This window comes from Rhizobium sp. CSW-27 (assembly GCF_018760785.1).
Lineage (GTDB): Bacteria > Pseudomonadota > Alphaproteobacteria > Rhizobiales > Rhizobiaceae > Neorhizobium.
In genome coordinates this window covers 172,654-230,324 of record NZ_JAHHZO010000007.1, presented here as the reverse complement: position 1 = coordinate 230,324, position 57,671 = coordinate 172,654, and the positions used below count along the sequence as shown (strand labels likewise).

The following is a 57,671-nucleotide window of genomic DNA, read 5'->3' as shown; positions in this document are numbered from 1 at the left end:
AGGCGCCGGTAGGGCCGCAGCCGTCGGTGCAGGGCGATGCACTGGTCCTTCAGGAAGGCGCTGTGGCTGGCGCTGTAAATCGCATGGTGGAACAGTTCGTTGTCATAGTAGTAGGCATCGGTATCGCCGCTGGCTGCCGAAGCCAGGCAGCGCTCATGCGAGCTCGACAGTGCTTCCCGGTCGGCATCGGTGTGCCGGCGGGCGGCCAGCGCACCGGCCATTGCCTCCAGTTCGCCCATTACCTCGAACATCTCGAACACATATTGTGGCGGATGGTCGATGACGCAGGCGCCACGGCGCGGACGGATCTCGACGAGGCCGATTGCGCTCAGCTGCATCAGCGCCTCGCGGATCGGCGTACGCGACACGCTGAACCGCGCCGCCAGCTGTGTTTCATCCAGGCGTTCGCCCGGCTCGAACTCGCCCGTCACGATGCCGTTCTCGATCTCATCGCGCAGCTTGTAGAAGGCATTTTCGGACATGACTAACCCGCGTATATTCCCTGGCCATTTTTGTATACAAGATTATTGACATCGTACGCAAGATGGGCGCACATTTCGACATGCCGGTTGGGAGGCCGGAACAAAGGGAGGAATATCATGAAACGTTACGCCCGCATTCTTGCGTTCGGCGCGGCCCTTGCCGCGACCGCCATCTCGTCATCCATTGCACAGGCGGATACCGTCCTGAAGGCCTCGCATCAATTTCCCGGCGGCAAGGGAGACATCCGCGACGAAATGGTGCAGTTGATTGCCCGGGAGGTCGGTGCCGCCAATGTCGGCCTCACCATCCAGGTGTTCCCCGGCTCCTCGCTGTTCAAGCCGAACGACCAGTGGAATGCCGTCACCCGCGGCCTGCTCGACATCACCTCGTTTCCGCTCGACTATGCGTCCGGCCGTCATCCCGAGTTTTCGGCAACGCTGATGCCGGGCCTGGTCGGCAACTTCGATCGCGCCACGCGGCTGAACGACTCGCCCTTCATGAAGGATATCAAGGGGATCATCGAGAAACAGGGGGCAATCGTCATCGCAGATGCCTGGCTCTCCGGCGCCTTTGCCTCGAAGAAGGGGTGCATCACCACGCCGGAAACAATGAAGGGTCAGGTGATCCGTGCCGCCGGTCCGGCATTTGAGGAAATGCTGGCTGCCGCCGGTGCCTCCATTGCCTCCATGCCCTCTTCAGAAATCTATTCCGGCATGCAGACCGGCGTTCTGGATGCGGCCAACACATCATCCGCGAGCTTTGTCTCCTATCGGCTGTTCGAGCAGGTGAAGTGCCTGACGGCACCGGGAGAAAACGCGCTGTGGTTCATGTATGAGCCGGTTCTGATGTCGAAGCGCGTCTTCGACCGGCTGAATGCCGATCAGCAGAAGGCCATTCTTGCCGCCGGCGAGAAGGCAGAGGCCTATTTCAACGAGGAGGTCCGCAAAGGCGACCAGTTGATGATCGACACCTTCAAGAAGGCGGGCGTCGAGGTGGTCGAGATGTCGAAGGCCGATTACGATGCCTGGCTCGCGATTGCCAAGCAGTCGGCCTACAAGAACTTCGCCGCGAAGGTTCCAGGCGGCGACAAGCTGATCGAGGAGGCGCTGGCCGTCAAATAGCGGCTTCCGTGTCGCGGGACGAGCCGGCAACCGGCTCGTCTTTCCACCGTCCGATCAGGGAATTCTTTCCATGGTGAAAGCCTATATCTGGGCCATCGGTCAGCTGTCGCGCATCTTTGCCGTCATCGCCACGCTGCTGATCATCGCCTCCATGCTGGTTGTCTGCCAGATGATCTTCCTGCGCTACGTCTTCGCCCTGCCGACCATCTGGCAGACCGATTTCGTTGTATTCTCCGCAACCGTCGCGATGTTTCTCGGCGCGCCTTATGTCCTGCTGAAGAATGGCCATGTCGGCGTCGACGTGGTCGAGATGATGGTTGGCGACCGGACCAGACTCTGGCTCCAGATGATCGGCAGCCTCTGCGGCCTGCTCTTCTGCGTGGCCATGCTCGCGGCCAGCTGGATCCAGTTTCACGATGCCTGGGCCGGCGACTGGCGCCATTCCAGCATGTGGGCGCCGCCCTTGTGGATTCCCCTGTCGGCGCTGCCGCTCAGCTTCGCGCTGCTGTGCCTGCAATACAGCGCCCGGATCATTGAACTGGGTTGTGGGCTTGTCGCCGGTCGAACGGCGCACGCCCCTGCGGCAACCCCGTCCCACGTCGCTCCCGCGAAGGAGATCGCTCGATGAGCACCTTGTCCGCCGGTCTGCTTCTCATCACCTCGCTCTTCGTGCTTCTGGGCACCGGCATGCCGATCGCCTTTGCGCTCGGGCTCTCGGCCGTTGCGGCCCTGGTGCTGCAAAACGGCATGCCGATCTTCTATATCCTCGGCGACACGATGTTTTCCGGCATCGCGAACCTCGCCTATGTCTCCATCCCGATGTTCGTGCTGATGGGGGCGGCCGTTGCATCGTCTCCGGCCGGTGCCGATCTCTACACGGCCCTCGACCGCTGGCTGAACCGGGTACCGGGCGGCCTGGTTCTGTCGAATATCGGTGCCTGCGCCATCTTTTCCGGCATGACCGGTTCTTCGCCCGCCACCTGTGCCGCGATCGGCAAGATGGGCATTCCGGAAATGCTGAACCGCGGCTATCCGAACTCGGTCGCGACAGGATCGATTGCCGCCGGCGGAACGCTCGGCATCCTGATCCCGCCGTCCGTCACCCTCATCGTCTACGGCATCGCCACCGAGACCTCGATCGGCCGCCTGTTCATGGCCGGCGTCATCCCCGGTATCATGCTGACGGTGATGTTCATGATCTGGGCGGTCATCGACTGCAAGCGCAAGGGGTATGACTTCGGCGGCCGTGCGATCCGGTACACGCTGAAGGAACGGCTGGCCGGCCTGCCGCGCATCCTGCCCTTCCTGCTGATCATCGCCGGCACGCTTTACGTGCTGTACGGCGGGGTTGCGACGCCGTCGGAGGCCGCCGGCGCAGGCGCCTTCCTGACACTGCTGGTGGTGGTCCTCGCCTACCGCCTGTTCCGCTTCCGCTCGGTGTCGACCATCTTCGGCTCAGCCATGCGCGAAAGCGTTATGATCATGATGATCATGGCCGCCGCCGAACTCTTCGCTTTCGCGCTGTCATCGCTCTACATCACCCAGTCGGTCGCCGAGGTCATTGCCGGGCTGGAGGTCAACCGCTGGGTGCTGATGGGCATCATCAACGTCTTCCTGCTGATCTGCGGCATGTTCCTGCCGCCGATCGCGGTCATCGTCATGACGGCGCCCATGCTGTTTCCGATCGTGACACAGGCAGGCTTCGACCCCTACTGGTTCGCCATCATCCTGACGATCAACATGGAAGTCGGTCTCATCACCCCGCCGATCGGCCTCAACCTCTTCGTCATCAACGCGATTGCACCGACTGTGCCGACCAAGGACGTGCTGTGGGGCGCCCTGCCCTATGTGCTGGTGATGTTCCTGGCGATCCTCATTCTCTGCATCTTCCCGGGCATTGCCACCTGGCTGCCCAATCACATGATGGGAGCTGTCTGATGAACACAACCTCACTTTTGGGAGACATGCTGCAGACAATCGCCGACCGCGGCAAACGCTTCCTGTTCTCGGCGGCGAGAGAACCTTCCGCCGACCCTCTAGGCGCCCTGCAGCAGCAATCGGAAGCGCTGCTGTCGAGCCGCGGCGAGGCCTCCGGCATGGCACTGGCACGCGATGTGCTGGAGCGCTGGCAAGGGCTTGATGCAGCCCGGCAGCGGGAATTTCTGCAGCTTTTGGTGACCCGCTTCGGCCCCGACACCGAAAAGCTCAATCGGGCAATTGCCGCCTACCAGGACAATCCCTCTGCCAAAACACTGCTGGACCTGCATCTGGCGGCGGAGCCCCTGCGCCAGGAACTCATTCGCCGGCTCAATCTTGCGCCGAACGGTACGGCTTCGCTGGTCAGAATGCGGGAAATCCTGTTGCAGCTGAAGAAGGATGCGCCGGATCTGGAGGCGCTCGATGCCGACTTCAGCCACCTCTTTGCCTCCTGGTTCAATCGGGGTTTTCTCATGCTGAAGCAGATCAACTGGTCGACACCAGCGGACATCCTGGAAAAGATCATCCGTTACGAAGCGGTGCATCACATCGGCAGCTGGGAGGAACTGCGCATGCGGCTGGCGCCGGAAGACCGGCGCTGCTTCGCCTTCTTTCATCCGCAACTGGCCGATGACCCGCTGATTTTCGTGGAAGTGGCGCTGACGCGGCATGTGCCGGCGGCCATCAGCGAGGTGCTGAGGGATGATCGGGACGTGATTGCGGCTGCGGAGGCAACCACCGCCGTCTTCTATTCGATCTCCAATTGCCAGAAGGGGCTAAGCCGCATCTCCTTTGGAAATTTCCTGATCAAGCAGGTGGTGGAAGACCTGCGGCGGGAATTCCCGCGGCTGACAACCTTCGTCACGCTCTCCCCTGTGCCCGGCTTTGCCGAGTGGCTGGCACGCGAACGCAAGGCGGAAGCAAGCGACATCCTGACCCGCCAGGACCAGGAGCGGCTCGCCATTCTCGACAGCGACGACTGGGCAGAGGATGCGGAGCGCGTTCAGGCGTTTCAGCCTCTTTTGACCACCGCCGCGGCCTGGTACTTCCTGAAGGCCAGGGATCGCAACGGCCGCGTGCTGGACCCGGTCGCCCGTTTCCATCTGGGTAACGGCGCCCGGCTTGAACGGCTGAACTTTCTCGGAGACAGATCCCCCCGCGCCATGCGCCAGTCGCATGGGCTGATGGTGAACTATCTCTACAAGCTCGACGATATCGAAGCGAACCACGAAGCCTTTGCCGCGCGCGGCGAGGTGGTTGCGGCGCCCTCGGTGCGCAAGTATGTACCGGCCGATCGCACCGTGCGCGCCCTCGTGCCCCTTGCGGGGCCGCTGCCAAACAGTCAACAGGACCGGCAGGTCCGCAAGAACAGCAAGGAGTTCCGTGCATGAGCAACCATCTTTTCGACGCGATCCGGAAAGGGGTTCAGCCAGAGGCGCCGTTCATCGAGACGAAGGCGGGGCAGACATGGTCCTACGGCGACATGCTCTCGCTGTCGGCGCGGCTCGCCAACACGCTCGTCGGCCTCGATGTCATTCCGGGTGATCGCGTTGCCGTTCAGGTGGAGAAGAGCCCGGAGGCGTTGATGCTCTATCTCGCCTGCGTGCGGGCCGGCGCCGTCTACCTGCCGCTCAACACGGCCTACACGCTGACGGAACTCGACTATTTCATCGGCGACGCCGAACCGCGCCTTGTGGTTTGCAGCCCGAAATCCCGCGAGGGGCTGGAGCCGATTGCAGCCGCGCATGATGCCCGCGTCGAAACGCTGGATGACAAGGGCGGCGGCTCGCTGATGGAGGCCGCGGCCGGTGCACCAACCGAATTCACCGATATCGCGCGCGGTCCGGATGATCTTGCCGCCATTCTCTACACATCCGGCACGACCGGCCGTTCGAAGGGCGCCATGCTGACGCATGACAATCTCCTGTCGAACGCGCTCACCCTTCGCGAATACTGGCGCTTCGCCCGCAACGACCGCCTGATCCATGCACTGCCGATCTTCCATACGCACGGCCTGTTCGTCGCCTCGAACGTGACGCTGATCTCCGGCGCCTCCATGTATTTCCTGCCGAAGTTCGATGCGGAGGAAGCGCTCGACCTGATGGCTACCTCGACCGTGATGATGGGCGTGCCGACCTTCTATGTCCGCCTCGTCCAGTCGCCCCGCCTGACGCGCGAGGCAACGGCCAGGATGCGGCTGTTCATCTCCGGCTCGGCCCCGCTGCTGGCCGAGACCCATCGCCAGTTTCAGGCGATGACCGGCCAGGCCATCCTCGAACGTTACGGCATGACCGAAACCAACATGAACACCTCCAACCCCTATGATGGCGAGCGCATTGCCGGCACGGTCGGCTTTCCGCTTCCGGGTGTCTCGCTGCGCGTCACCGATCCCGAAAGCGGGGCCGCCATTGCCGATGGTGACACCGGCATGATCGAGGTGAAGGGGCCGAATGTCTTCAATGGCTACTGGCGCATGCCGGAGAAGACCAGGGCGGAATTCCGCGACGACGGTTTCTTCATCACCGGCGACCTCGGCAGGATCGACGAGCGCGGTTACGTCCATATCGTCGGCCGTGGCAAGGACCTGGTGATCTCGGGAGGCTATAACGTCTATCCGAAGGAAGTCGAGACGGAGATCGACCAGATCGAGGGCGTCGAGGAAAGTGCCGTGATCGGCGTGCCGCATCCCGATCTCGGCGAAGGGGTCACGGCCGTCGTCGTCCGCAAGCCGCAGGCGGCCGTGGATGAGCGGGCGATCCTGCTGCATCTCGAGCCGCGGCTTGCCCGCTACAAGCAGCCGAAGCGCATCCTGTTCCTGGACGAACTTCCGCGCAACACCATGGGCAAGGTCCAGAAGAACATCCTGCGCCAGACCTACGAAAACCTCTATCGTCCGTAGCAGGGCCTGCCGGCCACATACCGAAAACGCAAATGCCCCGGAGCCGCCATCGGCCCCGGGGCATTTGTCTTTGCGATGCATGGGCTTGCCCCGTCAGTGCGGGGTGACGGCCTCATCCATGATCCGGCACCGCTTGTGCAGTCGTCGCTTCGGCCGGTTCCGTGGTGCCGGCCTTGGCGATCAGCACATAGGCAGCCGGCACGACGAACAGGGTGAACAGCGTGCCGATGGACAGGCCAGAGGCGATGACGAGCCCCATGTTGAAGCGCGAGGCGGCGCCGGCACCCGAGGCGGTGATCAGCGGAATGACGCCGAGCACCATGGCCGCCGTGGTCATCAGAATCGGACGCAGGCGGACTTCGGCGGCCTCGACAATCGCCTGTCGCTTCGACTTGCCTGCATTGCGGTGCTCGTTGGCCACTTCCACCATCAGGATGCCGTGCTTGCTGACAAGCCCCATCAGCGTCACCAGGCCCACCTGCGTATAGATGTTGATGCTGGCGCCGCCGAGCCCGAGGCTGATGAAGATCAGTGCGCCGGCAAGCGACATCGGCACGGAGACGAGGATCACGATCGGATCGCGGAAGCTGTTGAACAGGGCGGCCAGCGACAGGAAGATGATGATCAGCGCGAAGCCGAAGGTGGTGACGAAGCCGCCTCCTTCCTGCTCCAGCTGGCGCGACTGCCCGCCGTAATCCACCGCATAGCCGGGCGGCAGCGTATCGGCGGCAAGCTGCTTCAGCGTCTGCAGCGCGTCGCCCATGGCGACCCCCGGCATGGCCACGCCGGAAATGGTGGCGGAATTGACCTGCTGGAAGTGGTTGTAGGACTGCGGCGCCACCTTGGTCTCGATATGCGCGATGGTGGAGAGCGGGATGCTGCTGCCATCGCTGGTCTTGATGTAGTAGTTCAGCACATCGCTGGCATTCAGGCGCGACATCTGCTGAACCTGCGGAATGACCTTGTAGGAGCGCCCGTCGAGGCTGAAATAGCCGGTATAACCGCCGCCCAGCATGGTGGCCAGCGAGCCGCCGACATCGGACATGCTGAGCCCAAGCTCGGAGGCCTTTTCGCGATCGAAGACGATGCGGGATTCCGGCTGGTCGAACTTCAGGTCATTGTCGAGGAAGATGAACTTGCCGGTCTTCAGCGCCTTGGCCATGAAGTCCTTCGAGACATCGTTCAACTGGCTGAAGTCATTGGTGGTAGTGAGCACGAACTGGATCGGCAGACCGCTGCTGCCCGGCAGCGGCGAGGTCTGGAAAGCCACCGTCCGTACCCCCGCAATGGTGTTCAGCTGCTGCTGCACGGCGGGCTGCAGCACCTTGGTGCTCTTCTCGCGCTGATCCCACGGCTTCAGCACCCAGCCGAGAATGGACTGGCCGGGCGAGTCGATCTGGAAGACGAGGTTGGTTTCCGGCTGCGTCTTGAGCAGGTCATAGGCCTGCTGCGAGTAGAACTGGCGCTGCTTCAGCGTGGAGGTGGGCGATGCGGTGGTCAGGCCGAGAATGATGCCCTGATCCTCTTCCGGCGCCAGTTCCGTGGTGGAGCTGGTATAGAGCCAGTAGATGCTGCTGAGCACGATCAGGCCGAACACCACCACCACCGACATGGTGTTGAGGGTGCCCTCCAGCAGGCGACGGTAACCGCGGCTCAGCCGTCCCATGAAATGGTCGATCGCATGGACGATCCGCGCCTCGACCGTGCGGCCGTCCTTGTGGATCGGCTTCAGCATGTGGGCGCAGTTCATGGGCGACAGCGTCAGCGCGATCACCGCCGACACGGTAACGGCGCCAGCGAGCGTGAAGGCAAATTCGGTGAAAAGCGCACCGGTCAGGCCACCCTGGAAACCGACCGGCACATAGACCGCGATCAGCACCACCGTCATGGCGATGATGGGGCTGGCGAGATCGCGCGCCGCCTGCAGCGCCGCGTTGAACGGCGTCATGCCCTCTTCCATGTGCCGGTTGACGCCCTCCACTACGATGATCGCGTCATCGACGACAAGGCCGATGGCAAGGACCAGCGCCAGAAGCGTCAGCAGGTTGATGGAGAAGCCCATCGCCAGCATCAGGGCGAAGGTGCCGATCAGCGAGAGCGGGATGGCCACGATCGGAATGAGCACGGCGCGCCAGGACCCGAGAAAGGCAAAGACCACCAGCGTCACGATGACGCCTGCCTCGAGCAGGGTATGGATGACCTCATCGATCGAGCTGTTGACGAATTCGGTGGAGTCGTAGATCACCGTCCCCGTCAGGCCGACCGGCAGTTGCGACTGGATTTCCGGCAGCACCGACTTCACGCCGTTGATGACGTCGAGAAGATTGGCGGTCGGCGCCACCTGGATCCCGATATAGACGGCGGTCTGGCCATTGAAGCTCGTCGCGCTGTCGTAATCGTCGCTGCCGAGCGTGACATTGGCCACGTCCTTCAGGCGGATGATGGCATTGTTGCTCTGCTTGACGACGAGGTTCTTGTACTCTTCGAGCGAATGCAGGTTGGTCGAGGAAGACAGGTTCACCTGAACCAGCTGGCCCTTCGTGGTGCCAAGGCCGGAAATGTAGTCGTTGCTGGTCAGTGCGGTGGCAATCTCGGAGGCGCTGAGGTTGTAGGCGGCAAGCTTGACCGGATCGAGCCAGGCCCGCAGCGCGAATTTCTTCGCACCCAGCAGTTCGGCGGTCTGCACGCCCTTCACCGATTGCAGCTTGGGCTGCACCACGCGCGTCAGGTAGTCCGTCACCTGGTTGGGGGCCAGAACATCGCTCTTGAAGCCGATATACATGGAATCGATGGTCTGGCCGACCGACAGCGTCAGCACCGGTTGCTGCGCATTGGCGGGCAGCTGGTTGAGGACCGAATTCACCTTGGTGTTGATTTCGGTGAGCGCCTTGCCGGAATCGTAGTTCAGGCGAAGGTTGATGGTAATGGTGCTCGTGCCGGTCTTGCTGGTCGACGTCATGTAGTCGATGCCGTTGGCCTGCGCGATGGCGTTTTCCAGCGGCGTGGTGATGAAGCCCGCGATGATATCCGCATCCGCACCGGAATAGGTGGTCGTCACCGTCACGGTGGCGTTCTGCGTGCGGGGATATTGCAGGATGGAGAGCGTCGTCATCGACTTCAGCCCGAGGACGAGGATGAGCGCGCTCACCACCAGCGCCAGCACGGGCCGGCGCACGAAGATGTCCGTGAAGCTTTTCATGGGTGGATGTCCTATTGATCCGTGATCGCAGGCGCGTCTTCGGCAACCGGCACGTGGCTGTTGTCGATGGTGACGGGCGTTCCGTTGCGCAACTTCAGCTGGCCGGCAATCACCACCTTGTCGCCCGGCTGGATGCCGTCGATGACCGCGACATTGTCGCCGCGCACGCTGCCGGTCTTGACGAAGGCCTGACGCACGACCTCGTGCGGCTGGTCGCCCTTGACCTTGTCGTCCACGATGAAGACGCTATCGCCATAGGGATTGTAGACGATCGCCGTCTGCGGCAGCGTGACGAACTGCTGGACCGAGCCGATGGCGATCGCGACACGGCTGAACATGCCGGGAAGCAGGGCGCCGTCCGGATTTGCGATGGTGGCGCGCACCAGGACATTGCGGGTGGAGGTATCGACCTTGGGGTTGATCGCCGAGATTTCGCCCTTGAACACGCGCCCGGGGTAGACGTCGACGGTTGTGCGCACCTCCTGGCCCACCTTCAACTGGCTGAGCGCCTGCTGCGGCAGATAGACATCCACATAGAGCGGATCGAGCGACTGGAGGGTGACGACCGTCGTGCCGGCGGTGAGGTACTGGCCGAGATCGACGGAACGGATGCCGAGCCGGCCGCTGAAGGGCGCCGTCAGCGTCTTCTGGCCGACCACGGCCTTCTGCTGGTCGACGAGCGCCTGGGCGTTGCGCACATTGGCCGTGTCGGTATCCACGGTGGCCTGGCTGACCGCCTTGATGGCCTGCTGCGCCTGGTCGCGGTGCAGGGTGATGACGTAGTTGTCGAGCGTCGCCTGCAGCGAGGCGAGCTTTGCAATGTCCTCAGCCGCCGCAAGCTGCAGCAGCGTCTGCCCTGCCGTGACGGTATCGCCGGACTTGAAGCTGATGTTCTGTACGATGCCGGATACCTCAAGTGCCAGATCCGCGCCATTGGCCGCCTTCAGCGTGCCGACGGCCTCGATCTCGTCCTGCCAGGGGGTGCGGGCGGCAACGGCCGTGGATACGGTCTGCGGCGGATTGCTCATGCTCGCCATGACCTGCTTGATGATGCCGGCCTTGAAGTTCTGGAACCAGTAGAGCCCGCCAAAGACAGCGCCGGTGGCGAGCAGCATGATCACCATTCGCTTGATCATCGCGTTTGGACCTTCTTGTTCTGGATATCGGTTATCGGGAGGATGTCTCGTCGGGCCCGGCAAAGCGGCCCGGCTTGACGCGCGGCTGCGACAGTTCCGTTTCATCCTGGCGGTTCCACCAGCCCCCACCCAGCGACTGGTAGAGCGCGACCGTATCGGTGTAGCGGGTGGCCTGGGCCTTAACCCGGGAGATCACCGCATTCTGGTAGGTCTGCTGGGCGCTGGAGACGGTCGGATAATCGACGGCGCCGGTCTTGTACTGTTCCTCGGCCATGGTCAGGCTCGCCTTGGCAGCCTTTTCCGCCTCGGTCTGCGCCTGCAGCGCCTTGGCATCGTACTGGATCGCCCGCAGACTGTCGGCCACATCCTGGAAGGCGGTGATGACCGTGCTCTTGTACTTGGCAAGATCCTGCTCGAAGGTGGCGACGCTGGCTTCCTTGGTGTGGAACAGCGTGCCGCCATCCAATAGCTTCTGCGTGACGGAGCCGGCGACGCTCCAGGCTATTGAACTCGCCGAGAACAGGTCGGAGGGCGTGGCGGCACTGGTGGAATAGCTGCCGCTCAGGCTGATCTGCGGCAGCATGTTGGCGATCGACACACCGACACTGGCGGTTGCCTCATGCAGGGTGGCCTCGGCGGCGCGAATATCCGGCCGCTGGCGCACGAGCGCCGAGGGCAGGCTGACGGGAAGCGCCTGCGGCAGGTGCAGATCCGACAGCCGCACGCTTTCGCCGCGATCCTGGCTGGGCAGGCGGCCGAGATAGGCCATCAGCTCGTTGCGGGTCTGGGCCCGCTGCTTCTGCAGCGAAGGCAGCGTGGCCTCCGTCTGGGCAAGCGTCGACTGCTGCGACAGCACATCGGAGGCGGGAACGGCACCGAGGTTGAACTGCTGCTGGATGCGCTCCAGCTGTTCGCGCTGCAGCCGGACGATGTCCTGAGTCGCGGCGATCTGGGCACTCAGCGATGCATCGGTCAGCGCAGATGTCACGACATTGGCCGTGAGCGAAAGATAGGTCGCCTCCAGCTCGAAGCGCTGGTATTCGGCCGCAGCCCATTTGGCCTCGATCTGGCGACGCGTGCCGCCGAAAACATCGAGCGCATAGGACACGTCGACAGACGCATTGTGCAGGGTATAGATGGAGGCCGGCGAAGCGCCGCTGGCCGCCGTGCGTTCCCGCGTCGAGGACGCGCTGCCACTCACCTGGGGAAACAGCCCGCCCTGCTCGGCAAGCGCGGTTTCGCGCGCCGCGCGCAGGGCATATTGTGCTGCAGCCACATCCGGATGGTTGCGCACGGCCTCCTCAACGAAGGCATTGATCTGTTTCGACCTGAACAGCGTCCACCAGGCGGGATTGACATCCGTGCCCATCATGAAGCGCTGCGACTGACCGCCGGCGGAACGGGCCTCGCTGGTTCTGGCCAGTCCGTCATTGGTGTAGCCGGTCACGCCGGGCGCATAGGGAACGCGGAAGTCGGGGCCGACCGTGCAACCGGACAGCGCCAGAAGGGTTGAAACGATGATGAGACGACAGGGGGCGAACGTGACGTCCGGACGGGGCGGGAATAGGGATGGGGGCTTGACCATGGGCTGCGACCAATTGAACCGAACCGTTCAGTTCATTTGCCCCAATTTGCAGCGACCGCTATCAATGTCAAGAGTGAACCGTACGGTTTAGTTCAGTAGGGAGGGATATGCGAATGAAGGCTCACGCTGAAAATCAGCCAATGGAACCCGGATTTCCGGTTCATCCGGACAAAAGGGGAAGCGCCAAACCCCGCCTCGTGCTGCAGGCGGCCCGATCAAGTTTTCTCGATCACGGCTATGACCGCACCAGCATGGACATGATCGCGCAGCAGGCGGGCGTCTCCAAGGCGACGGTCTACGCGCATTTCGACAGCAAGGAGGCCCTGCTCTACGGTCTGGTCGCGGAGGAGTTCGAGGTCGACGGGCCGCCGCCGCTGTGGGACCGGGACACGCCGGTGACGGACATCGAATCCGCCCTGCGTGCCATTGCACGCAAGTTCACCGCCGTCTTCCTCAGCGACAAGAAGCTGGCCTTCCACCGGCTCATCGTCACGAACGCCTCGCGCTTTCCGGAAATCGCCGAGATCTTCATGAACGGCGGCCCCCGCCGCAATCAGGCAGAGATGCGCGCCTTTCTCGAACAGGGCATCCGCGACGGCTTCCTGCGCATCGACAATCTCGATCTCGCCGCAAAGCAGTTTCTGAGCCTCGTGCAGGGCGACCTGCCGCTCAACTGGGCCCTGTCGATGAAGCCGCCCGCCCAGGCCGACTACGATGCCCTGATCGAAGGCGGCGTCGCCGTGTTTCTCGCGGCCTATGGCACGTCATCGTCATCCCGGAAGGCAGAGCCGGCCGGGGCCTGATCGAAAGCAGAGGGTCGGATTACGGCTTCGCTGCAGGTTCATTCTCGAGCGGCCATCCCTGCAAGAGAGAGCCTGCCATGTCCGTTCGGCATCGGCTGCGACAGGCTTGCTTCTACCAGGCGTTGCTTTCCCGGTGGTCCACGTCTCATGCGGCGTCTCGGCTGGCTGTCCGGTGCCGCCTGCCGGATGCTGGTCGACACCTCGCCTGCGACGGGTGCGACAGAACCGCGCCGCGATACGGTCAGACTATGCCGAGTGTTCCGCGCCGATCAGGATCCGGGCAAGCACCGCGCCATCTGCGCCGCTGATGCTGCATCTGTCGGCCCGATCGCCGTCTTCGGCCGGGTGAAGACCGATCGTCAGTTCCTCGCCCGCTTCGATATTGCCGAGAAACAGCATGGACATTGGCCGGTCGAGGCGCACGGCTGCGCTCTCCCCCTCCCAGGCGCAGAAGGCGCGGGTGACGAGGGCGGCAAACTCGGCGAAATAAAAGAGGCCTGCCCCGTTGAACTCCTCGAAGGCACAGGGACGGAAGCGCATCTGCCGTGCCATTGCCTGTCCCGCCGCAGGCCAGTCCCGGAGGGTGGCGATCTCGTGTGCAAGGAGACTGTCCCGAGGCTCACCGTCACTGCGGAAATGGCGAACCATAGCCCGGCGGATCGAGCGGTTCTCCTTCTCCTGACGGGCAACGAACACCGACTGCAAAACGACCTCTCCAATCGCGCGACCATTCACGAACAGCCGGTGCAGGCTTTCCATACGCGACCCGGAGACCGGATAAACCTCCGAGACAATGCCCAGGCGATCATTGGCGCCGGCTGCCGAAAGGCGCACATCCACCCGCATGGCGGAGATCGCCGCATAGGCCTCCCGCCCGTCGGGGGTGCAAAAATCCGGCACGGCAAGCCCCAGATGCCGGCCAAGCAGAAGCCAGTGCCGATGCCCGAGCTCCTTCAGCAGGAACGTGCGCGACAGGCCGAACGGCGTCAGATGCGGCATGCCGAGCAGCAGTTCGGGATGGAGCGCGTGGTCCACCGCGTCGGGCGCCGTGCGCCCTGCCACGGCAAGATGGTGTGGGGTCAACATGTCCAAGGCGAAACCTCAGGCATTGGCCGCACGTCGCGTCTCACCCAGCCGCTGCGGCAGGCAGGAGATGAGGTGATCCACCACATGTTCGGCATCCTTGGCGACGCTGAGGAAACGGCCGGAGCCCCAGGTCCACAGCCAGGGCAGACCCAGGACGTAGACGCCGGGCACACCGGTGACCCCCCGCCTTTGGACCGGGTAGCCGGTGCCATCGAAGATCGGGACGGCGGCATAAGACCAGTCGGGGGTAAAACCCGTTGCCCAGATGATGCTGGTGATGCCGGCCGCATCGAGGTCCAGTTCGGTCACCTCTGCCGCGGGCTCCCAAAGCGGCTCATAGACGCTCGGCGGCGGCGTCTTGATGGCATTTGTTTCGATGTGGCGATCGATCAGCGCGTTGATGCCGTTATAGACCCGGTCCGCCTCGTCGAGGTTGCGGCGCAGGTTCGGCTGGAACTGCATCCGGGCGCCATTTGCCGTATCGAAACGGCCATAAAGGGCCATGCCCTCCAACGCGAATTTGCGCAGGTCGATATCCCGCCCGCCATCTCGGCCGGTCAGATAATGGTTCGTGTCGTGCTTTTTCCTGGTCATCCCGTCATGCTCGACGGTGATCTCGTACTGGCCGATATCGGTCAGCCAGTCCACCACGTCGCGGCCCCGATAAAAACGGGCGCAGCGCGGTGCGTTGCCGGTGGCGAGATGCACCTTGCGGCCGGCCATATGCAGGTCCTCGGCGATCTGGCAGCCGGACTGGCCGGAGCCGACCACCAGCACGGCGCCCTCCGGCAGGCTCTGCGGATTGCGATAATCCGCCGTGTGAAGCTGCAGGATGTGGTCCGGCAGGCGCTCTGCCGCGCGCGGAATGAAACGGTCGGCGTAGAGGCTTGTCGCCAGGATCACCGCATCCGCCGTCACCGTGCCGGCGCTCGTTTCCACCCGAAAGCCCGAGGCCAGCGGCTCGACCAGACGCACATCGGTATGCTCGAAGATCGGCGCCTTCACCTTGGCCTTGAAGCGGTCGAGATAGGCAAGGATCTCCTCCTTGACCATGAACCCATGTGGGTCTGGTCCGTCATAGGGGTGGTCGGGGAGCAGGCACTGGTAGTTGGGCGTCACCAGGCAGAAGGCATCCCAGCGCTCGTCCTTCCATTTGTGCGCGGCCGTCTTCTTTTCGAAGACGACGTGGTCGATCCCGGCACGGCTTAAATAATGGCTGGCCGAAAGACCCGCCTGACCGCCGCCGACGACAACGGTGCTGTAGTGGCTCTTAAGAGGGGACATGGGCATTGGGACACCTTTCAAAGAATGAAACGCTTGACCGCGACCTCGGCAGAGGCGGCATCGAACGTTTTGGCGCGTTGTTCGATCGCGGCGAGCTGGCCGAGCGCCAGCGAGCAGGCATGGCCGTAACGGGCCTTCACCCGGTCGCTGGCAATCGTCAGGGACTCGCGACTGCGGGCGAGAAAATCCGCCAGCGGATAGGTTCGGCCTTCCTCGAAGAAGTCGCGGATGACGAGCGAGGGAGAATAACATTCCTCCTCCACGTCATTCGGCCAGACGACGATGAACCGCATTTCAGGCATGGACGGTCTCCTTGCTGCGCGCCGCCGCGCGATAGGCCGGCAGGTGGGCGGCCGCGACGTTTTTCCAGTCATGGCGGGCGGCCGTTTCAAACCCGGCGGCAATTCGGGCGCTCGACACGTCCGCGCGCACAGCGGACACCATGGCATCGGCAATCGAGGCAGCGCGGCGCGGGTCACACCAGAACGCAGCAGCCTCCGGCACGTATTCGGTAAACGGTGGCATGGACGACAGCACAACGGGCAGGCCGCTTGCCATCGCCTCCAGCACCACCAGACCGAAGCCCTCCTTCAGCGAAGCAAAAACGAGGGCATCCGCCATCCGGTAAAGCGCCGGCATCTCCGCGTCGGGAACAGCCCCGATCACATGCACCGCACTGGCAAGCAGGGGGCTGGACGCGAGCATCTCGTTGAAGGCGGATTGATAATCGTGATGATCAAGAAGCGATACGCCACCGGCGATGACCAGTTGGGCCGCAGGCAGCACGGCGCGTGTTTCCGCGAAGGCCTTCAGGATGTTGAGGGTGTTCTTGCGCGCTTCGATGCCGCCGACCGCGAGAAAGATCGGGGCACCGGTGATGCCAAGCCGGGTTCTCAGCCGCACATCGCTTTCGTCTTCCAGCCGCCGCAAGCGTCTGGCATCGACACCATTTCCGACGCAGGTCGCCACACGGCCCCTGTGCCGGAAATATTGCCTCCAGTGATCGCTCACGGTGAAAAGCCGAGAGGCCGCATCGATCGAACGGGCCTGCAGATCCATCAGCGTCGGATCGGCAAAGTCATCGACATGATGCACGGTGCGCAGAAAACCGTCGATGTGTCCACGCGCGGCAAGGGTTGCGAGTGCATTGCCCGAAATGCCGTCATGGGCATGGAAGAGATCGAAATCCCGCGTGCCACGCCGTTCGAAAAAGTGCACATAGTCCCGGATGCGCTGTTCGACCATCGCCGTCATCCCCGACATGGCTCTTTCGACGACAAAGGCCTGTGACGGAACCTTCGGCCTGCGAAAGAACCCTTTGCCGGTGGAATCCGGCGCAAACAGCGTCACCTCGTGGCCGAGTTCGGCCAAGGCCTCCGACAGATGCATGGCATGTACCACGCCGCCGCGTGGATTGGTGGAATGGGCAAGCATGGCAATGCGCAAAGGCCGGTTCATTCGGCAGCCTCCGCAAGGGTGAACTGCATCAACGGTTGCTCTCTATAATCGCGGATGATGGCCGTGCCCGCCGATGAGGTGACCCGGACCTTCGAGCCTTCGCCAATCGTGCCGATAGCGGCGGCAGTCAGATCTCGGCTGGCGAACAGAGCAAGCACATCGGCCACATGCACCTGCGGCACGGAGAGAATAAAACCGAAGCTCGGGAAGGTCGCGAGCCACCGGCCAAGGGTGACGCCTGCCGGGACCGGAATGGCCCCCAAGTCGATCTCGATGGCAACGCCGGAACATTCGGCGAGCATGATTGCCGTGCCGACGATCCCGCCCTGGCTGATATCCTTGGCCGCCTTCGACCAGCCGGCCTCGGCGATCTGCGGCAAAAGATCGAGATCGCCGCGCAGTCTTTCGGCAGGCGCCCGGGTCGCGGCCTCCCAGTTGTTGAAGGGTTCGCGGTAGCCGCCGCGGTGATCGATGACCGCCAGCAACCGTTCGCCGGGCCTGGCGTCGAAACTCGTCAGCAGTTTTTTTGCCCGCCCCAGAACAGCGACCGACAATTGCCCGCGATCGGTCTTCAGGTTGGTATGACCTCCAACGATGGGGACGCCGAAGGCGGCTGAAGCGGCCTTCATGCCGGCAAGAACCGGTTCGGCACCCTGCTCCCCCGCCGCCCAGAGGGCATCCACCACCGCGATCGGCCGGCCACCCATGGCGGCTATGTCGGAGAGGTTGACCATCACGCCGCACCAGCCGGCAAACCAGGGATCGCCGGCCACGAATTCGTTCATGAAACCCTCGATCGCCAGCAGCAGGAAGCCGTCGCCGTCGGCGATCGCCGCGCAATCATCACCCACCGCAATCGGTTGGCCGGCGAGACTGAGCTGTTGCGTGGCGACAGCAATATCGCGCTTGGCGGCGATTCCGGCACTTCCCCGCAGCGCCGACACGACCGCCTGAAACTCCTCCTGCGTCATCGTCATGCGGCCTTCCTCGGCAAGGCAACGAAACCGGCTTCCGGCGAAAAACAGGGCGGATAGTGTGAAAGATCCGCCTGCATGCGCAGATGCGGCTTGCCGTGGATCTCCACCTCCTCCAGCACACTCCAGTGCAGGCGGCGGAACAGAAGCGCGTTCTGCACCTGCACATGCGCGAGAAAGGTATGGGCGCCCATTGCATGCGCGGAGGAGACGGCAAGCCGGATCAGGGTAGCACCCAGCGCACCGATCTTGCGATAATCGCGGTGCACGGCCAGCCGAGAACCCCACCACAGCCCCGGCTCCGGCTCGTGGATACGCACCGTGCCGACAACATCGTCCGCCACCACACCGAGCATCGAGAGCGCGACGATCGGGATCGCCGTCTCGTCGACCGCATCGCGGTCGCTGCCGCGAAAAATCCCCTGCTCGCGGCAGAACACCGCCTGACGCAGGGCATGCGCCCGTTCCCGCTCCCAGGGGCAGGTGGCGAACTTCACCTGATATTCGGCAGCACGGAAAGCCTCTATCGGCTCGATCATCATGCGGTCAGCCTCCGTTCATAGGTGGACAGCGCCGAACAGGCACCGCACTTGCCGCAACCGGCCTTGATGTCGACGGCCTTCAGTCCGCTCGCCACCAGCATTTCCGACAGCGGTTTCAGGATCGAATGCATGAACTCCGGCGCTGGCGCCGCATGGCTTTCCAGCGGCGTGCCGGAAATCGGCACGAAGGGCACAACGAAAGGGTAGACGCCAAGCGCCACCAGCTTCTCGCTGATCTCGAGGATTGCCTCGCGCGTATCGCCCAAGCCGGCGAGGATATAGGTGGAGACCTGGCCGCGCCCGAACACCTTTACCGCCGCTTCGAACGAAGCCATGTATTTGGCGATCGAAACCTGTGCCTTGCCGGGCATGATGCGCGCGCGCACCTCCGGCGTCACCGCCTCCAGATGCATGCCGAGCGTATCGATGCCGGCCTCCTTCATGCGATCGAACCAGATGTCGTCTTCCGGTGGTTCGCACTGGCCCTGGATCGGAAGGTCAATCGCAGCCTTGATGGCCCTCGCGCTCTCCGCGAGAATGGCCGCGCCCCGGTCGTCCCCCTTCGGTGTGCCGGTTGTCATCACCATGTGTTTGACGCCGTCCAGTTCGACGGCGGCTTTGGCGACCTCTGCCAATTGCGCCGGGGTCTTGTGGGCAATGGTGCGGCCAGCCGCCAGCGACTGGCCGATGGCACAGAACTGACAGGTCTTCGTGCGGCTCTGGTAGCGGATACACGTCTGCAAAACCGTGGTCGCCAGCACGTCACGCCCGTGCAGCACGGCAATCTGCGAATAGGGAATGCCGTCAGCGGTGCTCAATTCGTAAAAGCGCGGCCGCAGGGGAAAACTCACCTCCCCCAGCACGCGACCATCGCGGCTGATGCGGCTTTTACCCTGCTCGTCCGGTTTTTCCACCAGATAGGGGCTCTCGAAAGCCGGTGCCGTATGCACCGGCACCATCACGGTCATGCCGTCGATCGTCAGCGCCTTGTGGTCGGAGGGACCGGCGCCGCCTCTTCGGCTCTCGTGCCCGGCTTTCGGATCAACGAGCCTCGCTCCGTAGGACTGCAACTCGTTGATCAGCGTTTCGGTCATTGGCGACGGCTGCAGCGTGTCCATCGGTCGTGCTCCCTGTGGCGGTATCGGTTTCGGTCGAGAAAGGGGGAAAGGTCGCAAGGCTCGTCACCATCGGCGCGGTTGGCCGGTTGTCGAGCGCCAGCGACAGAAGTTCGGGGCGTGCATAATGGCCAACGGAGTCCATCATCCGCTTGCGTTTCACGATCAGGCTCATGTCGAGATCGGCGACGAGGAGGCCCTCACCTTCGGTAATCGGCGGCGCGAGATGTTTGCCTTCCGGCGAGATGATGGCGGTCATGCAGCCGCCGCGCAGCGCCTTCTGCAGACCCTCGTCAGGCGTGATCGAACGGATCTGCTCATCTGTCAGCCAGCCGGTGGCATTAACGACGAAACAGCCGCTTTCCAGGGCGTGGTGACGGATGGTGACTTCCATCTGGTCGGCGAAGATCGGCCCCACCATGGAGCCCGGAAACTGCGCCACATGGATTTCCTCGTGCTGGGCCATCAGCGCATAACGGGCAAGCGGATTGTAGTGCTCCCAGCAGGCGAGCGCACCGATGCGGCCGACCGCGCTTTCAACCACTTTCAGGCCCGCGCCATCGCCCTGCCCCCAGATCATCCGCTCGTGGAAGGTGGGGGTGATCTTGCGGCGCTTCAGGATCAGGCGGCCATCGGCGTCAAACACCAGTTGTGTATTGTAGAGCGAGCCATGATCGCGTTCGTTGATGCCGAGCACCACGACCATGCCGGCTTCGCGGGCGGCAGACGCCACCGCGCGGGTGGCATCGGAGGGCACAGTGACGGCCTCTTCGTAAAGCCGGACATGCTCCTTGCCGGAAAGGACCGGCGGCAGCACGAAAGAGAAATAGGGATACCAGGGCACGAAGGTTTCCGGAAAGGCGATCAGTTCCACGCCTTGTGCCGCGGCGTCGCGGATCGTCTCCAGCACCCGCGCCAGCGTCTTGTCGCGCGCGGTGAGATCGGGAGAGATCTGGGCTGCGGCTACCTTGACGGTCTTTTTGTCCACGGTCGAATTCCTTGGCTTGTCATGGAAAAGCGGGACGCGGCGGATTGTCCGCGCCCCACAGCACGTCACAGCGTCCAGGTGTCGAGGATGAAGGCCCCGTCGCGGCGATGGATGAGGATCAGGTCGAGCACGTCGAGCGGGCTGATCGGCTTGATGCCCGGGATCAACGAGGGCTCGCCGTGGCCATAAAGCGCCTGCAGGGCAAAACGACACGCATAGACCTTGCCGCCCTCCTCCATGAAGCCCTTGATCTGGTTGTTGAAGTTGAGGTGACCCGGGAAGGCCTCGTCGCCGAGCTTGGGAAAACCCCGCTGCACGCCGAGCGTGACGCCGGGGCCATACAACAGCACCGAGGTCTCGAAACCCTTGCGCTTCAGGCGCTTGGCCTGCAGCAGGTTGACAAGACCGATGGAGCCTTCGAAGGCCACCGTATGAAAGGTGATGAGGGCTTTCTCGCCTTCCTTGGCCTGTACGTCCTCAAACACCTTCTCTTCATAATCGACAAAAAAATCCCCGGTTTCATGGGCTGGCTTCGTGACTGCGGGCATCCGTGGCTCCTGTGACTTAAAAAACTGGCTCCCCTCCTGGGGCACAGGATGTTTTGCAAGGGCCGTGCCAAATTGAATTTCACCAATAACCGATCAATCTATGTGCATATCCATTCATTTATGCATTCAATGAAAGCCCTTTCTTGAAAATACGGTTCAAGACTCGCGCAGTCACCCACCAAACTTGAGGCGATCTGCCACTTCCGTAACCCCGTCAATCTGCGAGCAATCCGCCGATCAGCAGTCCTTCAAGCCGCGCAGATGCATGATGATTGCGTTCTGTCATGCATCCGCAAGCTGGTCACGAGCACCGGGCAATCGGAGCCGGTTGAAAAGAGATGACAGCAATTGATCGCATCGATATACGGTCAATCAGAGAATGAGGGACAAAAGATGATGGAATGGATGCCGGACCTTCGGCGCAGCAGCAGCCCGCGCTATATGGCCATCGCGGACGTGATCGAGATGGACCTGCGCAGCGGTGTGCTTGTCGTCGGGGATCGCCTTCCCCCTCAGCGCGATCTGGCAAAGCGACTCGGCATCGACTTCACCACCGTCGCCCGCGGTTATGTCGAAGCAAAGAAGCGCGGCCTGATTGACAGCCATGTCGGGCGTGGCACCTTCGTGACCGGCGGACAGGACAAGGAACGCCGCGGTTTTGCGCTCGAGGCCGCACCGGACCAACGGCGATTGTCCGCCGCCGATTATTCCATGAACATGCCGCCTGAACCGGATGATCCGGACCTGATCGAGCGGATGCGCGAAGGGCTGTGTGCGGTCGCTTCCTCCATCGTGCCGCTGCTGCGCTACCAGGGTTTTGGCGGCGCGGAGATGGACAAGGATGCCGCTGCCGCCTGGCTTGGCCGGCGCGCGCTGGTTCCCTCGCAGGAGCGGATTTTCGTGACCCCCGGCGCCCATCCGGCGCTGCTTGCCATCCTGACGCTGCTCGCCAAACCCGGTCAGGTGATCCTCTCGGAAAACATCACCTATCCCGGCATCCGCTCGATTGCCGCGCAATTGCGGCTCAGCATGTGCGGCCTGCCGATGGATGAGCATGGCATCCTGCCGGATGCGCTGGCGCATGCCTGCGCGACACGATCACCGAAGGCGCTTTACCTGAACCCCACCCTGCAGAACCCGACGACGCTGACCATTCCGGTCCAGCGGCGTGAGGAAATCTGCGCGGTCGCCCGAAAGTTTCACCTGCCGATCATCGAGGACGACGCCTACGGTTTCATTCCGTTGCATGCGCCGCCACCGCTTGCCTCCATGGCGCCGGATCTCACCTGGCATATCGGTGGACTGGCAAAATGCATCGGCGCGGGACTGCGGTTGGCCTTCGTTGTGGCGCCCGACACGAAATCCGCCTGGCCCTTCGGCGCCGCCATGCGCGCCAATACGGTAATGGCCTCCCCGCTCAACACGGCACTCGCCACCCGCTGGATCGAGGACGGGACGGCGGACATGATCCTGCGTTTCATCCGCAAGGAGACCGAGGCCCGCCAGCAGATCGTTGCCAGTCATTTACGCGCTGGGAGCTACAGGGCCGATCCGCTCAGCTTCAACATCTGGCTGCCGCTGGCCGAAGGCTGGACCCGATCGACCTTCGCCTCGCATATGCGCCATACCGGCCTCGGAATCGTGGTCAGCGACGCTTTCACGGTGGAGCAGCAGCCGCAGGAAACCGTCCGCATCTGCATTGGCGGCCCCATTACCCGCGAAAAGCTGCACCACAGCCTGGAATTCATGGCGCATGCCCTGGAGGGCACCCCCGAAATGGCCGGCTCCTTCTTCTAGCCTTCTCGCCCCAAGCTTACGCCGCAAGGTCAATCGCCCGTCGGCAGGGGCGTCAGCCATCGGCGCTGCGGAACGACAAACGGATGCGCTGGCTGTTCATGACAGCCTTCTGGCATTCCAGCAGAATGCCGTTGTCGATCCCGCCCGTCGAATGAACCAGCAGCACCGGCGCATTGGCCGGGCTTTGCAGGAGGCTCGCCTCCCGCTCCGTCGGCAGCCGCGCTTCGACGGTGGTCGAGACGCGACGCAACTGCCCAAGCCCCTCGCGTCGGGCGACCAGCGTCAGCGAATTGGCCTCTTTAAGCTTTCGCTCGAGATCGTCGATAAGATCCGCGCGGATATGGCGAACCGTCAGGATGAAAGGCACCTCGTCTCCCAGGATCAGGTCGGTGGCTCTCAGGAGAGGATGACCGGTCTTGACCTTCAGGATCCGGGCGATGTCTTCGTCCGCCTCGGTGTACTCACTCTCCAGAATCCGGACGGCGGAGCGCACGCCCTGCCGGTCCAGAACATCGCGGAAACGCGAGGTGGCCTCCACCTCATAGGTCATTCCCCTCTGCATGACGAAGGAACCGCGCCCGTTCACGCTGCGGATCAGGCCTTCCTGCGACAGCGCCAGATAGGCGCGCCGCACCGTGTTGCGGCTGACGCCATATTCCTCCGACAGATCGAATTCAGGCGGCACCTTGCTTCCCGCCTGCAATTCTCCCACCAGAATGGCCTTCTTCACTGCCTGATAAACCCTGAACCACTGCGGCTCCATCAATCGTCCCCGACCCCTCGAATTTCATAGCTGTACCTACAGCTGTCATGTGCAGTTCACAATGACCGCTTATTAAAATTCGCATGCGGCGGGCACACGAGAAGCGTGCGTATTCCGCCGGACAACGAACATCATCGTCCCTTTTTCGCCGACGCTTGAACACGCCGGACGCGGTTGCCCGCGTTCTTGCGGCTCGTCCCCTTTTGCTTGCCATTTTCAGAAGGTCAAGAAAATGACTGGAATCACCCGTCGCCACCTCATGTCCCTTTCGGCTGCCTCCACGGCCGCCTTTGCCATGCCGCGTTTCGCCGCGGCACAGGCCGCCGACCGCCCCGCCGTGACCGTTGCCGTTCAGCGCATTTCCAACTCCAACACCTTGGAAATGCTGACGGAACAGTCGAATGTCGGCGCCCGCATCTACACGAGCTATGCCGAAACCCTGCTCGGCAATGACTGGATCGGCGACATGTCGCTGCAGCCGCAGCTGGCCACCGGCTGGAAGCGCCTCGACGATCTGACCGTCGATGTGGACCTGCGCGAAGGCGTGAAATTCCACAATGGCGACGTCATGACGGCCGAGGACGTGGCCTTCTCCTATGGCCCCGACCGGATGTGGGGCGGCGGAACCGTGGAGGTTCCCGACAATGTCAAGGCGGTGGCCCGCCAGGCACTGCCCGCCTTCGAGCGGATCGAGGTGCTCGGCCCGCACAAGATCCGGCTGCACAATGCCTCGATCGACCCGGTTCTGGAAGGCCGCCTGTCTGCCTCGATCGGCATGATCGTCAGCAAGCGTGCCTTTCTTGAAGCCAGGAGCTGGATGGACTGGGCGCGCCAGCCTGTCACCACCGGTCCCTATTCGGTCACCGAATACAAGCCGGATTCCGTGCTGACGCTTTCCGCCTTCGACGACCACTGGGAAGGCCGCCCGCCGCTACGCCAGATCCGCTTCGTCGAAACGCCGGAAACCGCCTCCCGCATCAACCTGCTGCGCTCCGGCGGCGCCGATTTCGCCTGCGACATTCCTCCGGACCAGATCGCGACTGTCGAGGCCGACAAGCGCTTCAAGGTTGTCGGCGGACCGATCAACAACACGCGCTATACGGTATTCAACAAGTCGCATCCTGTGCTCGCCAATCCGCTGGTGCGCCAGGCGCTGACCCATTCCGTCGACCGCGAGCTGATCGTCGAGTCCCTGTGGAGCGGCCGCACCGAAGTGCCGCGCGGCCTGCAGTGGACCTTCTATGGCGACTTCTACATCGCCGACCACGAGAACCCCGCCTACGACCCGGACAAGGCGCGGGCGCTCTTGCGCAAGGCCGGCTATAATGGCGAGCCGATTCCCTACCGGGTGCTCAACGACTACTATACCGCCCAGACGGCGACCGCCCAGATCAACACCGAAAACTGGCGTTCGGTGGGCCTAAACATCAAGCTGCAGATGGTGGAAAACTGGGGGCAGATCAGCGAAGGCGGCCCGGAAACCCGCGGGATCCACGACTGGTCGGCGGCCGCCAGCCTGCCGGACCCGTACGTGCAGATGTCGGGTTCCTGGGGACCGCTCGGCTCTCCCTGGAAGAGCAACCAGTGGCGCAACGAGGAATTCGGCAAGCTGTCGCAGGAACTCGGCTCCAGCACCGATCGCACCCGCCGCATCGCGGTGTGGCGCCGCATGCTGCAGATCATCGAGATCGAGGATCCGGCCTATGTGGTGCTGCACCGCAACGCTTCCTTCACCGCCAAGCGCGCCGATATCAAGTGGACACCGTCGCAGTCCTTCGTCATGGATTTCCGTCGCCACAACTGGAGCGCCTGAGGTCATGGCCTTCGTCGAGATCCAGAACCTCTCGGTCGCCTTCGGCCGCTCGCCGGCCTTGCGGGGCATCAATCTGGCGGTCGAGCGCGGCGAGGCGGTCGGGCTGGTGGGCGAGTCCGGTTGCGGCAAGTCCATAACCTGGCTTGCAGCACTTGGCCTGCTGCCGTCTTTGGCAACGGTACGCGGCTCCGTTCGCATCGATGGCACCGAGATTCTCGGTGCCCCGAAGGCACGGCTGGAGCCGGTGCGCGGCGGACGCATCGCCATGATCTTTCAGGATCCGGCGGCAAGCCTCAATCCCGTCCACCGTATCGGGCGCCAGATCGGCGAGGCGCTTGGCCTGCATCGCGGCATGACCGGGGAGCGGGCGAAGGCAGAGGTCATCCGCCTGATGGATCAGGTCGGAATCCCCGATGCGAAGAACCGCATCAATGCCTATCCGCACGAGCTTTCCGGCGGACAGAACCAGCGCGTGATGATTGCCATGGCGCTGGCCGGCCAGCCGGAGCTTCTGGTGGCGGACGAGCCGACCACGGCGCTGGATGTGACCATCCAGGCACAGATCCTCGATCTCCTGACCACGCTCCGGCGCGACACCGGCATGGCGCTGGTGCTGATCTCGCATGATCTCGGCGTAGTCTCGGAAACCTGTTCGCGCATCGCCGTGATGTATGCCGGCCGCATCGTGGAGGAGGCCCCGAGCGGACAGATCTTTACCCATCCGAACCACCCCTATACGCGCGGGCTGATGGGAGCCCTGCCCCCACTCAGCGGCGCGCGCCACCGGCTGGTCGCCATTCCCGGCAGCGTGCCGGAGGCCGCGCAGATGCCGCAGGGCTGTGCCTTCGCGCCCCGCTGCAGCGCGGCAACCGGCCGCTGCACAGAGGTGGATCCCGTGCCGCTGCCCCTGACGCAGGATCATAGCGCTGCCTGCATCCATGCGCGGCCATACGCCCAGGCAGGCCAGCCGTTGCACCATCATGCGGCAACCACGCGCGAAAGGGCCATGCAATGAATGCCGGCACGGCAGATCTGCTGGAGGCGCGTGATCTGGCACGCAGCTATACGGTGCGGCGTGGGCTGCTGGGGCGGCCCACCCTCGTGCGGGCCGTCGATGGGGTTTCGCTCACCGTGGCGCGCGGCGAAACGCTGGGCCTGGTCGGCGAATCCGGTTGCGGGAAATCCACCACCGCGCGGCTGGTGCTGGGCATCGAGCCGACGGACACGGGGTCTGTGACGTTCGATGGAGGCGCGATGCCGCGCAGCGGCACGGCGGCCTGGGCACATCTTCGCCGCCGCATGCAGATGGTTTATCAGGATCCGCTGGCAGCTCTCGACAGGCGCCTGACGGTCGGCGTGCAGATCGCCGAGCCGCTCGATATCCACCGCATCGGCACCGCGGCCGAACGGGAGGAACGGGTTGCTGCGGTGATGGCGGAGGTCGGTCTGCAGCCGCATCACGCCGCCCGGCACCCGCAATCGCTCTCCGGTGGGCAACGCCAGCGCGCCGTGATTGCCCGGGCACTGGTCACCAATCCGGAGCTTCTCGTCTGCGACGAGCCGATCAGCGCACTCGACGTTTCGATCCAGGCGCTGGTGCTGAACCTGCTCGGCGACCTGCAGGAGCGGCTCAAGATGGGCATGCTGTTCGTCAGCCATGATCTGAGGGCCGTTCGCCAGATCAGCCAGCGCGTCGCGGTGATGTATCTGGGGCGCATCGTCGAGGAAGGCGATCCGGATGCGGTGCTGCACGATCCGGCTCACCCTTACACACAGGCGCTGGTCTCGGCCATTCCGCATCCGGGCAAGACGACGACCCGCGTCATCCTTCAGGGTGATCCGCCCAATCCCGCCAATCGCCCGACCGGCTGCGCCTTCCATCCACGTTGTCCGGTCGCCACTCCAACCTGCCGCACGCAGGCGCCGGAACTGAAGCCACGCCGCAGCGACGGCCGGCGCGTTGCCTGTCACGTCGCGCACGGGGAGGCGGCCGCCGCCCGCGCTCCCGCTTCGCTGGAGACCTGCTGACATGCTGCATTACCTTCTCTCCCGGTTGCTCCGCGCCGCCGTCAGCATCATCATGGTCGTGACCTTCGTTTTCGTCGTGCTGCGCATGTCGGGTGATCCGGCCATGGTGATCATGGGCGCCGATGCGCCGCCGGAGGCCATCGACGCCTTCCGGAAGGCCTGGGGCCTCGATCAGCCGCTATGGATCCAGTATTTCTCGTTTTTCGAGGCGATCTTCAGCGGCGAACTCGGCCGCTCCATGCGCGATGGCCGCGATGTCCTGTCGGTCGTGCTGGAGCGGGTTCCCTCGACGCTGGCACTGACCGTGCCGGCCTTTCTGGTGAACCTCGTCGTCGGTGTTCCGGCCGGTGTCTATGCAGCACTTCACCGCAACTCGCTGATCGACCGCTGCGTCATGGTGATGGCGGTGACGGGCTTTGCCGTTCCATCCTTCATCCTGGCCATGCTGCTGGTGCTGATCTTCTCGGTCAATCTCGGCTGGCTGCCTTCTGCCGGGCAGGACAGCTGGCTGAATGCCATCCTGCCGATTGCCACCATGGGCTTCGGCGGCGCAGCGCTTCTGGCGCGCTTCACCCGCAGCGCCATGCTGGAGGTGCTCGGCCAGCCCTATATCCGCACGGCCAGCGCCAAGGGCCTGCCCTGGTCGGCCGTGGTCTGGCGTCACGCGCTGCAGAATGCGGCCATTCCGACCATCACCATCATCGGCTTCATGCTGGGCGGTCTGGTTGCGGGCGCCGTCGTCGTCGAAAGCGTGTTTTCCTGGCCGGGCGTCGGCCGGCTGCTGGTCATCTCGGTCGCCAACCGGGATCTCGGCGTCGTGCAGGCCATCGTCCTGATGATCGCCATCACCATGGTCGCGGCGAACATGATCGTGGATGTGCTCTATGGCCTGGTCGACCCGCGCATGCATGGGCAGGCAAGGCCGGCGCGCCGCTGATGCCCCTCACCGTTTCAAGCCCGCCCCGTCTCCAGCCGAAGTGTCCCTGAAGGAGCCCGAACATGGTCGATACCATCTCCTCCACCGTTGCGGCCGGCGGTTCGCTGCTGGCGCGGTTCAGGTCGCTGCTCGAGCGCCTCAACCGCATGCCGATCCTGATCACCATCGCCGTCCTCTGGCTCGTGCTGATGCTGGCGATTGCCGTGTCTGCCGACCTGATCTCGCCCTACCGCTTCACGCAGATGGACCTGCGCAACCGGCTGAGCCTGCCGGTCTTCATGGGCGGCAGCTGGGCCCATATACTCGGCACGGACGAACTTGGCCGCGACGTGCTGTCGCGTCTCATCACCTCGATCCGCATGAGCCTGCTGATTGCCTTCGGTGCCACCATCATCGGGGCCGTGGTCGGCGTGACGCTGGGTTTCGTCGCCGCGCATTTCCGCGGTATTGTCGAACAGGCCGTTCTGGCACTTGTGGATTTTTCCGCCGCCATCCCTTTCCTGGTGCTGGCGCTGGCGGTGCTGGCATTTTTCGGCAATTCGCTGGTGCTGTTCGTCTGCCTGCTCGGATTCCATGCCTGGGAACGTTATGCACGCATTGCCCGCGGCCTTGCGATCAGCGGCCGGATGCATGGCTATGCCGCGGCCGTGCATCAGTTGGGGGCCTCGCCCTGGCGCCTCTACGGTCGCCATATCCTGCCCAACATCGCCTCGACGCTGATCGTCTCGATGACACTCGCCTTTCCGGAAATCATCCTGCTCGAAAGCGGCCTCTCCTTCCTCGGGCTCGGCATCCAGCCGCCGGATACGTCACTCGGCAACATGGTGGGTTTCGGCCGTGAATATCTGTCCTCGGCCCCATGGATCATGCTGGCGCCGGCCTTCGTCATCACCGCCACCGCGCTCTGCGTCTCGCTTCTGGGAGATTGGCTGCGCGACCGGCTGGACCCCACTCTTTCCTGACTTTCCTCCCCCGCAGCATGCTGCTCGATACAATAGAAGGACCATACCATGTCTCAACTGCCCATTCTTGGCGCCGCCATGACGTTGAAGGACGTCGAACTGAACCGGGACTGGCTGCTGGAGAAGCCGCGCGATCTCGAGCTGCAGGATTTTGTTCCGGCCGAAGTTCTCTGCGGCGACTGGCAGCCGCTGGTGGAGCGTGCAAGGCAGCTTCTCGACGGTCATCAGGGGCGGCTCGGCATGCACGGCCCGTTCATGGGCCTCAATGTCGCCTCCGCCGATCCGGATGTGCGCGCCGTCGTTGCGCGCCGCATGGAGCAGGCGCTCGATATCGCCGCAGCCCTCGACATTACCCAGATCGTCATCCACAGCCCCTATTCGACCTGGATGCACAACAATCTCGACAACTGGCCGGATCAACGCCAGCGCGTGTTCGAGATGACGCACCAGACGCTCGATGCCGCCGTCAAGCGCGCCGAGGACCAGGGCTGCGTCTTCGTGCTGGAAAACATCGAGGACAAGGACCCCGCCGAGCGCCGCCGTCTGGTGGAAAGCTTCAACTCGCCGGCCTTTGCGCTGTCGATCGATACCGGTCACGCGCATTACGCGCATGGTTCCACCGGTGCGGCCCCGGTCGACTACTTCGCCCATGACGCCGGCAACCTGCTGCAGCATGTGCATCTGCAGGATGCCGACGGCTATGCCGACCGTCACTGGCCGCTCGGCCATGGCAACATCAACTGGCGCGCCTTCTTCGCCCGCCTTGCCGGCATCACCTCCAACCCGCGCCTGATCATCGAGATCCGCGACAAGAGCCAGATCCAGGCCTCTGCCGCTTATCTGGCAAACCTCGGGCTGGCGCAGTAACCCGCCTGACGCGCAATCGGGCAGAGGCCGGGCGCACCGCCCGGTCTCTGCCGCACCTTCGGGCGCTGGCGGGCTTACTCCCGCGCCTCCTGCCGCATCCGCTAGACAAGTGACCTGCGGCTCCGGGGTGACGCGGCGTCTGATTTGGTGACGATACAGTCATCCGCCTCCTTCACCGAACGGAAGGGCGACGGGATCGGAACTTTTACCGTCGAAAAGGAAGCGCCTTGCCGACGAGACTCGTGCCTGCACGCAGAGACTCGGCGCCGCCGCGACGGTTTCCATCACGGCGGGGAAGCCGCAAGAGACATCTGCCAGGTGCCCGGGCACCTGCAGCGCTCACGCAGCGCGAACCACCAGATGCACTTCCACACCCAGGCCTGCGGCAACAGCCATTTTGACCAGCGAGTCGAGGGTGAACATGTGGATCTTGCCGCGCATCAGATCGGAGATCCTCGGCTGCGTAACGCCCAGTCGTCGGGCAGCCTCTGTCTGGGTACATCCCTGGGCGCGGATATGCCTCTCGATTGCCCGGACCAGGGTCGAGCGCAGCTTCATGGTTTCGGCATCGCCTATCGCCTCCTCGACAGTGTCGGAATGCCGGTCGAAATGTGCCTTGTCCATCAGGCTCCTCCTTTCGTCATATCGCCTTTTCTTATCGTTCCCATCAGACCAGCCATGCGGGCACGCCCGTGGCCCAGCCCGCCCAAACCTGCCGCACGGTCCAAGCGGAGAAGGTTCAGCCGAGACAGGTGGCCGCACCGGTCCCTTCAATGCCGAGCGCAAGGGCTGCGCGGCCGTTTTCCTCCTCCGTTCCGGCCAGCCGGTAGCCTCTGGCCAGCAGCCGCGTCGTATAGAGCCTGTTGTAGAGACTGCCCCACATCGCCCCGGTGGCGAGCCAGCCGAGCGGCAGGCCCCAAAGCCCCATGCCCGCCACAACCAGGCACAGGCCCGCCACCAGAGCCGTCATCGAGATGGCGAGACCACGCCCCAGATCACCGCGCCACATTGCCGGTCCCCCCGCAATCAACAGGCTCATCCAGCTAAAACCGTAATAGCCCGTCCTGTGTAAACCGCTCCGGGTATGCAGCAGTAAGACGCGTCTGGACATTATTCACAACCCGCCGTTATTTTTGAATGTGCGCATATTCAATGCTTCAATTGGAGCTCATCAACCTGAAGCAGAAGCAAGTTCCGCAACCCATACGAGCCGACATAATAGTATATGTCGCCCTTGTAAGCTATTTTTCCAAGGTTACCTCTTGCGTCATCGCGTAACGCTGCGTAACGAAACCTGTGTTCGGCAGGTAACAATTGCAAAGAACCGGAAAATGGATGTCAGATGTCCGCCGGAACACCTAGCGACATTGCGGCCCATTTCACGACCATGAGCAGTCTCAGCCAGGTGTAAGAGGCAGGATCAATCGCACCGTGGTGCCCTTGTGGCTCTCGATTTCGACGGTTCCGTCATGCACTGTCATGACCCTTGCAACGAGAAACAGACCAAGCCCCGAACCTTCAACGCTGCGGACATTGGAACCGCGCACGGCATTCTCGAGCACATGGGGCAGGTCCTGCTCGGGGATGCCCACCCCCTGATCGATGACGGAGATGACGGCCGCTGCACCGCGCCGTTCGAGGCAGAGCATGATGGCGGCACCACATGTCTTGCCGCCATATTTCGCGGCATTCTCCAGCAGGTTGATGATGGCGAGTTCCAACATGTCCCTGTCCGCCAGAACCGCAACCGTGGCGGCATCTTCTGCAATCGAAAGCCGGATGTCCGGGGCGTTCAGCAGGTCATAGGCGCGCTGCGTGGCCGAAGTCACGACGGCCGCGACGGTAAGCGGCTCCATCGAGGGCTTGAAGGAAGGCCCCTGCAGACGGCTGCGCGCCACATTGATCTCCAGGATTTCCACCAGCCGGGAAACGGCGCGACGAATCCGCTCGATGCGCGTCCGATCGGCCTTGCCCATGTCGGCAAGCGACAGTTCGATGCTGTCGATGTTGGAGCGGATCGAGGCAAGAGGTGTCCGGTACTGATGCGAGACAACCTCCAGGAACCGCACCTGCCGAAGCTGGGAGTCCATCTCCGCCTGCAGTGCATTTTCCGCCACCTTGCGCGCCTCCACCAGCTCATGGGTTCGCTCCGCCACAAGTCGCGCGGCGATCTGTTCGGACGAACGGGCATGCTGAAGCGCCTCCTCCTGCATCCTCCTGTTCTGCGTCTCGGCATCGCGCAGCCGCACCGCCATGGCGCCCGTCAAAAGCAGGGTCTGCAACAGCACGGAAATGCCATAGGCACTGAAGGTCCAGTCCGGCATCCAGGTGACGCCAAGCCGCTGCAGCATCGCAACGGTCGCGCCGAAACCGACCAGCGCGAAGGCGATCGCGGTGAGGCGGCTGGCCGTCCCCTCGCTGTTCATCTGCCGGAAACCCAGAACCGTCGTCATCAGAGCACCGAGAACGCCGGTGATGGATCCATAGGGGCCGAACAGCAGGTTCTGATTTGCCAGCGCGAACACGGACCCCAGCAGGCCGAACACGGCCACGGCCAGGTAGCAGCAATAAAGCCAGATCGACCGATTCCGCAGATTGAGCATGGCCGCATAGGCCAGCGAACTGGCGCTCAGCCCTGCCCAGGCATTCACCCCGATGAAGGCGTCGTTTGCCGCCCCCTGGCCGGCAAAGACGAAGGCATGGCTAAACCCCAGATTGCCAAAATAGATCAGGATGACGCCAAGGGTGCTGAAGAACAGTAGAGTATAATGCGGCTTGCGATCAAAATAGACAAAGACCAGCTGAGTCAGCAGCAGCGCTGTCATGGCGCCGAACCACAAGCCGAGAGCAAGACCGGCAAGGATATTGCGGGTGGGAAGCCGGTCCGCAGCAACGAGCTGCAGATCGAGCTGCGTGGAGGTTCCTTCGTTATGGATGCGGATATAGACGGTCGTGATCTCGCCGCGGGCGAAATCGACGAACACCGTCGGTGCAATGGCGGACGGTCCCTCGCGCGGCGGCGGCCTGTAGTCGCCGAAAGCAAACCGGGTGAAGGATGCGGGCGTCTGCGGCGCACCCGGCGGCGCCACATACACATCGATGAAATCCAGATAGTTCGGAAAGATCGAAAGCGCCCCCTTCACGTCACTGCCAGCCGGAAGCGAGAGCTTCAGCCAGAATGCATCGCGCGTGTAACCGAGATTGATCCCCTTGCCGGCGAGCGGCCGGAAACCGGCCTGGTGTTCCGGCGCAAGGATGTCGGAAAATGTGAGGTGCGCTGCCGGATCCATGAGGATCGCAAGATGCCCATTGAGCGAAGGAGGCTCTGCCGCACCGGCCGGCTGTACCGCGCCAGCAAGGACAAGAAGCAGAACAACGAGAGGCCAGCCTGCGCGCAGAGGATACTGCGGTAAAATCCGATCGATGATCATCTTGAATCTGGCCTTCAAGGTGCTGGACACCCGCGTTATAGATATGGTCCGGCTGGCGCCGTGCGAAACCGCTCGGGCGGCAGATTAAAGTGTCATGGACGCAATGAACAAGCTTCACAGATTTCGCCTGATTCTTGTCGAGGACGATCAAGACCTGCGCCAGGGCCTGGTGGAATACCTGCAACTGCGCGGCTTCGATGTCGCCGAGGCCTCGTCGGGTGCAGAATTTCACGAAGCACTCGCCGTTGCCACCTATGATGTCGCGATCCTCGACGTCAATCTGCCCGATGTCAGCGGTTTCGATCTCGCCCGTCATCTCATCGGCGTCGGCGCGCCGACCGGCATTATCATGCTGACGGCGCGTCACGCCCGGGAAGACCGGCTTCGCGGCTATGACAGGGGCGCCGATCTCTACCTGACCAAGCCGGTGGACAGCGAGGAACTGGCGCTGGCGGCAGCCAATCTGGCCCGGCGCATGCGCCATGATGGTCCAGCGCCACGTCCCGCCACACCGGATGCCGCTCCACCGGTGCAGCCGCGCGGCAGGTGGACGCTCGATCGCACGCTGCGCCGACTGACGGCACCGGATGGAGCGAGCCTGGAGCTCTCCGGCCGTGAAAGCATGCTGCTGGAGTTTCTGGCGCAGCACAAGGACAGCCTGATTTCCCGCGCGCAGGTGCTGGACGTCTATGCCGATGCGGCCCCCGACCCGGGCAGCCGGCGCTTCGATGTGGCCTTTGCCCGCCTGCGCCTCAAGGCGAGCCAGGCCGGCACCACGCTGCCGATCCAGGTGGTGCGCGGCTCAGGCCTGCGACTGATCGAGGCGATCGACATCCTCTAGCGTGCACTGACGAGCCGCGTGGCGGTGGCTTACGGCGGAGCATGGACAACCGTTCCGCCGACGGAGGTGTCATGTCGGCGCGCGGATTCACCAACGCCCCCTTCGCCACGACGCGCCCTCTCAATTACTATTTTATATTAAATTCATTTAGGTATCCGAAAAACAAAAGACCGAAATCCAGTATATAAATTCAGTATAAACCAAAATTTTATTGCCTATCGAAGAATCTTTGCTATCCCTTGACGCAGGATTGCACTTACGCCCACAGCCTATGCAGGACAGCTTCCGATGCACACATCTGCCGAATTCGGGCAGAAGTCTCGTGCATTTCGACAGCGCCGACAGGCTGTCAGCGTGGGTTTATAGACCTCTGCTCGCCGGCGACTGCGCCCGTAACCGCGATTGATCATGATGACCAAGCACAGCACCATTACCCGCATTCTTTCTTCGTCCACCGCGCTCTCGCTTGTCCTGCAGGTCGGGCTCGCGCCGGCTCTGCCGGCGCATGCGGACCCGCTGCCGACGGGCGCGAGCGTCGCGGCCGGCCAGGCATCGGTCGCCACCTCCGGTACGGCGATGACGGTGACACAGTCTTCCGACAAGGCGATCGTCAACTGGAACAGCTTCTCGGTCGGCAGCGGCTATTCGGTCAATTTCGTCCAGCCGGACCAGACCTCGGCGATCCTCAACCGTGTCACGGGAGCGACGACCTCGACGATTGCCGGCAGCGTCACCGGCAACGGTCAGGTCTATCTGATCAACCCCAACGGCATCGCGATCACGTCCGGCGGCAGCGTCAAGGTCGGCGGCGGCTTTGTCGCCTCCACGCTGGACATGAAGGACGAGGATTTCCTCTCCGGAAAGCTGTCGCTTGAGGGCAATGGCGCCGCCGCCTCCGTCTCCAACCAGGGGGTAATCACCGTCGGGCGCGGCGGCTATGCGGCGCTGGTCGGCGGCACGGTCAGCAATGACGGCGTGATCGCCGTGCCGCTCGGCAAGGTGGGGCTGGGCTCCGGCGAGCAGGCCACGCTCGATCTCTCCGGCGATGGTTTCCTGCAGGTGGCCCTGCCGACGAAGGCTGGCGCGGAGGGCGATGGCGCTCTGATTGAAAACCGGGGCACGATTTCCGCCGACGGCGGCACGGTGGTGATGCGGGCCGCCACCGCGCGCGAAGCCGCGCGCAAGGCCATCAACATGTCCGGCGTGGTCGAGGCACGCACCGTGGAAGGCCGCGAGGGCGAGATCGTGCTGGGCGGCGGCGAAGGTGGCACGGTCGCCGTTGCGGGCAAGGTGAAGGCCACGGCTGCCGCCGGCAAGGGCGGGTCGGTCAAGGTCACGGGCAAGACGATTGCCCTGGCCGGCGCCGAGATCGATGCCTCCGGCTCGACCGGCGGCGGCTCGGTGAAGATCGGCGGAGACTGGCAGGGATTGGGCGACACCCAGCGCGCCGAAACGACGAGCGTCGATGCCGCCACCGTCATCCGCGCCGATGCGACCGAAGGTGGCAATGGCGGCACCGTCGTTCTCTGGTCCGACGAAAAGACGGATTTTTCCGGCCTGATCACCGCACGCGGCACCGGCGCCGGCAATGGCGGCGATGCGGAAGTCTCTGGCAAGGCGGTGCTATCCTATGCCGGCTATGCCGATCTTTCCGCGGCAAACGGGCAGTTCGGCACGCTGCTGCTCGATCCCTACAACATCACCATTTACTCGGCCACGGCCTCCAATTCGAGCGGACTCACCGCCACCGGCAATGACAGCGTCATCAACGTCACGACGCTGGAAACGGCGCTTTCCGGTGCGAACGTCACGGTCACGACCGGCAGCAGCGGTTCCCAGACGGGCAACATCACGCTCGCAAGCGACCTTTTCTGGTCGGCCAATACGGTGCTGACGCTGGCCGCCGCCGGCTCCGTGAACATCGCCGCCGCCCTGACAGCGACCGGCACGAGCGCCGGACTGGTGCTGACCAATGCCAGCTACACGATTGCCGATGGCGGCAGCGTCACGCTGTCGGGCGCCAATGCCACCCTCTCCATCGGCGGCAATGCCTATACGCTGATCCATGATGTCGCCGGTCTGCTGGCCGTCAACAGAGGCCTGTCGGGCCGCTATGCGCTGGCGGGAGATCTCGATCTGTCCGGCACGACCTATACGGCCGGACTGATCGGCACTTCAGCGGCTGGCTTCAGCGGCACCTTCGCTGGCTTGGGTAACACGATTTCCAATCTGACGATCAACAGCACATCAGCCAATGCCGGCCTGTTCGGTTATATCGCTTCGGCCGGAGCCGTTCGCGATCTCGATCTGTCCGGCGGAAGCGTGACATCGACGAAGGATTATGTCGGCGGCCTTGCTGGCAGCAGTGCGGGCACCGTCAGCAATGTTTCGGCGACTGGAAACGTGACGGGCGCCAATTACGTCGGTGGCCTTGTTGGGAGCAACAGTGGTACGATCAATAATGCCTATGCCGCAGGAAATGTGAAGAGTACCGCAAGTTATGCAGGCGGCTTCGCAGGATTGAATTCCGGCACTATCACCAACGCCTATGCAACTGGGAAGGTAACGGCGACTTCCAATTTCGCTGGCGGATTCGTCGGCATGAATACTACTGGCGGGACCATCACCAATTCCTATGCCACGGGAGCAGCGACAGCCAAGATGTACGCCGGTGGCTTCGCTGGATATGTAAATGGTAGCCGTGTCAGCAACAGTTATGCAACCGGCGCAGCGACCGCGGCGAACGGGTCAGTCGGAGGTTTCGTCGGAGTCAATTCCGGTACCATCTCTAACTCCTGGTCCAGTGGTTTGGTTACCGGCTCCTCGCTCGCCGGTGGATTTGCTGGCGCGAACTACACCACCATCACTAGCTCCTACTGGGATATCGGGACAAGCGGCAAGACTAGCGGTGTCGGTGACGCAAGCGAAGGCGTGAATAACGTGTTTGGCCTCACCACCGCCCAGGCCCGCACCAGCGCCGCCTATTCCACCTGGGATTTCTCCACCGTCTGGTACCAGACCGGCGACATGCGCCCGATCCTGCGCTCCGAAGCGGCAACGGCGGGCAGCGATGGCGTCATCACCATTTCCAACCTGCATCAACTGGCGCTGATGGGCGCCAATCTCTCCGCGTTCTACAGGCTGGTAACGGACATCGATGCCTCGGAGACCGATGCAAGCGATGCGGATTATTCCGCCTCCGGCATCTGGGCCTCGACCGGCTGGGTGCCGGTGGGACTGACGGGCGGTATGCAGTTTACCGGCACACTCGATGGACTTGGACACACGATTTCAGCCCTGACGATCAATCGCACGTCGGGCGGTGTCGGCCTGTTTGGCTATGTCGGCACCAATGGAATCCTGAAAGACTTTTCGCTGACGGGCTCCATCGTCACATCGGCCAGCAATGTGGGGTCTGTTGTCGCCTATAACTACGGATCCATCACGCAAGTGAGTTCCAGCGCCTCCGTTAAAGCGAATGAATACGCTGGTGGCTTGGTCGGGCAAAATTGGGGAACAATTGCGCAGTCTTCCGCATCCGGCTCGGTGACAGGCTCTGGAGTGGGGATTGGCGGCCTGGTTGGGGTTTCCAATAGTGGTCTGATCAGCCAGTCCTTCGCATCGGGAACGATCACGTCGAACGGCATCTATGTGGGCGGGCTCGTCGGATTTTCTATCAACACGACCATCAGCGACGCCTATAGTATCGGTTCAGTCACGGGCTGGAACTATGTCGGCGGCCTGCTCGGTTCTTCCATCAATACGTCGGTTCAGCAAGCTTTCGCCGCCGGCAAGATCACCGCAAGCGGCGGCACGGTCGCCGGCGGTCTCATCGGCACACGAACGGTCGGCACCATTACCTCATCCTATTTCAACACAGAAACGACCGGCCTGACGGTCGGCGTGGGTGATGGCGACACCACAGGCACCAACGGCCTTACCACAGCGCAGATGCAGACGAAGGGCAGCTATTCCGGCTGGGACTTCACGAATGTCTGGTATATCAAAAGCGGCTTCTACCCCGTCCTGCGGGCGCTGACCTCGGACATCCCAACAGGCATCTCGATCACCATCACCGCCAACAGTTTCAGCCGCGGCTATGGCGATGCCAATCCGGGGCTCACCTGGAGCATCACCGATGGTGCGCTGGAAGAGGGCGACAGCGTGACGGGGCAGCTCGCCACCACCGCCACCACCACCTCCGGCGTCGGCACCTATGCCATCACCCAGGGCACGCTTGCCATTTCCGATGCCTATGACATCACCTTCGTCGGCGGCACGCTGACGATCACCCAGCGCGCCATCACGGTGACGGCGGACAACCAGTCGAAGACCTATGGCGATGCCAATCCGGATCTCACCTGGACGGTGACCGACGGCAGCCTCGTCAACGGCGACACGCTGTCGGGTACGCTTGCCACCACCGCCACCAAAACCTCCGGCGTCGGCGCCTATGACATCACCAAGGGCACGCTTGCGAATGGCAATTACGCCATCAGCTTCGCCTCCGGCACGCTGACCATCAACCAGCGCGCCATCACGGTCACCGCCGACAGCCTGTCGAGGACCTATGGCGATGCCAATCCGGACCTCACCTGGACAGTGACCGACGGCAGCCTCGTCAACGGCGACACCATGTCCGGTGCGCTTGCAACGACGGCGACCGGGACAAGCAGCGTCGGCGCTTATGACATCACCCAGGGCACGCTCGCCGCGTCCTCCAACTATGCGCTGACCTTCATCGGCGGCACGCTGACCATCAACCAGCGGGCAATCACGGTGATCGCCAAGAACAGGGCGAAGACCTATGGCGATGCCAATCCGGACCTCACCTGGAGCATTTCCGAGGGCAACCTCGTCAATGGTGACACGCTGTCCGGCGCGCTTTCCACCACGGCGGATGCAACGAGCGATGTCGGCAAGTATGACATCACCCAGGGCACGCTCGGCAATGCCAACTATGCCATCACCTTTCAAAGTGGTACGCTGAAAATCAACCAGCGCGCCATCACGGTCACGGCCGACAACACGTCGAAGACCTATGGCGATGCCAATCCTGATCTCACCTGGACGATGACCGACGGCAGCCTCGTCAACGGCGATACGCTGTCGGGCGGCCTTTCCACCGTGGCTGACAAGACCAGCAATGTCGGCGCTTATGACATCACCCAGGGCACGCTCGCCGCGTCCTCCAACTATGCGCTGACCTTCACCAAAGGCACGCTGACCATCAACCAGCGCGCCATCACGGTGACGGCGGACAACCAGTCGAAGACCTATGGCGATGCCAATCCGGATCTCACCTGGACGGTGACCGACGGCAGCCTCGTCAACGGCGACACGCTGTCGGGTACGCTTGCCACCACCGCCACCAAAACCTCCGGCGTCGGCGCCTATGACATCACCAAGGGCACGCTTGCGAATGGCAATTACGCCATCAGCTTCGCCTCCGGCACGCTCACCATCAACAAGCGCGCCATCACGGTCACCGCCGACAACCTGTCGAAGACCTACGGCGATGCCAATCCGGACCTCACCTGGACGGTGACCGACGGCAGCCTCGTCAACGGCGACACCATGTCCGGTGCGCTTGCGACGACGGCGAACGGGACAAGCAGCGTCGGCGCTTATGACATCACCCAGGGCACGCTCGCGGCATCTGCCAACTACGACATGACCTTCGCCACAGGCACCCTGACGGTGACGCAACGCGCCATCACGGTGACCGCCGACAACCAGTCGAAGACCTATGGCGATGCCAATCCGGATCTCACCTGGAAAGTGACGAACGGCAATCTCGTCAACGGCGACAGCCTGTCGGGCGACCTTTCAACCGTGGCCGACAGGACCAGCAATGTCGGGACCTATGACATCACCCAGGGTACCCTTGCCAATGCCAACTATGCCATCACCTATGAAGGCGGCAGGCTGACGATCAACCAGCGCGCCATCACAGTGACGGCCGACAGTCTTTCCAAGACCTATGGCGACTCCAATCCGGATCTCACCTGGAAGGTCACGCAAGGCACGCTCGTCAACGGCGATAGCCTGACCGGAACTCTGGTCACCAACGCAGATCAAACGAGCGGCGTCGGCAGCTACAAGATCGCACAGGGGTCCTTGTCCGCCTCCAACAATTATGCACTGTCATTCGTCGGCGGCACGCTGGCGGTCACCGCCCGCGCCATCACGGTGACGGCCGACAACCAGACACGCCTGTTCAGCCTGGACAATCCGGACCTGAGCTGGACGATCACGGCCGGCAATCTCGTCAATGGCGACATGCTGAGCGGCCAGTTGTCCACCGAGGCCACCACGGCATCGCCTGTCGGCGACTACGCCATCAAGCGCGGCAGCCTGACGGCCGGCCAGAACTACGATCTCGCCTTCGTCGACGGCACCCTGTCCGTGACCCCGGTTCCGGCCACGCCTATCAGCAGCCAGCTCCCGCAAGGCATCATCTCCTTCGGAGACGCCAACACCACCGTGTCCACCCCGGCGGCGCAGATCGTCTTCGTCGGCAGCGGCGCGACCTCCTCCGATGTGGAGACGAGCAGCATCGCCTGCACGGACGGCCTCGACAACGCGACCGCCTGCACCGCCAACTGATCCGAGCAAGAGACCGATTCATGATCACATCGCATTCCCCCCTCACCTGCTCGGTCGACATCTCGACACGCAAGACGCGTCCGGCCCGCTTCGCCCTGCTGCTAGCCGCGGCACTGGATATCGGCCTTGTCGGCTCGGCCATGGCACAGACCGCCAGCCAGCTGACCGAGGGCAGCTATGCGCCGCCCGTCATCCGCGCCGTCGGCGGCGGCATTGAGCTGCCGGCTGTTGTCGGGCTTGCCGCCCCGGCCGGTGCCGAACGGCTGCACGTCACGCCCTCCGGTCTCGTCGTGGAAAACGCGTTGCCGGATCTCGCAGAGGCGACCGCCGCCGTCGAGGCTCGCCTGAAGGGCAAGCGCGTCAGCGGCGCCGATCTCTTCGTCATCGCGCAGGATCTCGAAACCGCCTACGTTCGAGCGGGTTTCCTGCTGGCCCGCGTCTCGCTGCCGCCGCAGACCCTGAAGGACGGCATGCCGCTCAAGCTGGTGGTAACCGACGGCTATGTGGCGGCCATCGACGTCTCCGCCCTGCCCGAGGCGGTGCGCGGCCGGGTTGCCAGCATTCTGAAGCCGCTCGAAGGGCGCAGCGGCCTGAAGAAGGCAGAGCTTGAGCGGCGCATGCTTCTGGCCGGCGACACGCCGGGACTTTCGCTGCGCTCCACGCTGAGGGCTGGCGGCGCTCCAGGCGCCACCATCATCGTCATAGAGGGAGCCTATGCGCCCGTCTCGGGCACCATCGACCTGGACAACAGCCTTTCGAAGGAGATGGGGCGCTACAGCCTCAATCTCGGCGTGGACGTCAACGGCGTGCTCGGACTTGGCGAAACCACCTATGTCCGCCTGAGCGGCTATCCGGGTGCCGGCGACCAGAGCATCTTCGGCGATGATCCGCGCAACCGGCAGATCGTGGCAGGTTTCACCCTGCCGCTCGGCACCGACGGCGTCTGGCTCAATGTGGAAGGCGTCGACAGCAAGACGCATCCGACATCCGATCTCGGCTATACCATGGTCGATGATTACCAGCGCCTGTCCACCCGCCTCGGCTATGGCTGGCTGCGCTCTCGCTCGGCCAATGCCAGCACGCTGATCGGCCTGGACGTTGCCAACGAAAGCCAGAAGATCGACTTCGCAGGCACGCGGAGCGATTTCAGCGAGGACCGGCTGCGTGTTCTTCGCCTGACGCAAACCGGCGACATCATCCTGGACGACGGCAGCCGCCTGTCCGGCAATGGCGTGTTCTCTGTTGGCCTCGATGCGCTGGGCGCGCGGCAGGCAACCGCAGCGCTGCCGCTGTCACGCGATGGCGCCGAGCCGGATTTCAGGAAGTTCGAACTCTCGCTCTCCTATGCGCAGGGCTTTGCGGGCGATCGCGTGCAACTGTCTGTGGCCGCGCGCGCCCAGACCTCCTTCGGCGATCCGCTTGCCGCCTCCGAGCAGATGTCGATCACCGGCATGGACTGGGTCTCCGGCTTCAACAGCGGCGAGATCCAGGCGGATGCCGGGGCCGTGATGCGAACGGAACTGGCTTTTCCCGTCGCCCTGCCGGCGCTTGAGCTCTATCCGGGGCTCGGCAGCGTGGTCTCTCCCTATCTGTTCGCCGCCGGCGGCATCGCCAGGCTGGAAAAGGCAAGCGCCGTCGAGGACGAGATCACCCGCGCGGGCGCCTTCGGAGCGGGCATGAGACTGGCGCTGTCGGAAAAGGCCTCGCCCCGCAGCAGCACGCTGTCGCTGGAATATGCGCATGGTACCGCCTCCGGGCGCAAGACGGAGGACCGCTTCAACCTGCGCTTCCAGGTGGGGTTCTGACGCATTTGCGGTGCCGGTCAGAGCCCCCACGCGGCGCAAGCGCCCTCCAATGACGACAGACGCCGCCGGGACCTTCCTTCCCGGCGGCCGATATAACAGACGATGAAGGACAAGACCGTGCGATTTTCTTCCACCCTCACCCGCCTCGCCGCGATGGCCGCCATCATCGGCCCGGCCGGCTTTCTGCCGCCCTCGATTGCCATGGCGCAAGCGCCGTCTGCCAAGACCGACAAGCCCGAGGCCGCCGCCGTCAGCAACGAGCCGGCGGTTACCACGGCGACCTACGGCAACTGGGTTCTGCGCTGCATTCGCATGCCCGCCAGTGCCGATGGCAAGCAGGCAAGACAATGCGAGATCGTCCAGACCATCCAGGTCGAGGGGCAGTCGCAACCGGTGGCCCAGATCGCGCTCGGACGACTCCCCGGCGACACGGTCCTGCATCTGACCGCCGTTCTACCGGTCAATGTCAGCCTGCCTGGCGGCGTGCATGTCAGCGGCAACGGCAAGGAAGGCGCAGAGGAAAAGGGCGGGCTCGACCTGCAGTGGCGCCGCTGCGCCGGCGGCGCATGCTATGCCGAGGGCAAGCCGGGTGACGATGCACTGAAGATATGGCGCAAGGAAGCCGGTGCGCAGCTGCGCTTCATCGATGCCACCGGCCGCGTCATCGGTCTTCCGCTCTCGTGGAACGGTCTTGCCCAGGCGCTCGATGCGCTGGCAAAGGGAACCTGACGAGGCGGGGCGGGTCGAAATAGGCGGGACTTGCCCGCCATCCCTGCCGCTCCACCGGAAATCTTGGCCGGTGGCGGCAGCCTGCCCTTTCGCTTCGCACGCCCCGGAAAGGAAAGCGTCTGCAGTCTGGCTGCGTCTGTCACGTCTCGCGGAATGCGCGCATCATCATGTCCTGCAGCGGCTTGATGAAATAGGATGCGACGCTGCGCTCTCCGGTCTGGACAAACACCTCGACCGGCATGCCCGCAACAAGTGGCTGGCTTCCCAGACGGGCCATCTGCGCCTGATCGATCGAGATCCGGACGCTGTAATAGGATGCGCCGGTGCGTCGATCCGTCGATATGTCGGGGGAGACCAGCGTCACGGTTCCCTCGATTTCCGGCGTGGTGCGCTGGTTGAACGCGGAAAACCTCAGACGCGCCTCCTGCATCAGATGCAACTGATCGATGTCCTGCGGTTTCATCCGGGCCTCGACGGCAAACAGCGCATCATCCGACACGATCTGCATCAGAACATCGCCGGGGGCGATGACGCCGCCGACCGTGTAGACGGCCTGATTCTGTGCGTGCCGGCCGGGCATCCGTTCTCCCGCCGCACCGCCGTGGAGATGAAGGAACTGACCGGGCTCAATTTCGTGATGCGCGAACGCGGTTCGCTGACACGCGAGGTGTTCGAAAAGAACGTTGCCGATCACGGCATCACGCTCGGACCGGTGATGGAGATATCGACGCGCGAGGGCATTCGCGAGGCGGTCTCGGCCGGTTTCGGTCTCAGTGTCGTCGCCGACCGGGAAATCGGTCATGACAGCCGCCTTGCCTTCGTGCCGATCACTGATGCCACGCATGCCATCCGGGAATACGCGATCTGCCTGACGGAACGCCGCAACCTGCCGCTGATCCGCGATTTCTTCTCCCACGCCGCCGTCTGGATCGGTGCGGCCGCCGAATAGAGGTGCGGCCGCATCGGAAACGATCAGCGGCGAGGCGAAGGGGCCGCTCAGTCGCGGACCCTGCCGTTACGACAGAGCCTGTGTCGCAAGGCCATAGACGATGGGTCTGTCGCCCTCCCCTTCGTCCCCGGCCCCGTCATGCGCCTCCCGGCGGGCAAGCCATGGCCCATGCAGCGACATGCTGGTCACCGTGTCATAGACGAGCATGCCGCAGGACGGCAGGAACTCGGAAAACAGTCCGGCCTGCTGGCGCGTATCGGTGCGCAGGAAGCTGCCCGCATGGCGCTCCACATGCGGCCGCAGAACGGCCACGGCATCCGCATCGCCCGATGCGACGATCGGGCCGACCACATGGCCGCGGCCAAAGGGACGACAGAGCGCATAGGCCACCAGCCGGCCATGCCGCACAAGGCCGGTGCCGCACGACAGTTGCCGCAACTGCTGCAGCGTCCGGCGCCGGTCGGCGCCGAAGGCGCGCCGGTCGAGAGCCGGCAGTTCCTGCCACAGCGCATCGGTAAGTTCCACGACCTCGCCCTCGAAGAGCGGCGTGCCTGCGGCCGGCACGGTCGCTTCGCCCTGGCACTGATATACCGTCGCCTCCCTCGTGAAACCCAGCGACTTGTAGAGCTGGCGGGCCTGGCGGGTGGCATTGAGGCCGATGCGACGGTCGCCAAGGTCGCGCAGGACATGTTCCATCATCATCCGCCCCGCACCCTGCGCCTGCAGCCTTGGCGAGGTGATGACCATGCCGACCGTGGCAAACTCGCCGCCGTGATCGAAACACATGGCCGACCCCAGCACCCGGCCGATCGCATCGCGCGCCACGATACCCTGTCCCAGCGCCAGGACCGTCGCCCAGTCCTGCGGCCGGTGCGGCCAGCCAACCGCAAGCGACAGGGCATGCAGCGATTGCAGATCCGCCTCGGCGATATCGGCGATTTCAAGCTCGAAGGAATCGAGCCGGATCGATGCGTCGCTATCCATGTCTCTTACCCCCCATGCTGCCTGCCCGTCGGCCTGTTCCGTCATACCGCCATCCGTGCCAAACAATCCGCTGCTTCAGGGGTTGCTTTCGAAACAATCGGCTGCCCGGCGAAGAGCTTCGGCAAAAGCATGGGCACCGTCCGCCTATGATCTGGAACAAGGGCGGACGGGCCTGCCTCTGTCAAGGCACATGCCGCCATCACGGCCGGGGAACCAGATGACCTTTCTCTTCCATTCCGATGCGACGCGCGGCGCGATCTTTCGCCATGTCTTCGCCTCCGCCCTGCCCGACCTTCCCTTCGCCATGGATGCCGCCAGCGTCGATCCCGACGCGGTGCGTTATCTGATCACCTGGACGGTGCCCGCAGATATCGGCCGCTATCGCAACCTTGAGATCCTGTTTTCCATCGGTGCGGGCGTTGATCAGTTCCACATCGATGCCGTGCCGGAGCATGTGCAGGTGGTGCGCATGGTGGAAGACGGCATCGTGCGGATGATGCAGGAATATGTGACGATGGCCGTCCTTGCGCTGCACCGGCAGTTGCCCGCCTATCTGGCGCAGCAGGCGACCCACAGTTGGAAATCTCTCGCGCAACCGCAGGCGCACGAGCGCAGGATCGGCGTGCTGGGGCTCGGTCAGCTGGGCCAGGCCGTGCTGGAACGGCTGAAGCCCTTTTCCTTTCCGCTCTCCGGCTGGAGCCGCTCGCAGCGGCAGATCGAGGGCGTCACCTGTCACCATGGCGCAGCAGGCCTCGACGCGCTGCTCGCATCGACCGACATCCTGATCTGCCTCCTGCCCTTGACCGACGAGACGCGCGGCTTCCTGAATGCCGATCTGTTCGCAAGACTTCCGCGCGGCGCCTCATTGATCCATGCGGGTCGCGGACCGCAGCTGAACGAGAACGATCTGCTGGCCGCCCTGGAACACGGACATCTCTCCGGCGCCGTCATCGATGTCACCGATCCCGAACCTTTGCCGCCCGGCCATCCCTTCTGGCAGCATCCGAAGATCATCCTGACCCCGCACGTCGCCAGCGTGACCCAGCCGGAAACGGCGGCGCGCGCCGTCATCGACAATATCCGCCGCCACCGCATCGGCCTTGCCCCCATCGGCCTCGTCGATCGCCGGCGCGGCTACTGACCCACTGCTCCGACAGCCAAAGGACAACACCATGTCGCTTCTGAAGACCATCGATCCCGCCCCCGCCTTCGAGCCGAAGCATGCGCTTCCGGCACCCGAACGACTGATTTCCGGCAGCCCGGCCTTCAAGACCTGGGCACAGGACAGCGCCAAGGACGGCACCGTCCATACCGGCGTGTGGCAGGCAACGCCCGGCGAAACGCACTCGATCAAGGGCGAAACCTTCGAATTCTGCCATATCCTGGAAGGAGTGATCGAACTGACGGAACAGGGCAAGGCGCCCGTCATCTACCGCGCCGGCGACAGCTTCGTGATGAAGCCCGGCTATGTCGGCGTCTGGAAGACGATCGAGACCGTCCGCAAGATCTACGTCACCGTCTCCTGAGCGACCGGCCATGTCGCTCAGCTTCGATCCGGATCGCCTCGATCTTCCGCGGGGGCATTTCATCGGCGGTCGGTATGTGCCGGCGGCCGGCGTGCTTCCCATGCACCGCCCCTCGGATGGCGTGGAATTTGCCGCCTGCCCCGTGGCGTCGGCGGATCTGGTCGATCAGGCCATTGCCAGCGCAAAGGCAGCACTTGCCGCGAGCGGCTGGGCCACCTGTGCCCCCCGCCAGCGCACCCGGGTTCTGCAGCGCTGGGCGGATCTGATGGAAGAGGAGGCGGTGCGGCTGGCGCAGCTGGAAGCCTTCTGTTCGACGCGGCCGGTGGGACAGCTCGTCGCCGGCGACATTGCCGTGACCGCCGAGCAAATCCGCTTCTTCGCGGAGTTCGCCGACAAGGAGGGCAGCGATCTGGTACCGACCGGCGCGGACAGCCTCGGCATGATCATGAGCGAGGCCTATGGCGTGGTGGGAGCGATCACCCCATGGAACGTGCCGCTCTCCATGGCCGGCTGGAAGCTCGGCCCGGCACTTGCCGCCGGCAATGCCGTGGTGCTGAAGCCCTCGGAACTGACCCCTTATTCCACGCTGTTCATAGCCGAGCTTGCCGTGCGGGCCGGCGTGCCGGCCGGGATCGTCAACATCGTGCTGGGCGACGGGGCAACCACCGGCACGGCGATCACCGGCCATCCGGACATTGCCAAGGTGAGCTTTACCGGATCGACCGGCGCCGGCGCTGCGATCATGGAAAACATCGCCCGCAGCGGCATCAGGCCGGTCACGCTCGAGCTTGGCGGCAAGAGCCCGCAGGTGGTCTTTGCCGATGCGGATCTGGATCTCGCCGCCAATGCCGTTGCCACCAGCATTCTCGCCAATGCCGGCCAGGCCTGCGTGGCGGGATCGCGGCTGATCGTGGAGGACAGGGTTGCGGCACGGGTGATCGAGACGGTCCTGCACCGCATGCGGACCGTCACGGCAGGCCCGACCTGGGACGAAGCCAGCACCTATTCGCCGATCATTTCCGATCGCCAGCGCGGACGCATCGATGCCGTGGTGCAGCAGGCGATTGCGGCCGGCGCCGAATGTCTTGCCGGCGGCGGTGCCATCGATCATCCCGGCTATTTCTATGCGCCGACGCTGCTTGCCGGTGTGACGCAGGATTCGACCGCCGTCCGGGAGGAGATCTTTGGTCCGGTGCTGACGGTGCAGACCTTTTCCGACGAGGAGGAGGCGATGCAGCTTGCCGACCATCCGGTCTATGGCCTCGCGGCTGGCCTCTTCACCCGTGACCTGTCGCGCGCCATGCGGCTCACCCGGCGCCTGCAGGCGGGCACCGTCTGGGTTAACCGCTACAGCCGCTCGCGCGACCATATCCTGCCGACCGGCGGTTACAAGCGCTCCGGCATCGGCAAGGATCTCGGCCGCGAAGCCTATCTCGCCAATCGCAAGACGAAGAGCGTGCTGATCAACCTGTGAGGAACACCGCATGAAGACCTATACCATCGCACTGATTCCCGGCGACGGCATCGGCGGCCCCGTCACGCGGGCCGCCTGGCAGGTGCTGGAGCAGGTGGCGAAAACGCAGGGCTTCGGCCTCGCCTCGACAGTCTTCCCGTGGTCCTGCGACTTCTACCGGAAGACCGGCGCGATGATGCCGGCCGATGGCATCGAGACACTGCGCGGCTTCGATGCCATTCTGCTGGGCGCCGTCGGCTGGCCGGCGGAGGTGCCGGATTCGGTGTCGCTGCATGGCCTGCTGCTGCCGATCCGCAAGGCCTTCGTGCAATATGCCAATATCCGCCCGCACCGGCTGCTGCCGGGTGTCGAGGGGCCGCTGAAGGCGGAGCGCTTCGATATCCTTTGCATCCGCGAAAACACCGAGGGCGAATATTCCGGCGCAGGCGGGCGCGTGCATCAGGGCACCGGCGACGAGGTGGCAGTCGAAACCTCCATCTTCACCCGCACGGGCGTCGAGCGCATCCTGCGCTACGGTTTCGAGCAGGCGCGAGGCCGCCGCGGCAAGCTTGCCTCCGTCACCAAATCCAATGCGCAGAAATATTCCATGGTGTTCTGGGACGAGATCACCGCCCGGCTTGCGGCGGAATATCCGGACGTGACGGTGACGAGCTATCATATCGACGCCATGGCGGCGCGCATGGTGATGGCGCCGGAGAGCCTCGATGTGGTGGTTGCGTCCAACCTCTTCGGCGACATTCTGACCGACCTTGGCGCCGCAATCCAGGGCGGGCTCGGCTTTGCCGCCTCCGCCAACATCAATCCCGACCGCTCGGCTCCGTCGATGTTCGAGCCGGTGCATGGCTCGGCGCCGGATATCGCCCATCTCGGCATTGCCAATCCGATAGCCGCCATCTGGTCCGCCGCGATGATGCTGGAGCATCTCGGTGAGGTGGAGGGCGCAAGGGCGATCATGGCAGCGCTGGAGAACACCACTGCGCGCGGCATCGGCACCAAGCCCGGCCGCGACAAGACCGACGACATTACCAGGGCGGTTCTCGCCTCACTCAACGGATGACAGGGACGACGATGATCAAGACACTCAGGGACCAGGGCCTGTTTCGCCAGCAGGCGCTGATTGGCGGGGAATGGAAGGATGCCGCAACGGCGGCGACCGTCGAGGTGATCGAACCGGCCTCGCAGACGGTGCTCGGTACCGTGCCGGATCTCGGGCAGGCGGGAACACAGGCGGCGATCGCTGCTGCGGCAAAGGCCTTCCAGCCCTGGAAAAGGAAGACGCATGCCGAGCGGGCGGTGCTTCTCGAGGCCTGGCACGATCTGATGCTGGCGCATCTGGAGGATCTGGCGCTGATCCTGACGCTGGAACAGGGCAAGCCGCTGGCCGAGGCGCGCGCCGAGATCCGCTACGGTGCCTCCTTCGTCAAATGGTTCGCCGAGGAGGCACGTCGCATCGGCGGCACGACCATTCCTGCCCCGACGGCGGATCGCCGCATCCTCGTACTCAAGGAAGCAGTCGGCGTCTGCGGCATCATCACGCCCTGGAACTTCCCCAATGCCATGATCACCCGCAAGGTGGCGCCGGCGCTGGCCGCCGGCTGCACGGTGGTGATCAAGCCGTCGGAATTCACCCCCTTCTCGGCGCTGGCGCTCGGTGTGCTGGCAGAGCGCGCCGGCATTCCGGCGGGCGTGATCAACATCGTCACCGGCATGCCCACGCAGATCGGCAATGCGCTGATGGCCTCCGATCTGGTGCGGAAGATCTCCTTTACCGGCTCCACACGCGTCGGTGCGCTGCTGATGCGCGGCTCGGCCGACACCATCAAGCGACTGTCGCTGGAGCTTGGCGGCAATGCCCCCTTCATCGTCTTCGAGGACGCGGATCTGGATCTGGCGGTCGAGGGCGTGCTCGCCTCGAAATTCCGCAATGGCGGGCAGACCTGCGTATGCGCAAACCGCATTCTGGTCCAGGCCGGCGTCTATGAGGCATTTGCCGCAAAGCTCTCCGCCCGGGTGGCAGCCATGAAGGTCGGCCCCGGCACCGAAGCCGATGTGCAGATCGGCCCGATGATCAACAAGGCCGCCATCGAAAAGATCGAGCGCCACATCGCGGATGCGGTTGCCAAGGGCGCCCGCATCGTTTCACAGCGCCCACAGACACCGCAGGGCGGCCAATATGCGGCACCGGTGGTGCTGAGCAATGCGACGGTGGACATGCTGCTGGCAAGCGAGGAGACCTTCGGACCCGTCGCACCGCTGTTCCGCTTCGAGACGGAAGAAGAGGCGATCGCCCTGGCCAATGATACGCCCTTCGGGCTCGCCGCCTATTTCTACACCGAAAACCTCAGACGCTCCTGGCGTGTGGGCGAGGCGCTGGAAGCGGGCATGGTGGGGCTCAACACCGGCGCGATCTCGATGGAAGTGGCCCCCTTCGGCGGTGTCAAGCAGTCCGGCCTCGGCCGCGAAGGCTCGCAATTCGGCATCGAGGAATACCTCGAAATGAAGACCTTCCACATCGGCGGGCTTTCCTGAACCACAACGGAAAGGGGCGTTTCCCACCGGCGCCGCCCCTTCCCTGACGTTCGAATATGAAGGCCAGAACCTACTGGATCCTGTCCAGCGCCTTGTAATAGAGGCCGACCAGCGGCAGGAACCAGGGCTTGCCGAAATGGCCGGGCACCGCCGGCCAGTCGAGACCCTTCAGCGGGTTGCGATCCGGCCGCCCGAGAACGGCATCGGCCAGCATCATGCCGAGATGGGTGGAAAGCTGGGCGCCATGGCCCGAATAGCCCATGCCGAACCACACGCCGTGCTGATAGCCGGCCCGCGGATAGCGGTCCTTCGTCATGTCGACCATTCCGCCCCAGCAGTAATCGATCTCCACCTTTGCCAGCTGCGGGAAGATCGTCGCCAGGCTGGCGCGCAGGATCTCGCCGCTCCTGGCATCCGAGCGCTGGTCGGAGGTGGCGGAAAAGCGGGCACGCCCGCCGAAGATCAGGCGATTGTCCGGTGCCAGCCGCCAGTAGTTGCCGATATTCATCGAATTCACGCAGGTGCGGTTGCCCGGCATGGTCGCCGCAACCTCGCTCCCGGTCAGCGGGCGGGTGGCAATGATGAAGCTGCCAACCGGGATGATGCGCCGGCGAAAATAGGAAAAGTTCCGCGTGGTGTAGGCGCCGGTGGCAAGGATCACGCTTGCGGCGGTCAATTGCCCGCGGTTCGTCTCGATCCGGTGGATGCCGCCCTTCTGCATCTGCGACACCACCCGCGCATTTTCGAAGATCACCGCCCCATGCCGGCTGGCGGCCGCCGCAAGGCCCACGACATAGCGGCCCATGTGCATCATGGCGCTTTTCTTCGACAGCATGGCGCCGTGGAAGGGCGAGCCGACCTCGGCCTTCAGATCCCCGGGTGAGAGGAGCGCCGTCTCGGCGTCGACCTCCGCATGGATCGCCTCGAAATTTCGAGCGATGGCGGAAAAGTGTTGCGGCTTGGAGGCGAGCTTCAGCTTGCCGGCGCGGCGGAAGCTGCAATCGATGCCTTCTTCGGCAATGATCCGCTCCAGCGTGTCGATGCAGTCATCCAGCGCCCGGTAGAGCGCGATCGCCCTTTCCTTGCCCAGTTCGGCCCTTGCGGCAAGATAGGAGTGGGCAAGGCCGTTGTTGAGGTGGCCGCCATTGCGGCCGGAGGCGCCAAAGCCGACATGCTCCGCCTCCAGCACCGCGACGCGGGCGCCGCCCCTGGCCAGTTGCAGTGCTGCCCCCAGCCCGGTAAAGCCCCCGCCGATCACCGCGACATCGAAATGCCCCTCAAGGGGTGCCGTGCTCGCACCGTCGAAGCGCGGCGCAGTGTCATGCCAGTAGGAGAGGAACTTCATCGGACGAGGCTTTCCTTTACAGGCCGAAGACGCCGGGCAGGCCGGAAATGTCGGCAATCTCGACATAGCCGTAATAGGGATTGGCCGGCTCGTGGCCGCGATTGACCCAGACCTTGTTCCTGATGCCGAGATCATGCGCCGACATCAGATCGTAGCGGAAGGAGGACGAGCAGTGCACGATATCCTCGGGTCCACAGCCCAGCATGTCGAACATGTATTCGAAGGCCTTGAAGCGCGGCTTGTAGGCCTGCGCCTGCTCGGCCGTATAGACCGCATGGAAGGGCGCGCCGAGCGTTTCCACATTCGACATGATCTGCGCATCCATGGCATTGGAGAGGATGACGAGCGGAATCTCTTTGGCGACCTTGGCAAGACCCGCCGGAACGTCCGCATGCGGTCCCCAGGTCGGCACGCGCCGATAGACCATATCGGCATCTTCCGGCCTGAAGGCGACATTGTTCTTCCTGCAGGTGCGCTCGATGGCATTGTGCACCACCTCCGCATAGGGCTTCCAGTCGCCGAGGATCTCGTCCAGTCGGTAGGCTGCGAAGTTGCGGATGAACTGCGCCATCCCGTCCTTGCTCAGGCGGTCGCCGTAAAGATCCACAGCAGCTTCCGCCATCTGGAAGTTGATGAGCGTGCCATGGCAATCGAAGGTGATGTATTTCGGGCGGAACGTGGTCATTGGCTTCCCCTTGACGTGCTGTTGGCGATCATCATAGGCACGCCGGGCGGCTGGAGCGCACCGCATTCGCGCCTCAGGAAGCAGATTGTTCCGTATGCCGCAGCCGACAAAGCAGAGAGTTGCGTCCCCCCGGCTCCACCGGCGGCGGCAAGTCGCAAAATTTCCTGCGGCGGAGCGCCGATGCGTCCGGGGCTGCGGCATAAGATGCGGCACAGCCTTGCGCACACGGCCGAAGATGCCGTGGCATGCCACAGCTTGAGAGGTTCTTCTTCGGCGCCCGGTCTACCCTTTCCCCAATGACAAGGGAGACTGATGTGCAGAATGCGGTGATCGATCTTCATCCCATGCAGCCGGAACACCTGGAAGGCGCCTGGGCGCTGTCGAAGCAGGCGGGCTGGCCGCACCGTCTGGAAGACTGGCAGATGCTGCTTGGCCTCAGCCGGGGGCTGGTGGTGCTTGACGACGCCCGAAGCGTGGTCGCCACCACCTTCATGACGCCCTACGGCGACAACACCGCCACCATCAACATGGTGATCGTCGACCAGGCCCTGAGGGGGCGCGGCATCGGCAGACTGCTGATGACGAAGGCGATCGACCTGGCAGGCGACCGCGAATGCCGGCTTGTCGCAACCGAAGACGGCCTGCCGCTCTATCGCAAGCTTGGCTTTGCCGAGAGCGGGGAGATTTTCCAGCATCAGGGTCCGCTTGCCGCAACACCCGCCCTGCCCGCCGACGTTAACTGGGCAGCAGCGGCGGATCATGCGGCGATCCGGGCGCTGGATCAGGCCGCCCTTGCCACGGATCGCACCGCACTCATCGAATATCTCGGCGCGCATGGACGGCTGGCGGTGCTGAAAGCCGCCGGCGCGGTCGTCGGCTATGCCGCCATCCGCCCCTTCGGCAGGGGCGAGGTCATCGGCCCCGTCGTGGCGCAAGGGGCCGAAGAAGCCCGGTCGCTGCTGGCCTTCCTGTTCGCCAGCCGCCCTGCCGGCACCTTTCTGCGGGTCGATCTCGACGGCCAGTCGGCGCTCGCCGACTGGCTCGCCAGCCTTGGATTGAACCATGTCGGCGGCGGCATTGCCATGCAGCGTCCGGTACGATTGCCGCGCGCCGTTTCCTCCACCAGCATTCACCGTTTCGCACTCGCCAGCCAGGCTCTCGGCTGAAGGATCACCCATGCTCAGCAATTCCCTGATCGAACTCGACCGCGCCCACCTCGTCCATCCGGTTGCCTCCTATCGCGGACACGAAGCTGCCGGCGTTCGCGTGCTTGCCTCCGCCAGGGGCGCGACCGTCACCGATGCACAGGGCCATCAGATGATCGATGGCTTTGCCGGCCTGTGGTGCGTCAATGCCGGCTATGGTCATGAAAGCATCGTCGAAGCGGCGGCCAAGCAGATGCGCGAACTTCCTTATGCCACCGGCTATTTCAGCCTCGGCAGCGAAGCGGCGATCCGTTTTGCGGCAGAACTTGCCGAGCGCACGCCGGGCGACCTGAACCACGTCTATTTCACGCTAGGCGGCTCCGATGCGGTGGACAGCACCGTGCGCTTCGTCCGCTATTACTACCACGCGCAGGGCCGGCCGCAGAAAGACCAATTCATCTCGCTGATGCAGGGCTATCACGGGTCTTCCACGGTGGGGGCGGGACTGACCGCGCTGCCGAACTTCCATGCCGGCTTCGGCGTGCCGCTCGAATGGCAGCACAAGATCCCATCGCACTACCCCTACCGCAACCCGGTCGGCACCGATGCGACGGCCATCATCCAGTCCTCCATGGCGGCGTTGCGCCAGAAGGTCGAGGAGATCGGGCCGGAGCGCGTGGCAGCCTTCTATGCCGAGCCCATCCAGGGATCGGGCGGCGTCATTGTGCCGCCGGCCGGCTGGATGAAGGCCATGCGCGACCTCTGCCGCGACCTGGATATCCTGTTCATCGCCGACGAGGTGATCACCGGCTTTGGCCGCACGGGACCGCTGTTTGCCTGCGCTCACGACGACATCGTGCCGGATCTCATGACGGTCGCGAAGGGGCTTACCTCCGGCTACGTGCCGATGGGCGCCGTCTTCATGTCGGAAAAGGTCTACAACACCATTGCCGATGGAGCAGGCGCGGCAGCCGTCGGGCATGGCTACACCTATTCCGCCCATCCGGTCAGTGCGGCCGTCGGGCTTGCGGTCCTGAAACTCTATGAAGAGGGGCTTCTGGAGAACGGCGTGAAGGCCGGCGCCCGCCTGATGGCCGGCTTGCAGGGCCTTGCCGATCACCCGCTTGTGGGCGATGTGCGCGGGCGCGGCATGCTGGCGGCGATCGAACTGGTGACGGACAAGGAAAGGAAGACGCCGCTTCCGGCGGCGGCCGAGCCGTCCAGGCGCATCTTCGACCGGGCCTGGGGCAACGGCCTCGTCATCCGCGCCTTTGCCAACGGGGCGCTCGGCTATGCGCCACCGCTCTGCTGCACCGATGCGGAGATCGACGCCATCATCGAGCGTACGGCAAAGACGCTGGATGAGACGCTGGAAGATCCCGATGTCCGCGCGGCCATGGCTTGAGCCGGCAGGAGCCACAACACGCGGCGCTTGCCGAAATACTGCGAAGCGCCATGATTCGAAATTTTCTGCCGCGGCACCGGACCCTTTCAGCGCATACCGTGCCGCAGCAGTGCCAAACTGACGGGCAACAAGTGGCGGGAAACCCCGAAAAACAGGGGTATCCGCCGGGGAACCGGATGCTGCAGCCATTCAGCGCTACGAAATAATGTTCTGCCGGCCCAGTCCGGCGCGCTCACAGGAGGAAAGTGACGTGGCAAAGCCTCTCTCGGCGTTCCGGTATCTGACCTTCGATGTCGTCGGCACGCTGATCGACTTCGAAGGCGGCATCAAGACCTGTCTGGCGGAGATCGCAGCCGAGGCCGGCGTCGCCGTTGATGGCGAGGAGGCCCTGTCGCTCTACCGCACGGCGCGCTACGCTGCGGATGCGGACCTGTTTCCGGATGATCTGGTGCGCGTCTATCTGGCGATAGCGCCGAAACTGGGGCTGCCGGCAGAAGCGAGCCTTGGCGAGCGGCTGCGGGATTCGGCGAAACACTGGAAGGCCTTCCCGGACAGCGCCGAGGCGCTGGCGCGGCTTGCGGGACGCTACCGGCTGATTGCCATGACCAATGCCCGGCGCTGGGCCTTCGAGCATTTCTCGAACGCACTGGGCAACCCGTTCTACCGCGCCTTCACGGCAGACGATACCGGCACCGAAAAGCCGGATCCCGCCTTCTTCCAGCAGGTGTTCGAGTTCGTCGCGACCGAGGGCGCCTCGAAGGAGGACATCCTGCACGTGGCGCAGAGCCAGTACCACGATATCGGCATCTCCCGGAAACTCGGCATGACCAATTGCTGGATCGAACGCCGGCATGCGCAGAAGGGCTATGGCGGCACCATCGAGCCGGAGAGCTTCACCGCACCGGACTACCACTTCACCTCCATGGCGGGTCTCGCCGACGCGGTGGAGGCCGAGGCGATCTGACACCTCGACGGGAATACCCCGCTCCAGGGGCAGGCAAAGCACGACAAACAAAAAAGGGGAATGAGATGACTGACAAGCTGACGAACTGGACCGGTGCAGACGATGCCATGGTCGAAAATGCCATCCGTCGCGGCGCCACCCGCCGCGAACTCATGCAGATGCTGCTGGCCGGCGGCATTGCTGCCTCTGCCGGCGGCATGATCCTCGGGCGCGCCACATCGGCGGTTGCCGCAACGCCCGTCAAGGGCGGCTCGCTGCGCGCCGCCGGCTGGTCGTCCTCGACGGCCGATACGCTCGACCCGGCCAAGGCATCGCTGTCGACGGACTATGTCCGCTGCTGCGCCTTCTACAACCGCCTGACCTTCCTCGACAAGACGGGCGTTCCGCAGATGGAACTGGCCGAAAGCATCGAGACCAGGGATGCCAAGGTCTGGACCGTCAAGCTGCGCAAGGGTGTAACCTTCCACAGCGGCAAGACGCTGAGCTCCGCCGACGTCGTCTATTCGATGAACCGGCATCTGGACAAGGCGACCGGCTCCAAGGTCAATTCGATTGCCAAGCAGATGACGGAGATCAAGGCAATCGATGATCTCACCGTGCAGATCACGCTGGCCAGCCCGAATGCCGACCTGCCGACAATTCTCGCCATGCATCATTTCATGATCATTGCGGACGGTACGACCGATTTTTCCAAGGCCAACGGCACCGGCGCCTTCATCTGCGACACCTTCGAGCCGGGCGTCCGCTCGGTGGGCAAGCGAAACCCCAACTATTTCAAGGCCGGCGGCGCTCATCTGGACAGCTTCGAGTTCTTCGGCATTCCCGATGATTCCGCACGCGTCAACGCACTTCTGTCGGGCGACATCCAGCTTGCCGCCGCCATCA

At 63.8% G+C, this 57,671-nt stretch carries 48 protein-coding genes (2 of these 48 only partly in view); 27 read left to right on the top strand and 21 right to left on the bottom strand.

The window, feature by feature from the left end; all coding sequences use genetic code 11:
* Positions 1 to 482: the 5' portion of a GntR family transcriptional regulator gene (locus tag KLP42_RS15505; protein ID WP_215567657.1), read on the bottom strand. 190 nt of this gene lie to the left of the window's left edge; only the first 482 of its 672 coding nucleotides appear in the window; the start codon lies at positions 480 to 482; its stop codon lies off the left edge, out of view.
* A gap of 117 nt (positions 483 to 599) precedes the next feature.
* Between KLP42_RS15505 and KLP42_RS15500 the strand changes: the two genes are divergently transcribed.
* From KLP42_RS15500 to KLP42_RS15480, 5 genes are all read left to right on the top strand, one after another.
* Entirely contained in the window at positions 600 to 1,604 is a 1,005-nt protein-coding gene (locus tag KLP42_RS15500; RefSeq protein WP_215567656.1) for a TRAP transporter substrate-binding protein, read from the top strand.
* A 70-nt stretch (positions 1,605 to 1,674) separates the two neighbouring features.
* On the top strand, positions 1,675 to 2,232 hold the full coding sequence (locus KLP42_RS15495) for a TRAP transporter small permease subunit (RefSeq protein ID WP_215567655.1): 558 nt from the start codon (positions 1,675 to 1,677) through the stop codon (positions 2,230 to 2,232).
* Entirely contained in the window at positions 2,229 to 3,542 is a 1,314-nt protein-coding gene (locus KLP42_RS15490; protein WP_215567654.1) for a TRAP transporter large permease, read from the top strand. The genes KLP42_RS15495 and KLP42_RS15490 overlap by 4 nt, the downstream gene beginning before the upstream one ends.
* Complete coding sequence (locus KLP42_RS15485; RefSeq protein ID WP_215567653.1) at positions 3,542 to 4,972, top strand: malonyl-CoA decarboxylase; 1,431 nt, start codon at positions 3,542 to 3,544, stop codon at positions 4,970 to 4,972. Before KLP42_RS15490 ends, KLP42_RS15485 begins: the two co-directional genes overlap by 1 nt.
* Complete coding sequence (locus KLP42_RS15480; protein ID WP_215567651.1) at positions 4,969 to 6,480, top strand: malonate--CoA ligase; 1,512 nt, start codon at positions 4,969 to 4,971, stop codon at positions 6,478 to 6,480. The genes KLP42_RS15485 and KLP42_RS15480 overlap by 4 nt, the downstream gene beginning before the upstream one ends.
* A 112-nt stretch (positions 6,481 to 6,592) precedes the next feature.
* Here the strand turns inward: KLP42_RS15480 and KLP42_RS15475 are convergent, their stop codons facing one another.
* The 3 genes from KLP42_RS15475 to KLP42_RS15465 are packed head-to-tail and all read right to left on the bottom strand — an operon-like array spanning position 6,593 to position 12,400.
* On the bottom strand, positions 6,593 to 9,679 hold the full coding sequence (locus KLP42_RS15475; RefSeq protein WP_215567650.1) for an efflux RND transporter permease subunit: 3,087 nt from the start codon (positions 9,677 to 9,679) through the stop codon (positions 6,593 to 6,595).
* 11 nt (positions 9,680 to 9,690) lie between these two features.
* A complete protein-coding gene (locus KLP42_RS15470; RefSeq protein WP_215567648.1) occupies positions 9,691 to 10,815 on the bottom strand; it encodes an efflux RND transporter periplasmic adaptor subunit in 1,125 nt (374 codons plus the stop codon).
* Positions 10,816 to 10,846: 31 nt separating this feature from the next.
* Positions 10,847 to 12,400: an efflux transporter outer membrane subunit gene (locus tag KLP42_RS15465; RefSeq protein WP_215567641.1), complete on the bottom strand. Its 1,554-nt coding sequence runs from the start codon at positions 12,398 to 12,400 to the stop codon at positions 10,847 to 10,849.
* 140 nt (positions 12,401 to 12,540) lie between these two features.
* Here KLP42_RS15465 and KLP42_RS15460 point away from each other — a divergent pair, with 140 nt between their 5' ends.
* Positions 12,541 to 13,203, top strand: coding sequence for a TetR/AcrR family transcriptional regulator (locus KLP42_RS15460; protein WP_215567640.1), 663 nt, complete (start codon positions 12,541 to 12,543; stop codon positions 13,201 to 13,203).
* Between the two features lie 246 nt (positions 13,204 to 13,449).
* Here the strand turns inward: KLP42_RS15460 and KLP42_RS15455 are convergent, their stop codons facing one another.
* From KLP42_RS15455 to KLP42_RS15415, 9 genes are all read right to left on the bottom strand, one after another.
* The gene (locus KLP42_RS15455; protein WP_215567639.1) at positions 13,450 to 14,289 is read right to left on the bottom strand and encodes a Pnap_2097 family protein; all 840 of its coding nucleotides are present in this window, start codon (positions 14,287 to 14,289) and stop codon (positions 13,450 to 13,452) included.
* A 15-nt stretch (positions 14,290 to 14,304) separates the two neighbouring features.
* Positions 14,305 to 15,579, bottom strand: a complete 1,275-nt coding sequence (locus tag KLP42_RS15450; RefSeq protein ID WP_215567638.1) for an MSMEG_0569 family flavin-dependent oxidoreductase — start codon at positions 15,577 to 15,579, stop codon at positions 14,305 to 14,307.
* Between the two features lie 11 nt (positions 15,580 to 15,590).
* Complete coding sequence (locus KLP42_RS15445) at positions 15,591 to 15,875, bottom strand: MSMEG_0570 family nitrogen starvation response protein (RefSeq protein WP_215567637.1); 285 nt, start codon at positions 15,873 to 15,875, stop codon at positions 15,591 to 15,593.
* Positions 15,868 to 17,031, bottom strand: a complete 1,164-nt coding sequence (locus KLP42_RS15440) for an MSMEG_0565 family glycosyltransferase (protein WP_215567636.1) — start codon at positions 17,029 to 17,031, stop codon at positions 15,868 to 15,870. Before KLP42_RS15440 ends, KLP42_RS15445 begins: the two co-directional genes overlap by 8 nt.
* Positions 17,028 to 18,002 (bottom strand): sll0787 family AIR synthase-like protein, encoded by a 975-nt coding sequence (locus KLP42_RS15435; protein ID WP_215567865.1) that lies wholly within the window; start codon positions 18,000 to 18,002, stop codon positions 17,028 to 17,030. Before KLP42_RS15435 ends, KLP42_RS15440 begins: the two co-directional genes overlap by 4 nt.
* 2 nt (positions 18,003 to 18,004) lie before the next feature.
* Positions 18,005 to 18,547 carry an MSMEG_0567/Sll0786 family nitrogen starvation N-acetyltransferase gene (locus KLP42_RS15430; protein WP_215567635.1) on the bottom strand — a complete coding sequence of 181 codons (543 nt, stop codon included), beginning with the start codon at positions 18,545 to 18,547 and terminating at the stop codon, positions 18,005 to 18,007.
* On the bottom strand, positions 18,544 to 19,665 hold the full coding sequence (locus KLP42_RS15425; protein WP_252193025.1) for an MSMEG_0568 family radical SAM protein: 1,122 nt from the start codon (positions 19,663 to 19,665) through the stop codon (positions 18,544 to 18,546). Before KLP42_RS15425 ends, KLP42_RS15430 begins: the two co-directional genes overlap by 4 nt.
* Positions 19,589 to 20,650: a Nit6803 family nitrilase gene (locus tag KLP42_RS15420; RefSeq protein WP_215567634.1), complete on the bottom strand. Its 1,062-nt coding sequence runs from the start codon at positions 20,648 to 20,650 to the stop codon at positions 19,589 to 19,591. Before KLP42_RS15420 ends, KLP42_RS15425 begins: the two co-directional genes overlap by 77 nt.
* 65 nt (positions 20,651 to 20,715) lie before the next feature.
* Positions 20,716 to 21,198, bottom strand: a complete 483-nt coding sequence (locus KLP42_RS15415) for an MSMEG_0572/Sll0783 family nitrogen starvation response protein (protein WP_215567633.1) — start codon at positions 21,196 to 21,198, stop codon at positions 20,716 to 20,718.
* Positions 21,199 to 21,591: 393 nt separating this feature from the next.
* Between KLP42_RS15415 and KLP42_RS15410 the strand changes: the two genes are divergently transcribed.
* The gene (locus tag KLP42_RS15410) at positions 21,592 to 22,995 is read left to right on the top strand and encodes an aminotransferase-like domain-containing protein (protein WP_215567632.1); all 1,404 of its coding nucleotides are present in this window, start codon (positions 21,592 to 21,594) and stop codon (positions 22,993 to 22,995) included.
* Positions 22,996 to 23,047: 52 nt separating this feature from the next.
* Here the strand turns inward: KLP42_RS15410 and KLP42_RS15405 are convergent, their stop codons facing one another.
* A complete protein-coding gene (locus KLP42_RS15405) occupies positions 23,048 to 23,758 on the bottom strand; it encodes a GntR family transcriptional regulator (protein ID WP_252193024.1) in 711 nt (236 codons plus the stop codon).
* A 232-nt stretch (positions 23,759 to 23,990) separates the two neighbouring features.
* Between KLP42_RS15405 and KLP42_RS15400 the strand changes: the two genes are divergently transcribed.
* The 6 genes from KLP42_RS15400 (at position 23,991) to KLP42_RS15375 (ending at position 30,365) form a co-directional block, all read left to right on the top strand.
* Positions 23,991 to 25,571, top strand: coding sequence for an ABC transporter substrate-binding protein (locus KLP42_RS15400; protein WP_215567630.1), 1,581 nt, complete (start codon positions 23,991 to 23,993; stop codon positions 25,569 to 25,571).
* A 4-nt stretch (positions 25,572 to 25,575) separates the two neighbouring features.
* A complete protein-coding gene (locus KLP42_RS15395) occupies positions 25,576 to 26,586 on the top strand; it encodes an ABC transporter ATP-binding protein (protein ID WP_215567629.1) in 1,011 nt (336 codons plus the stop codon).
* Complete coding sequence (locus KLP42_RS15390; protein ID WP_215567628.1) at positions 26,583 to 27,599, top strand: ABC transporter ATP-binding protein; 1,017 nt, start codon at positions 26,583 to 26,585, stop codon at positions 27,597 to 27,599. Before KLP42_RS15395 ends, KLP42_RS15390 begins: the two co-directional genes overlap by 4 nt.
* A gap of 1 nt (position 27,600) precedes the next feature.
* The gene (locus KLP42_RS15385) at positions 27,601 to 28,536 is read left to right on the top strand and encodes an ABC transporter permease (protein WP_215567627.1); all 936 of its coding nucleotides are present in this window, start codon (positions 27,601 to 27,603) and stop codon (positions 28,534 to 28,536) included.
* A 146-nt stretch (positions 28,537 to 28,682) separates the two neighbouring features.
* On the top strand, positions 28,683 to 29,498 hold the full coding sequence (locus tag KLP42_RS15380; protein WP_215567861.1) for an ABC transporter permease: 816 nt from the start codon (positions 28,683 to 28,685) through the stop codon (positions 29,496 to 29,498).
* A 48-nt stretch (positions 29,499 to 29,546) separates the two neighbouring features.
* The gene (locus tag KLP42_RS15375; protein ID WP_215567626.1) at positions 29,547 to 30,365 is read left to right on the top strand and encodes a sugar phosphate isomerase/epimerase family protein; all 819 of its coding nucleotides are present in this window, start codon (positions 29,547 to 29,549) and stop codon (positions 30,363 to 30,365) included.
* A gap of 339 nt (positions 30,366 to 30,704) precedes the next feature.
* Here KLP42_RS15375 and KLP42_RS15370 read toward each other — a convergent pair whose 3' ends face one another.
* From KLP42_RS15370 to KLP42_RS15360, 3 genes are all read right to left on the bottom strand, one after another.
* Positions 30,705 to 30,989 carry a helix-turn-helix domain-containing protein gene (locus tag KLP42_RS15370; protein WP_215567625.1) on the bottom strand — a complete coding sequence of 95 codons (285 nt, stop codon included), beginning with the start codon at positions 30,987 to 30,989 and terminating at the stop codon, positions 30,705 to 30,707.
* Positions 30,990 to 31,104: 115 nt separating this feature from the next.
* Positions 31,105 to 31,404 carry a hypothetical protein gene (locus tag KLP42_RS15365; protein WP_215567624.1) on the bottom strand — a complete coding sequence of 100 codons (300 nt, stop codon included), beginning with the start codon at positions 31,402 to 31,404 and terminating at the stop codon, positions 31,105 to 31,107.
* Positions 31,405 to 31,762: 358 nt separating this feature from the next.
* Positions 31,763 to 33,796, bottom strand: coding sequence for a sensor histidine kinase (locus tag KLP42_RS15360; protein ID WP_286675478.1), 2,034 nt, complete (start codon positions 33,794 to 33,796; stop codon positions 31,763 to 31,765).
* Between the two features lie 103 nt (positions 33,797 to 33,899).
* On the opposite strand from KLP42_RS15360, the gene KLP42_RS15355 reads away from it, so the two are divergent.
* From KLP42_RS15355 to KLP42_RS15340, 4 genes are all read left to right on the top strand, one after another.
* Positions 33,900 to 34,637: a response regulator transcription factor gene (locus tag KLP42_RS15355; protein ID WP_215567622.1), complete on the top strand. Its 738-nt coding sequence runs from the start codon at positions 33,900 to 33,902 to the stop codon at positions 34,635 to 34,637.
* A gap of 408 nt (positions 34,638 to 35,045) precedes the next feature.
* Positions 35,046 to 41,246 carry an MBG domain-containing protein gene (locus tag KLP42_RS15350; protein ID WP_215567621.1) on the top strand — a complete coding sequence of 2,067 codons (6,201 nt, stop codon included), beginning with the start codon at positions 35,046 to 35,048 and terminating at the stop codon, positions 41,244 to 41,246.
* Between the two features lie 20 nt (positions 41,247 to 41,266).
* Positions 41,267 to 43,051 (top strand): ShlB/FhaC/HecB family hemolysin secretion/activation protein, encoded by a 1,785-nt coding sequence (locus KLP42_RS15345; protein ID WP_215567620.1) that lies wholly within the window; start codon positions 41,267 to 41,269, stop codon positions 43,049 to 43,051.
* Positions 43,052 to 43,168: 117 nt separating this feature from the next.
* Entirely contained in the window at positions 43,169 to 43,780 is a 612-nt protein-coding gene (locus KLP42_RS15340; RefSeq protein ID WP_215567619.1) for an invasion associated locus B family protein, read from the top strand.
* Positions 43,781 to 43,919: 139 nt separating this feature from the next.
* On the opposite strand, the gene KLP42_RS26955 is transcribed toward KLP42_RS15340, so the two are convergent.
* Positions 43,920 to 44,360, bottom strand: coding sequence for a beta-barrel domain-containing protein (locus KLP42_RS26955; RefSeq protein WP_252193023.1), 441 nt, complete (start codon positions 44,358 to 44,360; stop codon positions 43,920 to 43,922).
* On the opposite strand from KLP42_RS26955, the gene KLP42_RS15335 reads away from it, so the two are divergent.
* Positions 44,346 to 44,729, top strand: coding sequence for a LysR substrate-binding domain-containing protein (locus tag KLP42_RS15335; RefSeq protein WP_353844883.1), 384 nt, complete (start codon positions 44,346 to 44,348; stop codon positions 44,727 to 44,729). The genes KLP42_RS26955 and KLP42_RS15335 overlap by 15 nt on opposite strands.
* 66 nt (positions 44,730 to 44,795) lie before the next feature.
* Here KLP42_RS15335 and KLP42_RS15330 read toward each other — a convergent pair whose 3' ends face one another.
* The gene (locus tag KLP42_RS15330; protein ID WP_215567617.1) at positions 44,796 to 45,713 is read right to left on the bottom strand and encodes a GNAT family N-acetyltransferase; all 918 of its coding nucleotides are present in this window, start codon (positions 45,711 to 45,713) and stop codon (positions 44,796 to 44,798) included.
* A gap of 217 nt (positions 45,714 to 45,930) precedes the next feature.
* Between KLP42_RS15330 and KLP42_RS15325 the strand changes: the two genes are divergently transcribed.
* Genes KLP42_RS15325 through KLP42_RS15305 form a run of 5 tightly spaced genes read left to right on the top strand, consistent with a single transcriptional unit; the run spans position 45,931 to position 51,242 of the window.
* The gene (locus KLP42_RS15325; protein WP_215567616.1) at positions 45,931 to 46,854 is read left to right on the top strand and encodes a 2-hydroxyacid dehydrogenase; all 924 of its coding nucleotides are present in this window, start codon (positions 45,931 to 45,933) and stop codon (positions 46,852 to 46,854) included.
* 31 nt (positions 46,855 to 46,885) lie between these two features.
* Entirely contained in the window at positions 46,886 to 47,239 is a 354-nt protein-coding gene (locus KLP42_RS15320) for a cupin domain-containing protein (RefSeq protein WP_215567615.1), read from the top strand.
* A 10-nt stretch (positions 47,240 to 47,249) separates the two neighbouring features.
* On the top strand, positions 47,250 to 48,713 hold the full coding sequence (locus tag KLP42_RS15315; RefSeq protein ID WP_215567614.1) for an aldehyde dehydrogenase family protein: 1,464 nt from the start codon (positions 47,250 to 47,252) through the stop codon (positions 48,711 to 48,713).
* A gap of 10 nt (positions 48,714 to 48,723) precedes the next feature.
* The gene (locus tag KLP42_RS15310) at positions 48,724 to 49,770 is read left to right on the top strand and encodes a tartrate dehydrogenase (RefSeq protein WP_215567613.1); all 1,047 of its coding nucleotides are present in this window, start codon (positions 48,724 to 48,726) and stop codon (positions 49,768 to 49,770) included.
* 11 nt (positions 49,771 to 49,781) lie between these two features.
* The gene (locus KLP42_RS15305) at positions 49,782 to 51,242 is read left to right on the top strand and encodes an NAD-dependent succinate-semialdehyde dehydrogenase (protein WP_215567612.1); all 1,461 of its coding nucleotides are present in this window, start codon (positions 49,782 to 49,784) and stop codon (positions 51,240 to 51,242) included.
* A gap of 70 nt (positions 51,243 to 51,312) precedes the next feature.
* On the opposite strand, the gene KLP42_RS15300 is transcribed toward KLP42_RS15305, so the two are convergent.
* On the bottom strand, positions 51,313 to 52,587 hold the full coding sequence (locus KLP42_RS15300) for an NAD(P)/FAD-dependent oxidoreductase (protein ID WP_215567611.1): 1,275 nt from the start codon (positions 52,585 to 52,587) through the stop codon (positions 51,313 to 51,315).
* A gap of 16 nt (positions 52,588 to 52,603) precedes the next feature.
* Positions 52,604 to 53,272 (bottom strand): haloacid dehalogenase type II, encoded by a 669-nt coding sequence (locus KLP42_RS15295; protein WP_215567610.1) that lies wholly within the window; start codon positions 53,270 to 53,272, stop codon positions 52,604 to 52,606.
* 314 nt (positions 53,273 to 53,586) lie between these two features.
* On the opposite strand from KLP42_RS15295, the gene KLP42_RS15290 reads away from it, so the two are divergent.
* From KLP42_RS15290 to KLP42_RS15275, 4 genes are all read left to right on the top strand, one after another.
* Positions 53,587 to 54,438: a GNAT family N-acetyltransferase gene (locus tag KLP42_RS15290; protein WP_215567609.1), complete on the top strand. Its 852-nt coding sequence runs from the start codon at positions 53,587 to 53,589 to the stop codon at positions 54,436 to 54,438.
* A gap of 10 nt (positions 54,439 to 54,448) precedes the next feature.
* Entirely contained in the window at positions 54,449 to 55,822 is a 1,374-nt protein-coding gene (locus tag KLP42_RS15285) for an aspartate aminotransferase family protein (protein ID WP_215567608.1), read from the top strand.
* Positions 55,823 to 56,072: 250 nt separating this feature from the next.
* A complete protein-coding gene (locus KLP42_RS15280; RefSeq protein ID WP_215567607.1) occupies positions 56,073 to 56,786 on the top strand; it encodes an HAD-IA family hydrolase in 714 nt (237 codons plus the stop codon).
* Positions 56,787 to 56,851: 65 nt separating this feature from the next.
* On the top strand, positions 56,852 to 57,671 hold the 5' portion of the coding sequence (locus KLP42_RS15275) for an ABC transporter substrate-binding protein (protein ID WP_215567606.1). It continues 791 nt past the right edge of the window; 820 of the gene's 1,611 nt are visible here — the first part of the coding sequence; the start codon lies at positions 56,852 to 56,854; its stop codon lies beyond the right edge, outside the window.

Coding starts and splice junctions, on each gene's coding strand:
- KLP42_RS15500 (WP_215567656.1), top strand. CDS start 600: ATGAAACGTTACGCCCGCATTCTTGCGTTCGGCGCGGCCCTTGCCGCG.
- KLP42_RS15495 (WP_215567655.1), top strand. CDS start 1,675: ATGGTGAAAGCCTATATCTGGGCCATCGGTCAGCTGTCGCGCATCTTT.
- KLP42_RS15490 (WP_215567654.1), top strand. CDS start 2,229: ATGAGCACCTTGTCCGCCGGTCTGCTTCTCATCACCTCGCTCTTCGTG.
- KLP42_RS15485 (WP_215567653.1), top strand. CDS start 3,542: ATGAACACAACCTCACTTTTGGGAGACATGCTGCAGACAATCGCCGAC.
- KLP42_RS15480 (WP_215567651.1), top strand. CDS start 4,969: ATGAGCAACCATCTTTTCGACGCGATCCGGAAAGGGGTTCAGCCAGAG.
- KLP42_RS15475 (WP_215567650.1), bottom strand. CDS start 9,679: ATGAAAAGCTTCACGGACATCTTCGTGCGCCGGCCCGTGCTGGCGCTG.
- KLP42_RS15470 (WP_215567648.1), bottom strand. CDS start 10,815: ATGATCAAGCGAATGGTGATCATGCTGCTCGCCACCGGCGCTGTCTTT.
- KLP42_RS15465 (WP_215567641.1), bottom strand. CDS start 12,400: ATGGTCAAGCCCCCATCCCTATTCCCGCCCCGTCCGGACGTCACGTTC.
- KLP42_RS15460 (WP_215567640.1), top strand. CDS start 12,541: ATGGAACCCGGATTTCCGGTTCATCCGGACAAAAGGGGAAGCGCCAAA.
- KLP42_RS15455 (WP_215567639.1), bottom strand. CDS start 14,289: ATGTTGACCCCACACCATCTTGCCGTGGCAGGGCGCACGGCGCCCGAC.
- KLP42_RS15450 (WP_215567638.1), bottom strand. CDS start 15,579: ATGCCCATGTCCCCTCTTAAGAGCCACTACAGCACCGTTGTCGTCGGC.
- KLP42_RS15445 (WP_215567637.1), bottom strand. CDS start 15,875: ATGCCTGAAATGCGGTTCATCGTCGTCTGGCCGAATGACGTGGAGGAG.
- KLP42_RS15440 (WP_215567636.1), bottom strand. CDS start 17,031: ATGAACCGGCCTTTGCGCATTGCCATGCTTGCCCATTCCACCAATCCA.
- KLP42_RS15435 (WP_215567865.1), bottom strand. CDS start 18,002: ATGACGCAGGAGGAGTTTCAGGCGGTCGTGTCGGCGCTGCGGGGAAGT.
- KLP42_RS15430 (WP_215567635.1), bottom strand. CDS start 18,547: ATGATGATCGAGCCGATAGAGGCTTTCCGTGCTGCCGAATATCAGGTG.
- KLP42_RS15425 (WP_252193025.1), bottom strand. CDS start 19,665: ATGGACACGCTGCAGCCGTCGCCAATGACCGAAACGCTGATCAACGAG.
- KLP42_RS15415 (WP_215567633.1), bottom strand. CDS start 21,198: ATGCCCGCAGTCACGAAGCCAGCCCATGAAACCGGGGATTTTTTTGTC.
- KLP42_RS15410 (WP_215567632.1), top strand. CDS start 21,592: ATGATGGAATGGATGCCGGACCTTCGGCGCAGCAGCAGCCCGCGCTAT.
- KLP42_RS15405 (WP_252193024.1), bottom strand. CDS start 23,758: ATGGAGCCGCAGTGGTTCAGGGTTTATCAGGCAGTGAAGAAGGCCATT.
- KLP42_RS15400 (WP_215567630.1), top strand. CDS start 23,991: ATGACTGGAATCACCCGTCGCCACCTCATGTCCCTTTCGGCTGCCTCC.
- KLP42_RS15395 (WP_215567629.1), top strand. CDS start 25,576: ATGGCCTTCGTCGAGATCCAGAACCTCTCGGTCGCCTTCGGCCGCTCG.
- KLP42_RS15390 (WP_215567628.1), top strand. CDS start 26,583: ATGAATGCCGGCACGGCAGATCTGCTGGAGGCGCGTGATCTGGCACGC.
- KLP42_RS15385 (WP_215567627.1), top strand. CDS start 27,601: ATGCTGCATTACCTTCTCTCCCGGTTGCTCCGCGCCGCCGTCAGCATC.
- KLP42_RS15380 (WP_215567861.1), top strand. CDS start 28,683: ATGCCGATCCTGATCACCATCGCCGTCCTCTGGCTCGTGCTGATGCTG.
- KLP42_RS15375 (WP_215567626.1), top strand. CDS start 29,547: ATGTCTCAACTGCCCATTCTTGGCGCCGCCATGACGTTGAAGGACGTC.
- KLP42_RS15370 (WP_215567625.1), bottom strand. CDS start 30,989: ATGGACAAGGCACATTTCGACCGGCATTCCGACACTGTCGAGGAGGCG.
- KLP42_RS15365 (WP_215567624.1), bottom strand. CDS start 31,404: ATGAGCCTGTTGATTGCGGGGGGACCGGCAATGTGGCGCGGTGATCTG.
- KLP42_RS15360 (WP_286675478.1), bottom strand. CDS start 33,796: ATGATCATCGATCGGATTTTACCGCAGTATCCTCTGCGCGCAGGCTGG.
- KLP42_RS15355 (WP_215567622.1), top strand. CDS start 33,900: ATGAACAAGCTTCACAGATTTCGCCTGATTCTTGTCGAGGACGATCAA.
- KLP42_RS15350 (WP_215567621.1), top strand. CDS start 35,046: ATGATGACCAAGCACAGCACCATTACCCGCATTCTTTCTTCGTCCACC.
- KLP42_RS15345 (WP_215567620.1), top strand. CDS start 41,267: ATGATCACATCGCATTCCCCCCTCACCTGCTCGGTCGACATCTCGACA.
- KLP42_RS26955 (WP_252193023.1), bottom strand. CDS start 44,360: ATGCCCGGCCGGCACGCACAGAATCAGGCCGTCTACACGGTCGGCGGC.
- KLP42_RS15330 (WP_215567617.1), bottom strand. CDS start 45,713: ATGGATAGCGACGCATCGATCCGGCTCGATTCCTTCGAGCTTGAAATC.
- KLP42_RS15325 (WP_215567616.1), top strand. CDS start 45,931: ATGACCTTTCTCTTCCATTCCGATGCGACGCGCGGCGCGATCTTTCGC.
- KLP42_RS15320 (WP_215567615.1), top strand. CDS start 46,886: ATGTCGCTTCTGAAGACCATCGATCCCGCCCCCGCCTTCGAGCCGAAG.
- KLP42_RS15315 (WP_215567614.1), top strand. CDS start 47,250: ATGTCGCTCAGCTTCGATCCGGATCGCCTCGATCTTCCGCGGGGGCAT.
- KLP42_RS15310 (WP_215567613.1), top strand. CDS start 48,724: ATGAAGACCTATACCATCGCACTGATTCCCGGCGACGGCATCGGCGGC.
- KLP42_RS15305 (WP_215567612.1), top strand. CDS start 49,782: ATGATCAAGACACTCAGGGACCAGGGCCTGTTTCGCCAGCAGGCGCTG.
- KLP42_RS15300 (WP_215567611.1), bottom strand. CDS start 52,587: ATGAAGTTCCTCTCCTACTGGCATGACACTGCGCCGCGCTTCGACGGT.
- KLP42_RS15295 (WP_215567610.1), bottom strand. CDS start 53,272: ATGACCACGTTCCGCCCGAAATACATCACCTTCGATTGCCATGGCACG.
- KLP42_RS15285 (WP_215567608.1), top strand. CDS start 54,449: ATGCTCAGCAATTCCCTGATCGAACTCGACCGCGCCCACCTCGTCCAT.